This is a genomic window from Geoalkalibacter sp. (assembly GCF_030604225.1).
Lineage (GTDB): Bacteria > Desulfobacterota > Desulfuromonadia > Desulfuromonadales > Geoalkalibacteraceae > Geoalkalibacter.
Window position 1 is genome coordinate 1 of sequence record NZ_JAUVWH010000001.1, and the last position, 55,839, is coordinate 55,839.

The following is a 55,839-nucleotide window of genomic DNA, read 5'->3' on the forward strand; positions in this document are numbered from 1 at the left end:
ACCGGAGGAACTCATGAAGACGCTTCTTGCGAAGACCTGGTTGATGATGGTCGTTGTCGCACTCTTTGCCCTTGGCGGGCCGGCGGCCGCGTCGGATGACAACCAAGGCAGGGAGATCAAGGTTCTCGAAGAGCAATACAAGGCCGAAAAAAAAGCCATGCAGGAGCGCCACCAGGCCGAAATGAAAGCTCTTGAGGAACGCTATCAACTGCAGAAAAAAGACCTGAAAAAGACTTACAAGGAAGAGCGTGGAACCTATCGCGAGGACGACCGGAAGTATCCCAAGGACGACAATGGATCATCCGGCAAGGGTCGCGATGATGATGACGATAAAGGCAAGAAGGTACGGTAGTCACCCATGAATGAACTGCATCAGGTCGTTTCGATCATCGCCCTGACCATGGGGGTCGCCTGGGCCAGCGGGATCAACCTCTATGCCGCGATTCTGGTCTTGGGCCTGCTTGGCGCGGGTGATTACATGACTTTGCCGCCAGGACTGGAAATTCTCACCAACCCCCTGGTTCTTGTCGCGGCGGGATTCATGTATCTGGTCGAATTCTTCGCCGACAAAACGCCGGGGGTCGATTCGTCCTGGGACGCTCTGCATACCTTCATTCGCATCCCGGCGGCCGCGGCTCTGGCCGCGGCCGCCGTGGGGGACGTACATCCGGCCGTTTCCCTGGCCGCGGCCCTGGTCGGCGGCGGCCTCGCGACCGGGGTGCATCTCACCAAGGCCGGCAGCCGAATTCTGATCAACGCCTCGCCGGAGCCTTTTTCCAACTGGGCGGCCTCGCTGAGCGAGGATGTCGCCGTGGTCGCCGGTTTGTGGGCCGCCCTTTACCATCCCTGGCTTTTCCTGGTTCTGTTGATCATCTTCATTGCCCTGATGGCCTGGCTCCTGCCGAAAATCTGGAAGGGGGTTCGCATCGTCTTTCAGAGTCTGGTGGAGGTGTTTCGCGGCAAGCCAAGAAACTCGCCGCCGCAGTTGCCCCCCGGAGGTTCGACGGGCGAATTGCAGGGCAGGGGCCGCTAACAGGCTGTTCTTGACCCACGCCGAGGTTTGTGATACCGCTGCATCCGTTGCTCGACATTGAATTCAAGTCAGGAGGAGAATTGTTCCGTGGTTCTTGATCTGCTCAGGAAAAGACGCAGCATTCGCGAATTCAAGGCGCAGCCCCTCACGGCCGGCGAGATCGACATTCTGACCGAGACCCTGCTGCGTTCGCCATCATCCCGCGGCCGCAATCCCTGGGAATTCATTTTTGTCACCGACCCCGAACTGCGCGGCCGGCTTGGCCAGGCCAAGGCCCACGGCGCCGAATTTCTGCGCAAGGCGCCCCTGGCCGTGGCGGTGGTCGCCGACACCGACAAGTGCGACGTGTGGATCGAGGATTGCTCCATCGCCGCCATTCTGGTGCAAATGGCCGCCGAATCCCTGGGCCTCGGCAGTTGCTGGGCCCAGATGCGCCTGCGCAATCACAAGGACGGTCGCTCCTCACAGGAGCACCTGAAGGAAATCCTCCAACTCCCCGAAGGGTACCAGGTTCTCGCGGTGATCGGGATCGGGCATCCGGCGGAGTCCAAAACCGGTCATCGCCGCGAGGATCTGCTCTGGAACAAAATTCACCGGGAACGCTTTGTGCTGGTCGAGGAACCCGCTCCGTGATTCTTCGGCAAAAGGATCTCGAACAACTCAGCGCCAACCTGCAAAGCCAGAAGAGCCTGTGGAGGCTCATGCTGGCGGCACCCTTCATCTATCTGCTGCTGGGCTATCTGATCGGTCCGCTGTGGACGGACCGCTCCTGGGGGGGAGACTGGCTGATGCCCTTCATGCGCGCCGGCTTGTTGGTTTTGGCCCTCGCCAACGTGGCCGTCTCCTGGCGGGCCCGTCACCAGACCCTGGCCGGCAAGCCCTGGCCCCTGATCCTGCGCATCGAAGCGCGCCTGGCGGCAAAGGCGCCTGAATCCCTGCACCCGGCGGCGCGTCTCTATCAGGCCGTGCAGATCTTCACCCTGGGGCTGTCCGAAAGCATCGCCCTGCTGGGTCTGGTGCTGTTTATCCTCGGCGACGGCCTGATCATGCTTTTTCTGTTTGCCAATTTTTCCGCCATCGTCCTCATTTTTTTTCGCCCCCGCATGATCGAGCTCATCGCCATCGCGGGGCGTGTCCTGAGCGGGCAGATCAAGCTTGGCCGCCCCCTGGCCTGAGGCTTTTCAGCCGGCTTTCGCCTGTGTTAAGCTTTTGCGCATGAAATACGCCCGCTCTCTTTTCCTTCTGGTTCTGGCCGTGGTTCTCGGCGGCTGCGGCGACGTCGGCTATTACGCCCAATGCGTCAGCGGCCATGTGCAACTCATGTCGAGGACCCGCCCCATCCCCACCCTGGTCGCGGACCCCGACACCCCGCCCGACTTGCGCCGGCGCCTGGAACTGGTCACGGAAATCCGCGACTATGCCAGCCAAGTGCTGTTGTTGCCCGACAACGCCAGCTATCGCTCCTACGCTGATTTGGAGCGGCCCTATGTGGTCTGGAATGTCGTCGCGACGCCTGAATTCGCCCTGGAACCCATCACCTGGTGCTTCCCCGTCGCGGGGTGTGTTCCCTATCGCGGCTATTTCAAGGAAGAGTCCGCCAAAGCTTTTGCCGAGAGGCTCAGCGCCGCGGGCCATGACGTTTTTGTCCATGGGGTGCCGGCCTACTCGACCCTGAAGTGGTTCGACGACCCGGTACTGAACACCTTTTGCAACCGCGAGGAAACCTACCTCGCCGCGCTGATTTTCCATGAACTGGCCCACCAGCAGCTCTACATCAAAAACGATTCGTCCTTCAACGAGGCCTTCGCCAAGACCGTCGAACTGGTCGGCGTGGAGCGCTGGCTGCAAACTCAGGGGCAGGGGCCGAGAATGGAAGCCTATTTGGCCGGTCTGGCGCGGGAGGAACAATTCATCGGCTTGCTGCTCAAGGTTCGCGGTCGCCTAGGCGAAATTTATGCCCAGCCCCTGAGCGAAGAGCTCAAGCGGGAAAAAAAGCATGAAGTTCTCCGGGCATTTCAAACGGACTACGCCGCCCTCAAGGAAAGCTGGGGCGGCTTTTCCGGCTACGATCACTGGCTGAAGCGGTCGCTGAACAATGCTCATTTTGCCTCAATCAGCACCTACCACACCCTGGTTCCCGCCTTTCGGACGCTTCTGGCGCGTCAGAACGGCGATCTTTCTGGCTTTTATGCCGAAGCCCGCGCCTTGGCGCTTTTGCCGCGCGACCAGCGGCAGCAGGCTCTCGCGCAGTTGTTGCGGGACGCCGAGCAGCTGGCCCTGGTCGCCGAGGACACCGCGGGAAATTTTTGATTTTTTCCTAATCTATCTCAACGAAGAGGGTTTGAAATGAAAATTCAGGTTGATCCCAAGAAATGCAAAGGCTCCGGAGAGTGCATCCGCATCTGTCCCCAGGGGGCCATCAGCATGCGCGGCGATGTGGCGTTCATCGACATGGACAAATGCGACTTCGACGGCATCTGCATTCCTGCCTGTCCCCATGGGGCGATCTATTTTTCCGAAGAGGCGTGAATGAGCAAGGGAGGCGAGCGCGAAGGGGTCATCAAGTTTGATTGCCGCTACCGCCCCGGCGTGCCCCTTGATTCGGAGCACCTCAGGGAACTCAACGCCTGGCGCAAAATACTTTTTCAACTGGAGCTGATCGGGCAGCATCCGGCGCGTTACGCGGGATTGGGATTCGGCAACATCAGTCGCCGCGCGCCGCGTTCCCTGGGCGGGGAGGGGGGGGCGTTCATCATCAGCGGCACCCAGACGGGGGGGATTCCCGAACTTGACGCGTCCCATTATGCGTTGATCCGCGAGTGCGATCCGCACCACAACCGGGTCGAGGCCGAGGGGCCGGTTGCCCCCTCGTCGGAATCCCTGACCCATGGTGTGCTTTATGGCCTTGATCCCGAGTTGGGCTGCGTCATGCACGTGCATTCGCCGCCCCTCTGGCATCAGGCGACTCGTCTCGGCCTGCCCGTGACCAGGGAGGATGTGCCCTACGGAACCCCGGACATGGCCGCGGAAGTTGCCCGACTCTGGCGGGAAAGTTCCGTGCGTAGCCTGGGGATCTTTTCCATGGGCGGGCATGAGGACGGCATCCTGGCTTTCGCTCAAACCTGCGCCGAGGCTGGTACGATCCTGATCCGCAGCCTGGCGCGGGCCTATGCATTGTCCTCGCCGGTCTAGGCGCGAACATTCTTTACAAAATCCGTTCCTTCCTGTATATCCTAGTGGTTTGTCGTCCCAAGACCCCACATCCAATGTGTCCTGAAGGCTCATGAATCAAAAGCTGATCCGTAATTTCTCCATCATCGCCCATATCGATCACGGCAAGTCGACCCTGGCCGACCGTTTGCTCGAGGAAACCGGCACCCTCTCGGCTCGGGAGAAGACTGACCAGTTTCTCGATAAGATGGAACTGGAGCGCGAACGCGGCATCACCATCAAGGCCCAGGCCGTGCGTCTCAACTATCGGGCCGATGACGGACAGGACTATGTCCTCAACCTCATCGACACTCCCGGTCACGTGGATTTTTCCTACGAGGTGAGCCGCTCCCTCAAAGCCTGCGAAGGTGCGCTGCTGGTGGTGGATGCCTCCCAGGGCGTGGAAGCCCAGACCCTGGCCAACGTCTACATGGCCATCGACCAGAATCTCGAAGTCTTTCCAGTGATCAACAAGGTCGATCTGCCGGCGGCCGAGCCCAAGCGGGTCAAGGAGGAAATCGAGGAAATCATCGGCCTCGACGCCTCCGACGCGGTGGAAGCAAGCGCCAAGGAAGGCATCGGCATCCACGAGATTCTCGAGCATATCGTGCAGAAGGTACCGCCGCCCCAGGGGGATCCCACGGCACCCCTCAAGGCGCTGATCTTCGATAGTTGGTACGATTCCTACCAGGGCGTCATCACCCTGGTGCGCATCGTTGACGGCCAGTTGAAAAAGGGCGACAAGATTCGCCTGATGGCGACCAACAAGACCTACGACGTGACCCAGGTCGGCGTCTTCGCACCGCACCCCGTGTCGATTCCCTCCCTGTCGGCGGGCGAGGTCGGCTTCGTCATCGCCAGCATCAAGGTGGTGCACGACGCCAAGGTCGGCGACACCCTGACCCATGCCGATCGGCCCACCGCCGCGCCGCTGCCCGGCTTTCAGGTGGTCAAGCCCATGGTGTTCTCCGGGCTCTATCCCATCGACAGCGGCGAGTACGACATCCTGCGCGACGCCCTGGAGAAACTGCGCCTCAACGATTCGTCCTTTTCCTTCGAGCCGGAGAATTCCCTGGCCCTGGGTTTCGGTTTCCGCTGTGGGTTTCTCGGCCTGCTGCACATGGAAATCATCCAGGAGCGCCTGGAGCGCGAGTTCGGCGTCGACCTGATCACCACCGCGCCCACCGTCGTCTATCACATCACCACCGTGCGCGGCGAAAAATTGCATGTGGAAAGCGCCAACATGCTGCCGGAAATCCAGCTCATCGCCAATATGGAGGAACCCTTCATCCTGGCGCAGATCCACGTGCCCAACGAGTACGTCGGCGCGGTGCTGGCCCTGTGCGAGGAAAAACGCGGCGTGCAGCGCGAGATCAAATATCTCACCGCCAGCCGCGTGGTGGTGGTGTATGAGCTGCCCCTCAACGAGATCGTCCTCGATTTCTACGATCGCCTCAAGACCCTGACGCGTGGCTACGCGTCCCTGGATTACGAGCCCCTCGATTATCGCGAGAGCGACCTGGTGCGGCTCAACATCCTGGTCAACGGCGAGCCCGTCGATGCGCTCTCGCTGATCGTGCACCGCGACAAGGCCTATTTCCGCGGCAAGGAACTGGTCTCCAAGATGAAGGAGTTCATTCCCCGCCAGCAGTTCGAGGTGGCCTTGCAGGCCGCCATCGGCAACAAGGTCATCGCCCGCGAAACGGTCAAGGCGCTGCGCAAGGACGTCACCGCCAAGTGCTACGGCGGCGACATCACCCGCAAGCGCAAGCTGCTGGAAAAGCAGAAAGAGGGCAAGAAGCGCATGAAGCAGGTGGGCAACGTCGAGCTGCCCCAGGAGGCTTTCATGGCCATTCTCAAGGTGAAAGAGTAGCCGTCCCATGAACCAACCCATCGTGCCGGGCAGCACCGGCAAGCTCATGACCCCGGGCAAGCGCCCCTGGTACCGCGAATACGGCGAGGCCCTGATCGTCGCCCTGATCCTGGCGCTCATCATCCGCACCTTCGTCGTCCAGGCCTTCAAGATCCCTTCGGGTTCCATGGAGGACACCCTTCTGGTGGGGGATCATCTGCTGGTCAACAAGTTCATCTACGGCACGCGCATTCCCTTCACCGACATCTCATTCCTCGCCCTGCGCAGTCCGCAACGCGGCGACATCATCGTCTTTGAATTCCCCGGCGACAAGGACAAGTCCTATTTCCAGCGCAAGGATTTCATCAAGCGCATCGTCGGTCTGCCCGGCGATGTCATCGAGGTGCGCGCCAAGACGCTCTACGTGAACGGCGCACCCTACCGGCTGGCCGAGGAAATCCACAAGGATTCGACCCTCACGCCCCCCGAGCGCGGCAGCCGGGACTATTTCGGGCCGATCACCGTGCCGGCCGGCCACTATTTCACCATGGGCGACAACCGAGACTATTCCTACGACAGCCGCTTCTGGGGTTTTGTACCGGAAGAAAACATCAAGGGGCTGGCCTTCATCAAGTACTGGTCCTGGGACGCCGAGGAAAGTTTCCCGCGTTTCAGCCGTATCGGCCGCCTGATCCGCTGAGCCTTTGCAAGACCCCTAGATTTTGTGTTGACAGGGCACCCCGTCCCCTGATAGGGTGCCCGGAATTTACCGACTGTCTCCTTTTAAGTTAATCCGAGAGATTAACAAGGGTGACCCACAATGATCAAAAATCATCAGACATTGTCTGTCCGGGTACCCTGGCGCTTGCACGCCTCGCGGTGCCTTTTTTTGTGCCCGCAGCCTGCCGTTCAGCCTTACCACTTCTGACAGGGGGATCACATGGCCAAAGCCGCAACCATCATTCTGGATCAGGCCGGGGTCAACCGCGCCCTGACCCGCATCGCCCACGAAATCCTCGAGCGCAACAAGGGCATCGGCGACGTGGTGCTGATCGGCATCCGCACCGGCGGCGATCATCTGGCCGCCATGCTGCAGGAGCGCATCGCCCAGATCGAGGGAGAGAAGATTCCCCTGGGCATTCTCGACATCACCATGTATCGCGACGATATCGGCAGCCGCTTTGACCTGACCATCGGCAAGACCGACATTCCCTTTCCCCTGGACGGCAAGAATGTGGTGCTGGTGGATGACGTGCTCTACACCGGCCGCACCATTCGCGCCGCCATGGATTCGCTCATGGATCTGGGCCGGCCCAAGAGCATCCAGCTGGCGGTGCTCGTCGACCGCGGCCATCGTGAATTGCCGATCCGCCCCGATTTTGTCGGGCGCAACGTGCCGACCTCGCGGGATGAGCTGATCGAGACGGAATTCAACGACAAAAATCAGCCGGTCGAAGTACGACTGGTCAAGAAATAGTTCTTTTCCGCGGAGGAAACCATGAATTTCCGGCACAAGCACATCCTGGGCATCGAACAACTCTCGGCCGACGACATCCGCTTTATTCTCGACACGGCGGACAGCTTCAAGGAGATCAACAGCCGCGACATCAAGAAGGTGCCGACCCTGCGCGGCAAAACCATCGTCAACCTGTTCTTCGAGGCCAGCACCCGCACCCGCACCTCCTTTGAAATCGCCGGCAAGCGCCTCTCTGCCGACACCATCAACATCACCGCCTCGTCCTCCTCGGTGGTCAAGGGCGAAACCTTGGAGGATACGGCGAAAAACATCGAGGCGATGAAGCCCGACATCATCGTCATGCGTCACGCCGCCTCGGGCGCCTGCCACTATCTGGCCGAGCGCGTCGACTGCTCCATTATCAACGCGGGCGACGGCGCCCACGAGCATCCCAGCCAGGCGCTCCTCGACATGCTTACCATCCGCCAGCACAAGGGGCGCCTTGAAGGCCTTAAAGTGGCCATCGTTGGCGACATCACCCATAGCCGTGTGGCGCGCTCCAACCTTTACGGCCTCACGCGCATGGGCGCCGAAGTGCGCCTCGCCGGGCCCGGCACCATGGTCCCGCCGGGTATCGAGCGCATGGGCGCCAAGGTATTTAACGACATGCGCGAAGCCATCGCCGGAGCGGACGTGGTGATGATGCTGCGCATCCAGCTGGAGCGCCAGGGCAAGACGCTGCTGCCGACTCTGCGCGAATACGCCAAGTTTTACGGGCTCAACACGGAAAACCTCAAGCTTGCGGCGCCCGATGCCCTGGTCATGCACCCCGGTCCCGTCAATCGCGGCGTGGAACTCTCCAGCTACGTGGCCGACGGTGCGCAGAGCGTGATTCTCGATCAGGTGGAAAACGGCGTGGCGGTGCGCATGGCCCTGCTGTACCTGGTGCTGGGCGGCGAGCAGGCGCAGTAAACCTATTCAATCCCTAGGAGACCCTATCCATGAAAATTCTTATCTCTGGCGGCAGAGTGCTTGACCCGACCCACGGCATTGACGACCAACTGGATCTGCTCATCGACAACGGCCGCATCAGCCATCTGGGCAAAAACCTCCAGGCCGAGGGGGCCCAGGTTATCGACGCGCGCGGCAAGCTGGTGACGCCGGGATTGATCGATCTGCACGTTCATCTGCGTGATCCCGGCCAGGAGTACAAGGAAGACATCGTCAGCGGCACCCGCGCGGCGGTTGCCGGGGGCTTTACCGCCGTGGCCTGCATGCCCAACACCAAGCCGGTCAACGACAGCAAGAGCGTCACCCGCTATATCCTCGCCAAGGCCGCCGCCGAGGGCTTCTGCCACGTGCTGCCGGTGGGCTCCATCACCCAGGGCAGCAAGGGCGAGGCTCTCGCGGAGATGGGCGACATGAAGGAAGCGGGCTGCGTCGGCTTTTCCGACGACGGCCATCCCGTCGCCAGCGGCGAGCTCATGCGCCGCGCCCTGGAATATTCGCGGCCCTTCGGCGTGCCCATCATCGCTCATGCGGAAGATCTCGATCTGGTGGGGCAGGGGGTGATGAACGAGGGCTTCGTCGCCACCGAACTGGGGCTCAAGGGCATTCCTTGGGTGGCGGAAGCGGCCCCCATCGCCCGCGATGTGATGCTGGCCGAGTTTACCGGCGGGCATCTGCATGTGGCTCACGTCTCCTGCGGCGCGGCGGTGGAAATCATCCGTGCCGCGAAAAAACGCGGCGTGCGCGTGACCTGCGAGGCGGCGCCTCATCACTTCACCCTGACCGACGAGGCGGTGCGCGGCTACAACACCAACGCCAAGATGAATCCGCCCCTGCGCTCGGCCGAGGACGTGGCCGCCATCCGCGCCGGCCTGGCCGACGGTACCATCGACGCCATTGCCACGGATCATGCGCCGCACCACATCGACGAGAAAAACGTCGAGTTCAACATCGCCTTCAACGGCATCGTCGGTCTGGAAACGGCTCTGCCCCTGACCCTGCGCCTGGTGGCCGACGGCGTGCTGTCACTCTGCGACGCCATCGCCAAGCTCACCATCAATCCGGCCCGGATCCTTGGCCTGGAGAGCGGCACCCTGGAAGTTGGCCGCGTGGCCGACGTCACGGTCATCGACCCGGAGCTCAAATGGACGGTGGAGGCCCAGAAACTCGTATCCAAGAGCAAGAACACGCCTTTCGACGGCTGGAAGATGGTTGGCGCCGCCACCCACACCCTCGTCGCCGGGCGCATCAGCTATCAACGCTAACAAGGAGTCCGCAGAGCATGAAAGCCATTCTGGCCCTGGCCGACGGCAGGGTGTTTCACGGCCGGGCATTCGGTGCAAGTGGTGAGGTCACCGGCGAAGTGGTGTTCAACACCAGCATGACCGGGTATCAGGAAATTCTCACCGATCCGTCCTATCGCGGCGAGATTGTCGCCATGACTTATCCGCAGATCGGCAACTATGGCATCAACCTGGAAGACGTGGAATCCTCGCGCCCCTTCCTGGCCGGCTTCATTGTCAAGGAAGCCTGCGAATTCCCGAGCAACTGGCGCTCGCGCATGAGCCTCGATGCCTATCTCAAGGAAAACGGCGTGGTCGGCATCCAGGGCATCGACACCCGCGCCCTGGTGCGGCATATCCGCGATAAGGGCGCGCAGACCGGCATCATCAGCTCCGTCGATCTCGACCCGGCGCGCCTGGTGGAAAAGGCGCGCCAGGCGCCGTCCATCGTCGGGCGCGACCTGGTGCGCGAAGTGACCTGCGACCAGCCCTATCACTGGAGCGAAGGTCCCTGGCGCCTCGGCGAAGGCTACCTGAGCGCCGAACAGGCACCGCGCTACAAGGTGGTGGCCTATGACTTCGGCATCAAGCGCAACATCCTGCGCAAGCTGGTGGCCTCGGGCTGCGACGTGACGGTGGTGCCCGCCGACACTCCGGCGGAAAAGGTGCTGGCCATGAATCCCGACGGGGTGTTTCTCAGCAACGGCCCCGGCGATCCCGAACCCATCGTCTATGCCCAGGAGAACATCCGCAAGATCCTGGGGAAAAAGCCGGTGTTCGGCATCTGCCTCGGCCATCAGCTGCTGTCCCTGGCCCTGGGCGGTAAAACCTACAAGCTCAAGTTCGGCCATCGCGGCGGCAACCAGCCGGTGCAGCGCGGCGACGACGGGCGCGTGGAGATCACCGCGCAGAACCATGGCTTCGCCGTGGATGCCGCGTCTCTTCAAGATGATGCCATCCAGACCCACACCAACCTCAACGACAACACGGTGGAGGGCCTGGAGCACAAGCTGCTGCCGGCCTTCTCCGTGCAGTATCATCCCGAGGCCTCGCCCGGGCCCCACGATGCCGCCTATCTGTTCGAGAAGTTCACGCGCATGATGGACAGGGCAAAAGCCGAAGAAGGAAAAAACTAACATGCCAAAACGCACGGATATCAAGAAAATCCTCATTATCGGCGCCGGTCCCATCGTCATCGGCCAGGCCTGCGAGTTCGACTATTCCGGCACCCAGGCGTGCAAGGCGCTCAAGGAAGAGGGTTATGAGGTGGTTCTGCTCAATTCCAACCCGGCCACCATCATGACCGATCCCAATTTCGCCGATCGCACCTATGTCGAGCCGGTCAACCCGGAGACCCTGGCGCGCATCATCGAAAAGGAGCGTCCCGACGCCGTGTTGCCCACCCTGGGCGGGCAGACCGCGCTGAATACCGCCGTGGCGGTGGCGAAAAAAGGAGTGCTCGACCAATTCGGCGTGGAACTAATCGGCGCCAAGCTGCCGGCCATCGAAAAAGCCGAGGATCGCACCCTGTTCAAGCAGGCCATGGAGAAGATCGGCATCGAGGTGCCCCGCTCAGGCCTCGCGCACAATTACCAAGAGGCCATGGAGATCATCGAGCATGTCGGCTTTCCCGCCATCATCCGTCCCTCCTTCACCCTCGGCGGCACGGGCGGCGGCATCGCCTACAACCGCGAGGAATATGAAGAGATGGTCATGGCCGGGATCGACGCCTCGCCCACGGATGAGGTGCTGGTCGAGGAATCGGTCATCGGCTGGAAGGAATATGAACTCGAGGTCATGCGCGACCTCGCCGACAACGTGGTGATCATCTGTTCCATCGAAAACCTCGATCCCATGGGCGTGCATACCGGCGACTCCATCACCGTCGCCCCGGCGCAGACCCTGACGGACAAGGAATACCAGCTGCTGCGCGACGCCTCGATCCGCATCATCCGTGAAATCGGCGTGGAAACCGGCGGTTCCAACATCCAGTTCGGCATCAATCCGGCCAACGGGCGCATGGTCGTCATCGAGATGAATCCGCGCGTGTCGCGCTCCTCGGCGCTGGCGTCCAAGGCCACCGGCTTTCCCATCGCCAAGATCGCCGCCAAGCTGGCGGTCGGCTACACCCTGGACGAAATTCCCAACGACATCACCCGCGAGACCTTCGCCTCCTTCGAGCCGACCATCGACTACGTGGTCACCAAGGTGCCGCGTTTCACCTTCGAAAAATTCCCCGAGGCCAACGCCACCCTGACTACCCAGATGAAATCGGTCGGCGAGGTGATGGCCATCGGCCGCACCTTCAAGGAGAGCCTGCAGAAAGCCATGCGCTCCCTGGAAATCGGCTCGGCGGGATTTGAAAGCCGCCTGTTCGCCGGACCCGAGGATGAGCGTCGCGGCCTTTCCGATGACGAATGGACCCTGCTGCGCGGCAAGCTACAGGTGCCCAACTGGGAGCGGCTGTGGTATCTCGGCGATGCCCTGCGCGCCGGGATGAGCATCGAGGAAATCCATGCGCTGTGCTACATCGACCCCTGGTTTCTCAACAACATTCGTCAGATCATCGACATGGAACGCGACTTGCGCGACAAGGCGCCCCTCGTTTCCCGCGGCGGCGACGCCTTCCGTGAGCTGTTGCTGCAGGCCAAGCAATACGGTTTTTCCGACAAGCGCCTGGCCGTGCTCTGGGGCATCACCGAGGCCGATGTGCGCCAGTTTCGCATCAAACTCGCCATCCATCCGGTGTACAAGCGGGTCGACACTTGCGCCGCCGAATTCGAGGCCTACACGCCCTATCTCTACTCGACCTACGAGCAGGAATGCGAGGCGGCACCCAGCGAGCGGCGCAAGATCATGATTCTCGGCGGCGGCCCCAACCGCATCGGGCAGGGCATCGAATTCGATTACTGCTGCGTGCACGGCGTCTTCGCCCTGGGCCAGGACGGCTTTGAGACCATCATGGTCAACTGCAACCCGGAAACCGTTTCCACGGACTACGATACCTCGGATCGCCTCTATTTCGAGCCTCTGACCCTGGAGGATGTGCTGGAAATCGTCGCGGTGGAAAAGCCCGAGGGGGTGATCGTGCAGTTCGGCGGGCAGACGCCGCTGAAACTGGCCGTGGCCCTGGAGCAGGCCGGCGTGCCCATCATCGGCACCAGTCCCGACGCCATCGACCGCGCAGAGGACCGCGAGCGCTTTCAGGCGCTGCTGCACAAGCTTGATCTCAAGCAGCCGGAAAATGGCACCGCCCGTTCCACCGAGGAGGCGGAAAAAGTGGCGGAGCGCATCGGTTATCCGGTGGTGGTGCGGCCCTCCTATGTCCTGGGCGGCCGCGCCATGGAGATCGTCTACACCATCGAGCAGCTGCGTCGCTACATGACCCGCGCCGTGCAGGCCTCGCCCGAGCATCCCATCCTCATCGACAAATTTCTCGATGAAGCCATCGAGGTGGATGTCGACGCCCTGTGCGACGGCAACGAGGTGGTCATCGGCGGCATCATGGAGCATATCGAGGAAGCCGGCATTCACTCTGGCGACTCGGCCTGCGCCCTGCCGCCTTATTCCCTCGATGAGCCGCTGATCGAAGAGATCAAGCGCCAGACCGTGGCCCTGGCCCTGGAACTCAAAGTGGTGGGACTGATGAACATTCAGTTCGCCATCAAGGACGACGTGGTCTACCTGCTCGAAGTCAATCCCCGCGCCAGCCGTACCGTGCCCTTCGTGTCCAAGGCCACGGGACGCCCCCTGGCGCAGATCGCCGCGCGCCTCATGGCGGGTAAGACGTTGCAGGATCTGGGTGTGTTCGGCTACGAAGTGCCGGCCCACGTCTCGGTCAAGGAGGCGGTGTTCCCCTTCGTTAAATTCCCCGGCGTGGATACGCTGCTCGGTCCGGAGATGAAATCCACCGGCGAAGTCATGGGCATCGACATGGATTTCGCCCATGCCTTCGCCAAGGCCCAGCTCGGCGCCAACGTCAGGCTGCCCCTCAAGGGCACGGTGTTCATCAGCGTCAAGGATCGTGACAAAAAACACATCCTCGAACCGGCGCGCAAGATCGCCGCGGCCGGCTTCAAGATCGTCGCCACCAGCGGCACGGCGTCCTTCCTCAAGGAAAAAGGCGTGGCCGTCGATGTCATCAACAAAGTCAAGGACGGCCGTCCCCACATCGTCGACGCCATCAAGAGCCATCAGATCGACCTGGTATTCAACACCACCTTCGGTCCCGAGTCGGTCGCCGATTCCTTTTCCATTCGGCGCACCACGCTGATGTACAATGTCGCCTACTTCACCACCGTGGCGGGAATGCGCGCAGCCGTGGACGGAATTGTCGCCATGCAAAGAGAAAGTCTTGACGTTAAGCCGCTGCAAGAGTATTATCCCGCCTTGTAGAGATTTTGAGCACTCAACAGCAGTCTTGCTTGATACGGGCGGGGTCAACCCCCGCCCTTAGCTTTTGTCCAACGAGAAGGAAACGGTTTTCATGACGCAAAGCATCCCCATGACCCGTGAAGGTTATCAGCGCCTTCAAGAGGAACTGAAGAAACTCATTCGGGAGGACCGCCCCAAGGTCGTGCAGGACATTGCCGAGGCGCGCGGCCACGGCGATCTGTCGGAGAATGCCGAGTACGATGCCGCCAAGGAGCGCCAGGCCTTTATCGAAGGGCGCATTCAGGAAATCAACGACAAGCTCTCGCGCGCCCAAGTGATCAACCCGGCGGAGCTGGACACGGACAAGGTGGTGTTCGGCGCGCGGGTAACGCTCTTCGACGTGGATTCGGGCAACGAAGTGACCTATCAGATCGTCGGTGAGGACGAGGCCGATCTCAAATTCGGCAAGATTTCCGTGACCTCGCCGGTGGGCAAGGCCTTGATCGGTCACAAGCTCGACGAGGAAGTGACCGTGAAAATTCCCTCGGGCCTCAAGACCTACGAAATCATCGACATCAAGTACGAATAAGAGCCGGCTTTTTTGTCAAACGGATTCACCAGGCCCGATTCTTGGGCCTTTTTTCGTTTTGGGCTGTAAAGTTCCTTGGTTTCGCCCCCCGTCTTGGGGTACTATCCAAGGCTTGAATAAACTTATTTTACGGAGTCGACATGAGCCAGACCATCACCAAGGACATGACCTTTTTCCAAATCCTCAAGATGCATCCCGATGTCGCCAAGGTTCTCGGCCGCTACAACATGGGCTGCGTCGGCTGCATGGGTGCCATGAACGAAAGGTTGGAGCAGGGGGCCATGGCGCACGGCATCAGCATCGATGACCTGCTGCGCGACCTCAACGCCATCTTCGAAGGCGCCTCGCCTCAGTAAAGGGGAGGGCAGATGCCCCCAACCCCGACCTACCAACGCAGTCGGCAACTGCTTGCCACTCCCCTGACGCACATCAGGGGAGTGGGACCGCGCTTGTTGCAAATCCTCGAAAAAGCCGGCCTCAAGACCGTCGAAGACGCCCTTTACCATCTGCCCCATCGCTATGAGGATCGCCGCGAGATGCGCCGCATCGCCCAGTTGCGCGACGGCCGCCAGGAAGTCTTCGTCGGCGAGGTCCTGGCCAGCGGTGAGACCCTGACCTCTCGAACCCGCAAGCGACTCTATGAAGTCGTGGTCGGCGACGGCAGCGGTCAGGTGTCCCTCAAGTGGTTTCATTACCGCAAGGAATGGCTGAAAAAACGCTTTCCCATCGGCGCGCGCGCCGTGTTCACCGGTGAAGTCAAGCGCTTCGGCGCGGTGCGAGAAATTCACCACCCCGATGCGGAACTGCTCGGCGACAAGACCCTGGAACAGGTCGTGGCCGAGGACCCTCTGAGTTTTGGCCGCATCCTGCCGGTCTATCCTCTCACCGAAGGCCTGTCGCAAAAAGTCGCCCGCAAGATTTTCAAGCAAATCATCGACGAATTCGCGCCCAGCGCCGTATCGCCCGTCCCCGCCGATATTCTGCGCAAGCATCAGTTCCCGCCCCTGGCCGAAGCCCTGCGCGACTGTCATTGGCCGGAACATCCAGGGCCGGATTTCGATCTGGACGGTGGAGCGAGCCGTCCCCGTTCCGCGCTGGTCTATGATGAGTTCTTTTTCCTCGAATTGGGACTGGCCCTCAAGCGCCGGGGCGTGGTTCTCGAACCAGGCATCGCCTTTGCCGTCACCCATAAATACACCCGTCCCCTGGCGGGGATGCTGCCCTATCGCCTGACCGACGCCCAGCGCCGGGTTCTCGGAGAAATCAAGGCGGACATGATGGCGCCCCATCCCATGAACCGCCTGGTGCAGGGCGATGTCGGCAGCGGCAAGACCATCGTTGCCCTCATGGCGGCGCTCATCGCCATTGAAAATCAGACCCAGGTCGCGGTCATCGCCCCCACGGAAATTCTTGCCGAGCAACACTTTCTGCAATTTCACGGGTGGTTGGACAAACTTGGGTTGCGCGCCCTGCTGCTGTCGGGTTCACTCAGCGCCAAGGACAAGGCCGAGGCCCAAGCCCGGATCAAGGCAGGGGAGGCGGATCTGGTGGTCGGTACCCACGCGGTGCTCCAGGAGGGCGTGGAATTCAAGCGCCTGGGGCTCGGCATCATCGACGAGCAGCACCGCTTCGGCGTGCTCCAGCGCGGCTTGCTGCGCCATAAGGGCGAAAACCCCGATATTCTGGTCATGACGGCGACACCCATTCCCCGCACCCTGTCTCTCACGCTGTACGGAGACCTTGCCCTGTCGGTCATCGACGAGCTGCCGCCCGGACGCACGCCCATCCAGACCCGGGTGCTCCCGGAGAACCGCCGGCAAGAAGGTTATCGTCTCATTAGAAAAGAGCTGGAGCAGGGCAGGCAGGCCTATCTCGTCTATCCCTTGGTGGAAGAGTCGGAAAAAAGCGATCTGTTGGCGGCGACAGCCGCCATGGAAAGCTTGCGCAAGGATATCTTTCCCGATCGCCGCCTCGGCCTGCTGCATGGACGCCTCAAGCCCCAGGAAAAGGAGGCGGTCATGACCGCCTTCAAAAACCGCGAGATCGATCTTCTGGTCGCCACCACGGTCATCGAAGTGGGTATCGATGTTCCCAACGCCAGCGTCATGATGGTGGAGCATGCCGAGCGCTTCGGTCTGGCCCAACTGCATCAGTTGCGCGGCCGGGTGGGTCGCGGCGCCCAGCAGAGTTATTGTCTGCTGATGCAGTCGATTCGTTGCAGCGAGGATGGCCGACGGCGGCTGGAGGTCATGGCTGAAACCAACGATGGATTCCGCATCGCCGAGGCCGATCTCGAAATCCGCGGCCCGGGGGAATTCCTCGGCACTCGGCAGGCCGGCCTGCCGGATTTTCGCGTCGCCAATCTCCTGCGCGACGGCCGCATCCTGGAACTGGCTCGCACGGAAGCCTTCCGCCTGGCGCAGGATCCCGCATTTCTCACCGCAACCCAATACGCCGAAACCCGTCAGGCGCTCCTAGACCGCTGGGGCAGTCGCCTCGAACTCGCCAGCATCGGCTGACGCACCTGCTTGCCCTCATCAATTTTCGCAATCAAAAAGTTTACATAATATATCTTATGCGACGTTATGGGTTTTACCCTTTGGGGCAGGAGCAAGGCGGCCGGCTCCCCTGCTTGCGTTCCGAATAAACCGGGCTCAGCGATACTGACTGAGGTATTGCTTGACGCGGGTAACGTAGGTGCGGGTTTCTTCAAAGGGAGGAATGCCGCCATAGCGGCGCACATTGTTGGGGCCGGCGTTGTAGGCGGCCAAGGCCAACTCCAGGTCGCCGTTGAACTCGTCGAGCATCATGCGCAGATACTGGGTGCCGCCGCGGATGTTTTCCTCGGGATCGGTCAGATTCCCGACATCCAGGTACCGCGCCGTATCGGGCATGAGCTGCATCAAACCTACCGCGCCCTTGCGCGAGACGACCTTGGGGTTAAAATTGCTCTCGGCGCGGATCACTGCATGCACCAAGGCCTCTTCCAAGTCAAAAAGCGCGGCGTAACGGCGCACGATATCCTTGACGCCCACATGCTCCATGTTTTCCTTGCGGAAAAACCTATAGTTGGATTGGGTCGGAACATTGGTGAAATGCACGACGCCGTTGGCATCGATATAACGATAAATGTCAGCCCTGCCCTGCACCGGCACCAGCAGCAGGGTTAAGAATATCGGCAGGAAAAGATAGGAAGAGCTTGCCTTCTTCATGAGAGAAAAACCTCGAAGTTCGTCACTGTATCTGAAAGTAACTAAAATTTCAATGACTTTAGCTACGTCAAAAAACTTGACAAGGTCTCTTGCCGCTTTTCATAATGGCGCGTTGCCTCTTTCGACCTCCCGTCCGCCAGGACTTTCGCAACGGACAATCGCCGACCTGAGGTGTTTTTTCTTGCAGGATTCGCGCCCGACCATCCACTCCTTTCATTCGTCCTTGCGTGGGAGACTTTCCCAATGAAGATCACTTCGGATTTTTTGATCATCGGCAGCGGCATCGCCGGCCTGTCCTTTGCGCTCAAGGTCGCGGAGCATGGCCGAGTCGCCCTGGTTACCAAGCGTGAACTCGCCGATTCGGCCACCAACATGGCCCAGGGCGGAATCGCCTCGGTCTTTGCCCCGGAAGACTCCTTTGCCAAGCACATCGAGGACACCATGGTGGCCGGCGCCCAACTGTCCCATCCCGAAGTGGTGCGCATGGTCATCGAAGGGGGGCCCCAGGCCATTCAAAATCTCATCGACTGGGGCGTGGAATTCACCCGCAAGGCCGACCAGAGCTATGACCTGCACCGCGAGGGCGGCCACAGCGAACGGCGCATCTTCCACGTGCAGGATGTGACGGGCCGCGAAATCGAACGGGCCCTCATCGAAGCCGTTCGGCAACACCCCAACATCCAAATTTTCGAGAACCATATCGCCGTCGATCTCATCACCGAGGCCAAGGCCCTGCACCGCCGGATGAATCCCAACCGCTGCCTGGGCGCCTATATTCTGGACATCGCCAACAACGAAGTTCTGACCTTTGGTGCCCGTTTCACAATTCTCGCCACCGGCGGCTGCGGCAAGGTTTACCGCTACACTTGCAATCCCGACGTGGCCACCGGCGACGGACTGGCCATGGCCTACCGGGCGGGCGCGGCCATCGCCAACATGGAATTCATGCAGTTTCACCCCACCACGCTTTATCATCCCCATGCCAAGTCGTTCCTCATTTCCGAGGCGGTGCGCGGCGAGGGCGCGATCCTGCGGCGCAAGGACGGCACCGCCTTCATGGAGAACTATCATCCCCTGAAGGATCTGGCGCCGCGCGACATCGTGGCGCGCGCCATCGACAATGAAATGAAGGTCCATGGCGATGACTGCGTGTTTCTCGACATCACCCACAAGGGTGCTGAATTCATCCGCGGCCACTTCCCCAACATTTCCGAGACCTGCCTCTCCTACGGCATCGACATGACCACCGAGCCTATCCCGGTGGTGCCGGCCGCGCATTATCTGTGCGGTGGCGTGCAGACCGACACCTGGGGCGAAACCTGCATCGTCAACCTCTTCGCCATCGGCGAAGTGGCCTGCACGGGTCTCCACGGTGCCAATCGCCTAGCCAGCAACAGTCTTCTCGAAGGCGTGGTCTACGCCGAACGCTGCGCCAAGGTCTGCCTGGAACGGCTCACCGAGCCGGCCGTCCCCTTCCCTCCCATTGCCGCCTGGGATAGCGGCTCGGCGCGCAACAGCGACGAAGAGGTGGTGGTCGCCCACAACTGGGATGAAATTCGCCTGTCCATGTGGAATTATGTCGGCATCGTGCGCTCCACCAAGCGCCTGGTGCGCGCCCATCGCCGAATTCAGATGATTCAGGAAGAAATCGCCGACTATTACTGGGATTTCTTCATCACCTCCGATCTCATCGAATTGCGCAACATCGCCACCGTCGCCGAACTCATCATCCGCTGTGCCCTGGAGCGCAAGGAAAGTCGCGGTCTGCACTACACCATCGATTTTCCGCAGACCGACGACATTCACTGGAAAAAAGACACGGTGATCCGCAAAACCTATTGAGCCTAGCGGCATCGCACGGGAGCAAGCCATGGATATCAGCGACATTCGCAAGCAGATTGACGATCTCGATGACAGGTTGCTGAAAATTTTCAATCAGCGAGCGCAACTCGCCCTGGAAATCGGCCACCACAAAAAAAAGCACGGTTTGCCGGTCTACGATCCCGAGCGGGAAAAGAAGATTTTTGAGCGGATGAAGGCGGCCAATCCCGGCCCCCTCGACGACGGCGCCATCGTGCGGCTGTTCGAGCGCGTCATCGACGAGTCGCGCAGCCTGGAGCGCATCAGAACGAAAGGGATCTGAGAATGCTGATTGTCATGAAGAGATCCGCCGGCGAGACGGACATGCGTGGGGTGAAGCAGTATCTGGTCGAGCGCGATTTTGATTTCCACCAGTCCACCGGCGCCAACCGCACGATTATCGGCGTCATCGGCGAAACCCAGACGATCGATCGCCAGGAACTCCGCAGCCTGCCGGGGGTGCTGGAAGTGTTCAAGATTCCTGAGGAAGAATGAAAAGGCCGCCCTGTTGGGGCAGCCTTTTGTCATTGGTCCTTGGTCATTTGTCCTTGGTAAAAATCTACCCCACCACCTGCGTGCGGGTGAGGACGGCGCGCAGCTTTTGCCCGGCGCCCTCGATGTTTTCGCGGGCGCCCTCCTCGCGATCCACCAACGTCACGATCCCGACCACTTCAAGGCCCTCTTCCTGGGCGCGTTCCACGGCTTTCATGGACGAACCGCCGGTAGTGGTGACATCTTCCACGATCACCACGCGCGAACCGGGCGGCAGGTTTTTTCGCCCTTCGAGCCACTGGCCGGTGCCGTGGCCCTTGGGCTCCTTGCGGATGATGAAAGCATGCACGCTCTGCCCTTCCAGGCGGGCGGCGATGGAGGTCGCCGTGGCGATGGGGTCGGCGCCCAAGGTCAAGCCGCCCACACCGTGAATCGGCCCTTCAAACTGCTTGACCTCCTGCCAGAAGGCCTTGCCCACCAGCAGTCCGCCGCGCGCGTGCAGCGTGGTCTGCTTGCCGTCAAAATAAAAATTGCTCTTGCGCCCCGAGGCCAGGGTCACTTCACGCTGCTCGTAGGAGAGTTCGCGAATGATTTGAACAAGTTCGTTGCGTTCTTCCTGTGTCATGAAAAATCCTCCTGTTGAAAAAATCAAAATCATTGGGACGCGGATTTTCAGGATAACCGCGGATTGACCTTAAGTGAAAATCCGCCCTGATCCCGCCTTTTCCGCGTTCATCCGCGTCCAACGGTTTGGCTTAAAACAATCCCAACTGGCTGTCGGCCTTGAGGCGCGGAAATTTCACCGGGTAGAAACCGCTGAAGCAGGCATCGCAGAAATGCCCCCCCTTGCTGCCCGGTAGACCGGCGGCCTCGCGCATGCCTTCGCGGGAGAGGTAGCCCAGGGTGTCCGAGGTGATGTAGCGGTTGATTTCCTCGATGGTGTGGGAGGAGGAAATCAGCTCCTTGCGCGTCGGGGTGTCGATACCGTAGTAGCAGGGAAAGCTGGTCGGCGGGCTGGAAATGCGCACATGAATTTCCTTGGCGCCGGCGGCGCGGATCATCTTGATGATCTTGCGCGCGGTGGTGCCGCGCACGATGGAATCATCGATCACCACCACGCGCTTGCCTTCGATGACCTCGCGCACCGGGTTGAGCTTGATCTTGACGCCGAAATGGCGGATGGACTGCTGCGGCTCGATAAAGGTGCGTCCGACGTAATGGTTGCGGATCAGGCCAAGCTGAAAGGGAATGCCCGATTCCTCGGCGTAGCCGATGGCCGCGGGCACGCCGGAGTCGGGGATGGGAATCACCACATCGGCGTCCACGGCATGCTCGCGGGCCAGCATGCGACCGAATTCCTTACGCACGCCATAGACTTGGCGGCCAAACACCACGCTGTCGGGACGGGCGAAGTAAATGTGCTCGAAAATGCACGGGGTGGGATTGGCCTTGCCGAAGGGTTGGTAGCTCTTCATCCCCTCCTTGTCGATGAGCACCATCTCGCCGGGCTCGATTTCGCGAATAAATTCCGCCTCGATGAGATCGAAGGCGCAGGATTCGGACGCCACCACGTAGGCCCCGTCCAGGCGCCCCAGCACCAGGGGCCGGAAACCGTTGGGGTCGCGCACCGCCACCATGCGCGTTTCGGTCAGAAACACCAGGCTGTAGGCGCCGCGCACGTCCTGCAGCACCTGCCCGATACGATCCGGCAGGGAATCGGCCTGCGCGCGGGCGAGCAAATGAACGATAACCTCGGTGTCGGAGGTGGTGGAAAAGATCGAGCCGGCCAGTTCCAGCTCGTTGCGAATCTCCTGGGCGTTGACCAGGTTGCCGTTGTGAGCCACGGCGATGCTGCCGCGCAGGTAATCCACCATGATGGGCTGCACGTTCTTGATGTCGCTGCCGCCGGCGGTGGAATAGCGTACATGGCCGATGGCGCTGCGCCCCGAGAGGCGATTGAAGATTTCCTCGTCCTTGAAGACATCGGCAACCAGCCCCATGCCGCGATGGGCACGCAGGCGGGTGCCGTCCGAGGCGACGATGCCGCAGCTTTCCTGGCCACGATGCTGCAGGGCATAGAGTCCCAGGTAGCTGAGATTGGAGGCTTCCGGATGACCGAAGATGCCGAATACGCCGCACTCTTCATGCAACTTATCAAACATGCCGAGATATGTCCCTGTTTTTGTGAGGTTTTAAGGTTTCCAGAGCTCATCTCCGGATGGCGCACAGTCTAGCACAGGTGCATCCGGAAAAGATACCGAGGCGGTCATAAAAGGTTGTCCCGCACGAAGCGCACCGCATTCTGGAACAGCCACAGGCCCATGCCCTCCTCGGGCAATCCGGGCTCACGGGTCCAGCGAGGATGATGGGTGCGATGCACGTAGGCTTCGGGATGCGGCATGAGGCCGAAGAGCCGTCCGGTTTCATCGCAAATCCCGGCGATGCCCGCCAACGAACCGTTGGGATTCGCGGGATAATCGAGGGCGGTGCGATGGTAATTGGCGTCGGAATAGCGCATGACGGCCAAATGGCGGCTTTCAATCTCCTGCAGAACAGCGTCGGAAGCCGGCACGAACTTGCCCTCGCCGTGACGCACCGGCAGATACACGCCGTTGATGCCCTGGGTGAACACGCAAGGAGAATAGGGATCGATCTTGAGGTAGGCCCAGCGATCCTCGAAGCGCCCGCCGTCGTTGAAGGTCAGGGTGGCGCTCTGGGTTTGGTAGTCACCGTCGAGGGCGGGCAGCAGCCCCATCTTGATCATCAACTGAAAGCCGTTGCACACGCCCATGATCAGCTTGCCGTCGCTGATGAAGCGACGCAACTGATCGCTCAGATGCTCCTCGCTGCCCTGGATGCGGGCATGCCGCAGGCGGTTGGCGCCGGCTTTGGCGCTGCCCAGGTCATCGCCGTCGAGAAAACCGCCGGCCAGATTGAGAAAATGGTAATCGTCAAGGCTGGCGCGACCGGCCAGGAGTTCGGCGATATGCACGACATCGGCCACGTCGCTGCCGGCCAGGCGGCAGGCCGCCGCGACCTCGCGCTCACAATTGGTGCCGTTGCCGGCAATGACGACAGCGCGTACTTTCTTGGGCATCTCTACATCTCCTTCAAAGGCGCCTGCCAGGCCGCCTTGAGTTCATCCAGGCCAGCGCGCACCAGGGCTTGCCCCTCTAATCCGGTCAGTTCCAGCACCGGCTCGGCAATGACCTCACCGATCAGCGACACATCAAGATCCGCGAACAGACCTTCAAATCGGTCGCGATCATCGGGGTTGACGCTGACCAGGAAGCGGCTCGGGGTTTCGCTGAACAGAACCTGCGCATCGGCCATCGCGCCCGCCGTCCTCACCTGGCGCAGATCGGCGCGAATGCCGAAGCCGCCGGCGAAGGCGGTTTCCGCCAGTGCCACGCCCAAACCGCCGTCGGAAAGATCGTGACAGGAGGCCAGCACGCCCTCTTCCTGGGCACGGTTGAGAGCGCGGAACAGCCGCAGGGCGGCGGGAGCATCGACCGTCGGCACGTTGCGCCCGAGTTCACCGCGCAGGGCGTAATATTCGGAGCCGCCCAGTTCATCACGGGTAACGCCGAGCACATAGACCAGATCACCGGGTGCCTTGACATCCATGGTGACGGCTCGGCGTACGTCGTCCACGCGGCCCATGACGGAAAAGAGCACCGTCGGCGGGATGGAGATCTTGCGGTCGCCGATCATGTAGTCGTTCTTCATGGAGTCCTTGCCCGAGATCAGCGGCACGCCGAAAGCCACGCAATAATCGCGCAGGGCCTTATTGGCCCGCACCAGCTGGGCGGCCTTGTAGGCGCCGTCGGGCGTTTTTTCGCTCTCCACCGGGTCGCACCAGCAGAAATTGTCAAGCCCCGCCACATGGTCGATGTCGCCGCCGACGGCCACGTAGTTGCGCAGCGCCTCGTCGATGGCGCAGGCCATCATCTGGTAGGTGTCGATATCGCTGTAGCGCGGGCAGATGCCGTGGGCGACGACGATGCCCTCGAAACTCTCGGCCAGGGGACGCACCACGGCGGCGTCCGAAGGGCCGTCGTTGACCACGCCGGTAAGGGGTTTGACCACGGTGCCGGCCTGCACCTCATGGTCGTAGCGGCGCACCACGCTTTCCTTGGAGCAGATATTGAGGCGGCCCAGCAGTTGCTTGAGCACCGTGGTGGCATCGGCGGGGGGATCGAGGAGCGGTTCGCGCAGGCCGCGTTCCTCGGGCGTCCGCCAGCGGGCGGGAAGCTTGAGCTGCGGCACGCCCTTGTGCAGAAAATTCATGTCCAGATAAGTGACGGTGCGCCCCTCATGGAGACAATGAAAGTAGCCCGAGGTGGTGAACTCACCCAGGTCGGTGGCCTCCACATCCATCTCGGCGGCCAGTTGCAGGAACGCATCGATCTTGTGCGGCGGCACGGCCACCGTCATGCGCTCCTGGGCCTCGGAAATAAGGATTTCCCAGGGCTGGAGGCCGGGATATTTGAGAGGCGCGCGATCCAGGTGTAGCTCGAAGCCACCCGTGTCCTCGGACATTTCGCCGACGGACGAGGACAGGCCGCCCGCGCCGTTGTCGGTGATGGAGTTGTACAGACCGCGGTCGCGGGCCAGGATGAGAAAGTCGAACATGCGCCGCTGGGTGATGGGGTCGCCGATCTGCACCGCGGTGGCCGGCGAGCCCTCATGGAGTTCTTCCGAGGAAAAGGTGGCGCCGTGGATGCCGTCCTTGCCGATGCGCCCGCCGACCATGACGATGCGATCGGCGTCCTCGGCTTTTTTCTCATGGCAGGGCTTGCCGTTCAGGGTGGCGGGCATGATGGAGCCGGTGCCGCAATAGACCAGGGGCTTGCCGGCGAAGCGCTCGTCGAAGACGATGGAGCCGTTGACCGTGGGAATGCCGCTTTTGTTGCCGCCGTGCTCGACCCCCTCGACCACGCCCTCGAAAATGCGGCGCGGATGCAGCAGGCGCGGCGGCAGGGGTTGATCGTAAAAGGGCGAGGCGAAGCAGAACACATCGGTATTGAACAACAGACGCGCGCCCATGCCGGTACCGAAGGCGTCGCGGTTGACACCGACGATGCCGGTCAGCGCGCCGCCATAAGGGTCGAGGGCGCTGGGCGAGTTATGGGTTTCAACCTTGAAGGCGATGCTCCAGTCGTCGTTGAAGCGGATCACCCCGGCGTTGTCCTTGAATACCGACAGGCAGAAATCCCGGTCACCGAGATTTTGCCGCACCAGGCGGGTGGTTTCAGCGATGAAATTGCGAAACAGCGAGTCGATGGTTTCGCGGCCACCCTCCCCGTCCTCGTAATCGATGCGCGCGGCGAAGATCTTGTGCTTGCAGTGCTCGCTCCAGGTCTGGGCCAGCGCTTCAAGTTCGGCATCGGTGAGCTTGGCGCCCAGCCCGACCTTGCGCCGCTTGGCGATGACGGCGGGATCGGCGATGTAGGCCTGAATCGCCTTCATCTCCTCGAGGTTGAGGGCCAGCATGCCCTCCTTGCTGATTCTAAGCAGTTCCTCGTCGCTGACGTTCAGGTCGATTTCCCGGATCTCCGGGGTGGCGGTGCTGATGACCCGAGGAATGCTCAGGGGCACGCCGCGCTCAAAATCGAAGTCCTCGCGCGCGAGGATGGTCCAGCGCTGAATCAGGGCATTGCCGAGGAAATCGTGGGCGATGCGCTCGGCGGCCGCCTTGTCGATACGTCCCTTGAGCAGGTACTGTACCGAGGTGTAGACCCCCTCCCCGGCGGCGAACTTGCGACCGGTCAGATACTGGATCGCCTCGCGGGCGGTGCGCCCCACGTTGTCGGTCACGCCAGGTCGAAAGCCCACCTCGATAAGGATGTCGAAGTCGTGGGCCAGGGGCCGGTTGACGGCGACGTCCTGAATCACCGAATCGGAGAAGGGTCCACGCGCGGCGGCCGCGACTTCTTCATCGCTCAGGGCGGCATCCACCGTGTACACGTCGAGGGTGCGCACGCTTTCCAACTCGATTTGCAGATGCCGACTGAGTTCGCGCCGCACCCGCTCGCCGCGGGCATCACGCACGCCGTCTTTTAATCCGACAATGATTCTCCAGGGCATGCAAACTCCTGTGTTGTTCTGGTATTGGCGGGGGCGATTGATGAATCGCCCTTACAAGGGCCGATCGCTGTTTGGCAAGGGGCGACGCATGCCTTGCCCCTACCCGCCGAACACCCGCTTGAAAATGGTGTCGACGTGCTTGAGGTGATAGTTCAGATCGAAGGATTCGCGGATCTTGGCTTCGCCGAGGGCCTTGACCACTTCGGCATCGGCCAGCAGTTCTTCCTGGAAGTCCTTGCCCTGCTCCCAGACCTTCATGGCGTTGTGCTGCACCAGGCGATAAGCGTCCTCGCGCGACACCCCGGCCTGGGTCAGGTCGAGAAGGATTTTCTGGGAAAACACCAGGCCCTTCATCTGGTTGAGGTTTTTCAGCATGTTTTGCGGATAGACCACCAGATTCTTGATCAGGCCGTTGAGGCGGCGCAGGGCAAAATCGAGAGTAACCGTCGCGTCGGGGGCGATGTTGCGCTCCACGGAGGAGTGGGAGATGTCGCGCTCATGCCAGAGCGCCACGTTTTCCAGAGCCGGGATGCAGTAGCCGCGCACCAGGCGGGCGAGACCGGTGAGGTTTTCGCTGAGGATGGGGTTGCGCTTGTGGGGCATGGCCGAGGAACCCTTCTGCCCCTTACTGAAAAATTCTTCGGCTTCCAGCACTTCGGTACGCTGCAGGTGCCGGACCTCGACGGAGATGCGCTCCAGGGACGAGGCGATCACCGCCAGGGTGCAGAAATACTCGGCATGACGGTCGCGGGGGATGACCTGGGTGGATACCGGCTCGGGCTCAAGACCCATCTGCCGGCAAACATACTCCTCAACCCTTGGGTCGATGTTGGCGAAGGTGCCCACCGCGCCGGAAATGGCGCCCGTGGCGATATTTTCGCGGGCGGCTTCGAGGCGCTTGCGGTTGCGCTCCATCTCGGCATACCAGGTCGCGAGCTTGAGGCCGAAGGTCACAGGTTCGGCGTGAATGCCGTGGGAGCGTCCCATGCACACCGTATCCTTGTGCTCGAAGGCGCGCGCGCGAATGGAATCGAGCACCATGTCGAGATCGGCCAGCAACTCGTCGGCGGCCTGCACCAGTTGCACCGACAGGCAGGTGTCGAGCACGTCGGAGCTGGTCATGCCCTGATGGATGAAGCGCGCCTCGGGACCGACAAATTCAGCGACGGAGGTCAGAAAGGCGATGACGTCGTGCTTGACTTCCGCCTCAATCTCGTCGATGCGCGCGATGTCGAAATGGCCTTTCTCGCGAATGACCTTCACCGCCTCGCGGGGAATCACGCCCAGTTCCGCCTGGGCCTCGCAGGCCAGGGTTTCAATTTCCAGCCAGATGCGGAAGCGGTTTTCGGGTTCCCAGATGCGGGCCATTTCGGGGCGGGTGTAGCGTGGGATCATGGTGGAAGCACTCCTGATGTTAAAATTCAAAAGCTTGGGACACGGATCAGATCTGATCAAAGCGGATAAAACAGAAACCCTCTCATTGTTAATAAAGGCCTTCCGCTAGTCTTGATCCGCTTTTATCGGATATGATCCGTGTCCCCAAAGGGTCTTTGTCTTTGCCTTTAGGTCAGCGCCACGCACAGGCTCGGCACATCCTGCCGACCGACGATCAATTGCGGATGGCAGCGGTTCTGGCCGTCGAGCATCTGCCGCACCTCGGCCAAGGCCAACTCGGCGCGGTTGTTGGTTTCGCTCAGATGGGCGAGAAACACCACCTCCAGCCCGTCCCACAGCAGATCGGCCAGCAGTTCGGCGCAGGCGTTGTTGGACAGATGGCCGTGATTGCCGCGGATGCGCTGCTTGAGGGGCCAGGGATAGGGGCCGTCGCGCAGCAAAATTTCATCGTGATTGGCTTCCAGTACCAGCACCCGGCAACCTTTGAGCCGCTCTCGAACCAGGCGGGTACCGATGCCCAAATCCGTTGCGATGCCCAGCTTGCCTTCCCGAGTTTCGATCACATAGCCGACGGGTTGAGCGGCGTCGTGGGTCAGGGGAAAGGTCTCGACACGCAGATCGCGACAGCAGAACGTCGCTCCGGCATCAAATTCTTCGATTGCGGTAATGGCTCCCAGGGCAGGAAACGCCTGGCGGGTTTCAGGATTGATATGCACCGGCAGACGATAACGTCGGGACAGAGGACCGACGCCCCGCATGTGATCGCCGTGTTCATGGGAGACGAAAATCGCGCTCAGGGATTCGGGAGCGACGTCCACCTGCCGCAGGCGCTGCGACAACTCTGTCGCCGACAGTCCGGCGTCGACGAGAATGCGACTTTCCCGGCTTTCCAGGTAGATCGCGTTTCCCTTGCTGCCGCTCGCAATCAGACAGACCCGCAAATAGCTCTCCCACACGCCGGGTAAAAATACAATGTGCCGTGCAAGGAAGGCCCTCGCACAGCACTGGAAGCGGTGCCCTATATACCTGAAAATCGCTGAATCGGCAAGGATAAAATCTTTCTCACGCGGCCGCGTCGAAAGCATTGGCGGGCCACATTCCTTGCGCTTTCCATGATTCAACTGTTTGCCTTTTTTAAAAACTGTTGTAGATTTTGCAGGATAATTTTTTCGGGGCCGCAACCCGGCACCTCAGGCTTTTTTCTTTCATCGGCTCGCAAGGAGGTCATTTGCATGGCAGTCAAAGTGGCAATCAATGGATTCGGCCGTATCGGCCGCAATGTGTTTCGCGCTGCCCAGAACAGCCAGGATATCGAAATCGTTGCCGTCAACGATCTGACCGACCCCAAGACCCTGGCGCATCTGCTTAAATACGACTCGGTTCACGGCACCTTCGATGCCAAGGTCGAGGTCGAGGAAAACGCCCTGCGCGTCAACGGCAAGACCCTTAAGGTTTATGCCGAAAAAGACCCGGCGAAACTGCCCTGGAAGGAACTCGGCGTCAAGGTGGTGATCGAATCCACCGGTCACTTCACCGACCGCGACGGCGCGCAGAAGCACATCGACGGCGGCGCCGCCAAAGTCATCATCTCTGCTCCGGCCAAGAAGCCCGATGTCACCATCTGCATGGGCATCAACGAAAGCAGCTATGATGCGGCCAAGCACCACATCATCTCCAACGCCTCCTGCACCACCAACTGCCTAGCGCCCGTCGCCAAGGTCATGGACGAGGTGTTCGGCATCGAAAAAGGGATGATGACGACCATTCACGCCTATACCAACGACCAGCGCATCCTCGACTTGCCGCACAGCGACCTGCGCCGCGCGCGCGCGGCGGCCATGTCCATGATTCCCACCACCACCGGCGCCGCCAAGGCGGTGAGCGAAGTGCTGCCGCAGCTCAAGGGCAAGCTCGACGGGCTGGCCATCCGCGTGCCGGTGCCCAACGTGTCGCTGGTTGATCTGGTCTTCGTCGCCAAGAAAAGCACCAGCATCGCCGAGGTCAACGCCGCCCTCAAGGCCGCGGCAGAAGGCCCCCTCAAGGGCATCCTGGTGTACTGCGAGGAACCCCTGGTGTCCCGCGACTTCAACGGCAGCCCCGCATCTTCGAGCGTCGATGCCCTCTCCACCAATGTCATCGACGGCAATCTGGTCAAGGTCATGTCCTGGTACGACAACGAGTGGGGCTATTCCTGCCGGGTGCTCGATCTGACCCGGCTGATCGCATCGAAATAAGTCATCGGCCTTTTGTGTGCCGAAGGGGCGGGTCGAAACCAGGGACCTGCCCCTTCTTCATTTTCATTTCCTTTCTGGAGGTAAGCCCGCATGTCACGCAAGATGACCATCGAGGATGTCGATTTTCGCGGCAAACGCGTGTTCTGCCGCGTGGATTTCAATGTACCTCTCAATGATCGGCAGGAAATCGAGGACGATACCCGCATCACCGCCGCCCTGCCGACCCTGCGCTACATTCTCGAGCAAGGCGGCCGCCTGATTCTGGCCTCTCATCTCGGCCGCCCCAAGGCCAAACCCGAGGCCAAATACAGCCTGGCTCCCGTGGCGCCTCATCTCGCCGAACTTCTTGGTCGCCCGGTAGCCATGGCCAAGGATTGCGTGGGCGCCGAAGTCCTTGCCCTGACCCAGAAAATGGCCGATGGCGACGTGCTGCTGCTGGAAAACGTGCGCTTTCACCCCGGCGAGGAAAAAAACGACCCGGAATTTAGCCGGCAGTTGGCGGAACTTGCGGAAATCTACGTCAACGACGCCTTCGGCACCGCCCACCGCGCCCATGCCTCCACGGAAGGCGTCGCCCGCCTGCTCAAGCCGGCGGTGGCCGGATTCCTCATGGGCAAGGAGCTCGAATACCTGAGCGGCGCCCTGGCCGCGCCCAAGCGACCTTTTGTCGCCGTGCTCGGCGGCGCCAAGGTCAGCGACAAGATTTCCGTCATCGAAAACCTGCTGTCCAAGGTCGACACCCTGATCATCGGCGGCGGCATGGCCTACACTTTCCTCAAGGCGCAAGGCATCGAGGTCGGCAAATCCCTGGTGGAAGCCGACCGCATCGAACTGGCCGGGCGGCTCCTGACCCAGGCCAGGGAAAAGGGCGTCAGCCTGCTGCTGCCCGAGGATCATGTCATCGCCCGCGAATTCAAGGCCGATGCCGAGCATCGCACCTGTGACAATACCGGATTCCCGGTGGACTGGATGGCCTTGGACATCGGTCCGCGGACCATCGCCGCCTACCGGCAGGCGCTGGACCAGGCCGGCACCGTGGTGTGGAACGGTCCCATGGGCGTCTTCGAGTTCGACGCCTTTGCCGAGGGAACTTTCGCCGTGGCCCGCGCCCTGGCCGAATCCCAGGCCACCACCATCATCGGCGGCGGCGATTCGGTTTCGGCGGTGAAGAAATCCGGCCTCGAGGAGCGCATGACGCATATTTCCACCGGCGGCGGCGCGTCCCTGGAACTGCTTGAAGGCAAGGTGCTGCCCGGCGTGGCGGCGTTGACGGACAAATAAGGGAGAACGACGATATGCGCAAACCCCTGATCGCGGGCAATTGGAAGCTGCACAAAACCATTCCCGAGGCCCTGGAACTGGTCGAAGCCCTGAAACAGAACCTGGCCGACATAACCGATGTCGAGGTGGTGGTGGCGCCGGTTTTCACCGCTCTTGTGCCCGTCGCCAAGGTGCTGGAAGGCTCGTCCATCGTCCTGGCGGCACAGAACTGCTATTTTGAAAACAACGGCGCCTTCACCGGCGAAGTCTCCCCCGCCCTACTCAAGGACGCCGGTTGTTCCCATGTGATCCTCGGCCATTCCGAGCGCCGTCAGCTTTTCGGCGAGACGGATGAATTGATCAACCGCAAGGTCAAGGCGGTTCTGGCCGAAGGGCTGACGCCCATCTTCTGCATCGGCGAGACGCTTGAGGAGCGCGAGAACGATGAAATGATGGATGTCCTGAAACGCCAGGTGACCGTCGGCCTCAAGGGCTTGAGCGAAAGCCAGATGCTCAACGTCGTGGTCGCCTATGAGCCGGTGTGGGCCATCGGCACGGGCAAGACCGCGACCGGCGAACAGGCCCAGGTGGCCCATGCCTTCGTGCGCGGCCTGCTCGCCGGCCTGTTCGGCACGCCCCTCGCCGAGCAGGTGCGCATTCTCTACGGCGGCAGCGTCAAGCCCGACAACGTCGACGGCCTGATGGCGCAGATGGATATCGACGGCACCCTGGTCGGCGGCGCGAGCCTCAAGGCCGGGGATTTTATTCGGATCGCCCGGTTTGAAAAAAACTGATTTTCTCCTTTTCTCCCCGCGTCATCTGTGATAGTTTTGCCCGGTTCAACGCCAAACTTTGATGGGAGAACGTTTTTTCAATGACCACGCTTCTTGTTTTTCTGCACATCCTGGTCTGCTTCGCCTTGATCATCATCGTCCTGCTGCAAGCCGGCAAGGGTGCCAGCATCGGCGCTTCCTTCGGCGCCGGCGCCAGCGGCACGGTGTTCGGCGCCGCGGGCGCCGGCAGCTTTCTCGGCAAGCTGACGGGCGCCGCCGCCATAATCTTCATGCTCACCAGCCTGACGCTGTCCTATTTCGCCGGCCGCCCCGGCGCCGGCAGCATCATGCCCGACATGGTCGCGCCCCCGCAGCAGAGCTTGCCGGCCCTTGATCCGGCCCTGCCCCCCGGTCCGGCTCCCGTGGCGGAACCCGTGGCACCAGCTGCAGAACCGGCACCCGCGCCGGCGGAAAATGCTCCGGCGCAACCGGCCAATCAGAACTAAGAAAATTGATTGACAACCCTCAGCTAAATCTGTATAAAGACAATCCGTTCGCCGAAGTGGTGGAACTGGTAGACACGCCATCTTGAGGGGGTGGTGACCGACAGGTCGTAGGAGTTCGAGTCTCCTCTTCGGCACCAGCGAACAGAAAAGCCCGGCCGTCCAACTGGACGCGCCGGGCTTTTAGTTTTGTGCCTCCCAAAGAACCCTGTACCGGTGGATTCGACAACCTTTGTTATAATGGACCCTGAGCCGGGCGCGACCGCGCCTTTGATCCGCGAACGGGAAAAGGGGAGAGTTGCCATGTACGTCGCCAGGGATAAAAACAACGATCTCTATCTGTTCAACGAATTCCCCCGCCGGGGAAGCGAGTGCTGGTGGGCCGAGAGCGGCCTCGACGGTACCTACCTCAAACTCAACAATGCCCTCTATCCCAATGTGATCTGGGATTCGGAACCCTTGCGGGTCCAACTGGTCTTGGCAACGGACGGGGAGCCTTAAAGAAAAGAGGTCGCGTCTTAACATGGGAAAAACCCTGAGCGATTTTGGTGACAGCGAACTTCTGCTTCAGCTATGCAGCGGCCAGAACCTTGCCGTTTTATCCACCGAAGCGGACGCGCGTCCCTATGCCAGCCTGGTTGCGGTTGCCATGACCTCCGATTTGCGCCACCTGTTTTTCGCCACGCCCCGTGCCACGCGCAAATACGCCAACCTCTCGACGAACCCAAGGGTGGCGCTGCTCTTGGACAACCGCACCAACCAGGTTGCCGATTTCAGCCGGGCGGCCGCGGCCACGGTCCTCGGTGTGGCGCAAGAGCTAAGCGCGCAGGAGCGCGACAAAAATCAGGCGTTTTATCTAGAGCGCCATCCCCACTTGGCCGAGTTCGCCGCCTCTCCCAGCACCGCGTTGTTCAGGGTGCGGGTGGAGAGCATCTACCTGGTGACGCGCTTTCAGAGCGTCATGGAATATCACTTTACTCCATGATCAAACCCCGCGACCTGGTTATCGACCTCACCGCGTTGACTCTCGACGATCTGCCTCGCGCCGGCGGCAAGGCCGTGAACCTGGCGCGCCTGGCGCGCGCGGGCCTGACCGTGCCGCAGGGGTTCTGCATCACGACAGCGGCCTATGATCATTACCTGAATGAGACCGGAATCCGTGAGCGCCTGCCGCTGCTGCTCGAACGCAAAGCATTTGCGCAGATGCGCTGGGAGGAATTATGGGATCTTGCCCTCAAGGTGCGGCACCTCTTTTTGCAGACTCCCCTCCCGCAAGATCTGAGTGACGTCCTGGCGCAATCCCTCTTCGCCCGTTTCGACGACGATTACCCCCTGAGCGTGCGCTCCACGGCACCGGCGGAAGATACGACCAACGCCTCCTTTGCCGGACTGCACGACTCTTTTGTCCATGTGCGCGGCTTGGCCGCGATTCTCGACAAGGTGCGGCTGGTGTGGGCATCGCTGTGGTCCGACCGGGCCCTGCTCTACCGCCAGGAGTTGAGCCTTGATCCCGCAACCAGCTCCATGGCGGTTCTGGTGCAGGAATTGATCGAGGGCACCTGCTCGGGGGTCGCGTTCAGCCGCTGCCCGGGGAGGCCGCATCTGGCGGCGATTGAGGCGGTCTGGGGACTCAATCAGGGGTTGGTCGATGGCGATGTGGAGCCGGATCGCATCCTTTTCGATGCCTCCGGGCAGATCGTCGAGCGTCATGCGCCTCAGCGGGAACAAGCCTGCCGCGCGGTGCCGCAAGGCGTTGTATTGCAGCCCCTGCCGACGGATCAACGTGCGGCATCGCCTTTGTCCGACACGGACGCTGGACGGATTTTGGCCCTGCTGCGCCAGGCAGAGAATCATTTCGGCGCGGCCCAGGATGTGGAGTGGACCCTACGTGACGGCACGCTGTTCGCCTTGCAGGCGCGGCCCATTACCGCGAGCGGCACCGCGGACAACGACGAAAGAGCCTGGTATCTGAGCCTGCACAAAAGTTTGGCCACTCTGGCCAAGTTGCGCCGCCGCATCGAGGATGGGCTGCTGCCGGCCATGGAGCAGGAGGCACGGCGCCTGGGATCCATGGATCTGACGAAGCTCGACGATGAAGCGCTGGCGGCGGCGATTCGTGAGCGGCAGGGGCTTCTCGACGCCTGGGAGGCACGCTACCGCGATGAGTGCATCCCCATGGCGCATGGGATTCGCCTTTTCGGACAACTCTACAACGACCGCCTGCGGCCGGAGGATCCCTTCGCTTTTCTCGATCTGTTGGCGGGTGATGAGGGATTGCTGGCGGTGCAGCGCAATCGCGCCCTGCAAGAACTGGCCGCACGGGTGCGCGCCAATCCGCAGCTTGCTCAACAACTTCGCGACGGTCGGACGCTGCCGACGGACAGCCCTTTTGTCTTGGATCTGCACGGGTTCACGGCGCGTTTCGGCACACTCTCCTGGGTCATGGGCAGCCCGGAGGATGAGGCGCGGTCCTTGGCGGGGCTTATTCTGGAACTGGCAAAAAAACCGCCGGAAGCGCACTTCCCTCACCGGCAGACCAGAGAAGATGCCTATCGGGCGGCATTTTCAGCGAAGGAGCAGGCCCTGGCCCGGGAAGTTCTGGACATTGGCCGGGCCAGCTACCGTTTGCGTGATAACGACAACTTGTTTATCGGCGGTCTCTCGGCGCGACTCCATGAGGCATGCCGTGAAGCCGAACGGCGCCTGGCCGAGGGCGCACATCCCCTGCTCTCAAGCCTCATCGATCCCGGCAAGACGCGCGTTGCGCGCCGCACCACCGCCGCCCCTTTCCCGCCGCCGCCCGCCGCTGCGATTCCCGGTACGCGCCGGCAGGCACGTCAACTCGTCGGTCAGCCGGCCGGGCCCGGATTGGCCCAGGGCCACGCGCGCGTCATCCGCCGTCCCGAAGATCTCCGCGCGTTCCAATCAGGCGAAATTCTGGTTTGCGATGCCGTGGATCCCAACATGACTTTTGTGGTGCCCCTCGCCGGAGGTATTGTGGAGCGCCGCGGCGGCATGCTCATTCACGGCGCGATCATTGCCCGGGAATACGGCTTGGCTTGCGTTACCGGTGTTCCCGGTGCGATTGACCTCATCAACACCGGCGACCGGATTACCGTCGATGGCTACCTGGGGCTGGTCACCGTTGAGCCCGCGGTTCATTAAAGCTAGGCGCGTTTTGCCTGTCTCTAGCTTTATCCTTACAAACTACCTTCGGGCTTTGCCGCTGATGTGGCTTATGCCGATTTTGAAAACCCTTGTCACTTTGTCCTTTGCCTCGATGTACTGTTTTCCCTCTTCGATAAAGTCCGAACAATATTTCTCCAGCAGCAGAACAAGGGCCTTGTAGCGCTCTGCGCCAAAGACCTCCGAGGCAACGCCGAAAGCCAAAGCGCTTTCATACTCGGTCCCAAATTTGTCCGGCAGGATCTTGGTCTTACCGACCACGCAAAAGGAAACTTTGGGGTTGTCGGCAATGTTGTCGAGCTTCCGCCCGTCCAGCGCACAGTGAAAATAGATGCAGCCATTTTTGTGCGCGAAGCTCAGCGGAACGCCGTAAGGCTGCCCGTCCTTGCCGACCGTCGACAAGGTACCGTACTCGGCTGAGTCAAGCAATTCAGCGGCTTCCAGAGTGCTGATCGCGCGATCTTTTCTGCGGACGGATTGCATTTGATTTCCTAGTATCTAAATCGGTCGCGGCCCGACAGGTGCCGTGTCCCTACCCCATCCCCCAGCCTTCGCCGTTAGGCCCGCAGGTCAGCACCAGGGGGCCGTCTTCCGTCAAGGCCACGGTATGTTCGAAATGGGCGCTGGGCTTGCCGTCGCGGGCGGCGATGGTCCAGTGGTCGGGGCGCACCACCACCTCCTTGGCGCCGGCGTTGATCATGGGCTCGATGGCCAGCACCAGGCCGGGGCGCAGCTTGAAGTCGGGCATGTTGCGGGTGAAGAAATTGGGCACCTGGGGCGGCTCCCACATGTCGCGGCCGATGGCATGGCCCACCAGATCCTCGACCACGGAAAACCCGGCCTGCTCGGCGAGCTTCTGAATCTTAAGGGCGATCTTGCTCCAGCGCACGCCGGGCCGCAGCAGGGAGATGGCGCGCGCCAGGCATTCCTCGGTGACCTGAAGCAGGCGCTGCTTTTGCGCATCCACCTGACCCACGGCGTAGGTCACGGCGGCATCGGCGCACCAGCCGTTGAGCTTGACGCCGATGTCCAGGCTGACCAGATCCCCCTCGCGCAAAACGCGCGCGGAGGGAATGCCGTGCACCACCTCCTCGTTGAGGGAGATGCAGGTCGCCGCGGGAAAGGGCACCTTGCCCGGCACTCCCTTGAACAGGGGCAGACCACCTCCGGCGACAATCGTTTCCTCCACCAGCTTGTCGATGTCGCTGGTGACCGTACCAGGAGCAATCAGGGTCGCGGCGACCTGATGGGTGTGCCACAGAAGCAGACCGGCCTGGCGCATCTGCTGAATATCTTCGGGGGACTTCAATTTCACAAACAACTCCCTGAGCTTGATCCGATTTTCACTGTGAAAAAAAAGCAGCGGTCTTCTCCGCTGCTTTTTGGCGATCTAAGGACCCGGAATGTTATTACTGAGTGAGGCGGATTTCGCGATACTGGCCGTTGAGGGCGAAGCGAACGCGGTCCGGCAGGATGCGATCGACCTTGACCCCCTCGATGATGGTCCCTTCCATGACCGGCAGATCATTGACCACCGCCAGGCGGTTCTTGACATCGTACTGATAATGGATTTCGCTGACCCGCAGTTCGGGAAAGGTGGCGGCCAAAACGGGCGCGGTGCGCGAGGTGCTGCGCGCTGTGGTTCCCGTGGTTGCCGGAGCGCTCTGGCGGGGCGCCGTGGCGGTTGTGACGGCCGTGCCGGAAGGACGATAGACATTGGCTTGAGCGGGCGCCTGTCGGGGCGCGGTGATGGATGCGGGGGCATCGGGGGCCCGATAGAGAACCCTGACGTTACCTTCGGCGACCGGAGTTGCGGGAGCGGTCTTGGGCTTGGGCGCGGTTGCCGCGGTTTTCGCGGCGGGCTTGGGAGCGGCGCTGGTCGATGTGGTTGTCGCGGGCGACTTGGTTTCGGCCTTGGCCGCCGGCTTGGGAGTCGCAGCAACGGGCTTGGCCGGTGCGGGTGCGGGTTCACGAACGGCCACCAGGGTGTCGGCGCGACCGGTTTCGGTTTTGTCCGGTGACACCACCACCACTTCCTTGGGGAAAACCACCTTGTCCTTGAGAGCTTCGGCGGTGTCCTTCAGGGCCTGGGCCGTGTCCTTGAGGGCTGCGGCGGTTTCCTGCTGGGCCGTGGTGACTTCCGATGCCCCAGGCTCGGCGACAACCGCGACGGATTCATCGGCGGTGGCGGTGGCGCTGCCCTCTTCCGCCGGTGCCGGCTGGTTTTCTCCGGCGGAAAAAAGCATTTCGGGACGGTCAACCACCGGCGTGGCGGGCGTTGCGGCAACCTCTGCGGGCGGCGCCGGTATGGCGACTTCTTCGGGCTTGGGCGAAGAAAACCCGCCGAAGAGCACGTAGCCGCCCATGCCCGCTGTCAGCAGCAGGGCAGCGATGGCGGTCGGCAGAATCCAGTTCTCGATTTTCTTGGCTTTGCGACTGGTGCGCAGAATATCGCGCGCGATATTGACGGCCCCCTCTTCCTTGTTGGCTTTTTGTTCCTCGAGTTTTTTCAGGGCCTTGAGAATGGAACTCATAAACGATGTCTCCCTGTTTCACCGGCCCGTTTGTGGGCGCGCCTTGAGAAAAGGCCGGGTGTTCTGAACGATGTGTTTGAAAAGCGGGTCGCGGGTGCTTCAATGGCTCAGGAAAAAGCCCAGAACCGCAACGACAACCACCGCCGCCACCCCCCCGAACCACATGACGGGTCGCCCGGGAAGTGCTTTGCGCGGATAGCCCAGTTCGCCGATGGCCGTCTGGATCATGCGCGCGTCGATTTCCCGGCAGCCTTCGGCAAAGCCGACAAGCAGGGCGCGGTCGCAGAGGATATTGATCAAGCGGGGATAGCCCTTGGAGAACGCGAAGATTTTTCTCAGCGCGCCTTCGCCGAAAACCCGCTGATGCGTGCCGCCCGCCACGCGCAGACGGTGCGTGATGTAATCGCAGGTGTCGGTGTAATCCATGGGCTTGAGGTGGTAGCGGACCGTAATGCGCTGGTTGAGCTGGCGCAGGTCGGAACGCAAAAGAATGTCCTTGAGTTCCGGCTGGCCGACGAGAACGATCTGAATGAGCTTGTCCGTCTCGGTTTCCAGGTTGGACAGCAGGCGGATCTGTTCCAGAACCGCGGGTTCGAGATTTTGCGCCTCGTCGATGACGAGTACCACGGTCCGCCCCGCGGCACGCTGTTCCACGAGAAAGGCGTTGAGGCTGTCGAGCAGCGCTGAATTGCTCTCGCCCTGCGTGTCGATGCCGAATTCGCGATTGATGTTGCGCAGCAGATCCAGGGCGGAGAGGCAGGGATTGAAGATAAAAGCCAGGCGGTAGTGATCTTCCAGCAGCTCGCCCAGAAGCGTGCGCAGAACCGTGGTCTTTCCCGTGCCCACCTCGCCCGTGACCACCACGAATCCCGCCTGATTTTGCACCCCGTAAAGCAGATGGGCAAAAACCTCCTTATGGTTCTTGCTCAGGTAGATGAATTTCGGGTTGGGCGTAATGGTGAACGGCTTTTCCTTCAGCCCGTAAAAATCGAGATACATAGCGACTCAGCGAAAGTTTCGGGGCCAACCCGAGGATGGAGGGAGAAATGGAAAACTCCGCCAATTTCCCATAGATCCGGCCGTATTTCAAGAACAAATCAGCAGATGCCCAGACTTCGATAGGCGTGTGAACCCTGCGCTGGGCAATGGCGTAAAAATGCGGATTCTTCCACGAGCCCCTGGCGAATCCTGCTATTCTATAAGGGTTTTCCCCTTGAGTGGAGGACTTGAGCGGTCATGGACAGACACAACGCCTGGAAAAAATTCACCTGGGAACCACGTATCGCCTACTTTTCCATGGAAATCGGCCTTTCGGCCGAAATCCCCACGTACAGCGGCGGACTGGGCATCCTCGCCGGCGATACCATCAAGAGCGCCGCCGACCTGGAGCTGCCCATGGTGGCGGTGACCCTGATTCATCGCAAGGGCTATTTTCGCCAACAGATCGACCGGGATGGCTGGCAGCGTGAATTTCCGGTGGAATGGAGCCCCGAGCGCCATCTGGACCTGCTGTCGGTGAAAACCCTGGTGCCCATCGAGGGCCGGGACGTGAAAATCCAGCCCTGGCTCTACCGCGTGAAAAGCCCCGCCGGGGGGGTGGTTCCAGTCTTGTTTCTCGATACCGACATTCCGGGCAACGCCGAGGAAGACCGCCATCTCACCGACTATCTCTACGGCGGCGATCTCGAATACCGGCTCAAGCAGGAGATCATCCTGGGCATCGGCGGCGCGCGCATGCTCAGCGCCCTCAATTTCAACATCCGCAAATACCACATGAACGAAGGCCACGCGGCCATGCTCACCCTGGAATTGCTGAGCAACACCCGCGGGCGCGTCGATGATCCCAACGAGGAACGTGCCGCCTGGGATCTTCACCGGGTTCAGGATCTGTGCGTGTTCACCACTCACACCCCGGTCGATGCCGGCCACGACAAGTTCCCTTGGGACATGGTCGAGCGTATCCTGCCCGATATCGTGCCCTTTTCCCTGCTCAAGCAGTTGACCGGCAACGACGCCTTCAATCTGACGCTGCTGGCGCTCAATCTGAGCAAATTCGTCAACGGCGTGGCCAAGAAGCATGGCGAAATTTCCAAATCCCTGTTTCCCGGATTCAAAATCCACGCTATCACCAACGGCATCCACTCCTTCACCTGGACCTCGCCGTTTTTCGTGCAGGTTTACAACAAATATCTGCCCGGCTGGGCCAACGAACCGGAATTGCTGGTGCGGGTCGACAACATTCCCGATGAGGAGATCTGGGAGGCGCACATGGGAGCCAAGGCGTTTCTCTTTATGTACATCGAGGAAACCACCGGCCGGCGCTTCGATCCCGATCTTCTGACCATCGGCTTTGCCCGGCGCTCAGCCACCTACAAGCGCGCCGATCTGATTTTCAGCGATCTGGAGCGTCTGCTGGCTATCGGCGACGGCAAGCTGCAGTTGGTCTTCGCCGGCAAGTCCCACCCCAAGGATCTGCCCGGCAAGGAAATGATTCATCGCATTCACGAAAAAATCGCCGCCCTCAAGGACCGCATTCGCGTGGTCTATCTGGAAAACTACAACATGGATGTAGCCTATCGGCTGGTCCCCGGCGTCGATCTCTGGCTTAACACGCCGGTGCGCCCCCTGGAAGCTTCGGGCACCAGCGGCATGAAAGCGGCGATCAACGGCGTTCCCAACTTCAGCGTGCTCGACGGTTGGTGGATCGAAGGGCATATCGAGGGGGTGACGGGCTGGTCCATCGGGCCACTGCCGACCGAGAACAGCACCACCGGCAACGGCGACAATCACGAAGATGTTGAGGATCTTTACCAAAAGCTGGAGAACACCATCCTGCCCCTTTACACCGGCAATCGACCGGGGTGGGTTCGGGTCATGAAAAATGCCATCGGCAAAAACGCCTACTACTTCAACACCCACGTCATGATGCGCCGCTATGTGACGGAAGCCTATATTCGCTGAGACCTATCCTTGACTTTTTGCGTCATGATTCTCAAAATAACGGAACCAAGGACCGAAAAAAATCAAGAAAAAGGATGAGATGTGATCGGCAAAATACTTCGTTTTAAAAAGAAAATTCCCCTCAATGCGTCGGCGGGCGAAAAAGCCGGTGCGCTCTATGCCTCGGGATACAACTGCGCTCAGGCGGTGTTTGAAGCCACGACGGGCAATGACGATCCAGGGCTCATGAAAATGGCGAAAGCCTTTGGCGGGGGCATCGGCGGGAGCAAGTGTCTGTGCGGAGCGGTGACGGGGGGCGTGATGGCCCTCTCCCACCTCGACCGTGGCGACCTGGCCGCGCGCCTGGTGGAGGAATTCAAGAAACAGCGTCGGATGACCTGCTGTTCAGGCCTCACCAAGGGGTTTGTCTGGAAAAGTCGCGATCACCTCGACCACTGTCGGCGCATCACCGAGGAGACCGCCCAAATGGTGGCGCGCCTGCTTCATGAAGAATGAACCCTTATAAAAAACCCGCCAGATAGTCGCGAACCCGTGCGAGCTCCGCATCGAACTCGTCAACCAGGTTCCGGACCTCGTTCCAGCAATTGCTTCGCCCGCAGTCCTCAAGTCTTTCAGCCATTCCATAGGCGTTCATGGCCTGAAAAATGCCGAGCAGGCTTTTCAGGCGGTGGGCGACCTGCTCCAGACCGCGGGCGTCGTCCTTTTCCACGGCCTCGCGCAATTGCGCGAGATAGCGCGGCGCATCCTGGTTGAACTGATTGATGAGGTCCTTGATGGCCCCTTCCTGCCCTGCCAGATCCTCGAGCAGATCCGAGAGATCGGCCGGTATGTTGACGTCATCTGGCATAAGTCGCTCCCCCCGATGGGAAAAAACAAACCATTTAAAGCGAAAGAACCCGTCCTCGCTGTCTTGCCCGAGCGGCAACCGATCACAACTTATACCATAAAAGTTTGCGTGCAGGGTGCGGCCCCTCATTTTTCAGGCCGCGCTGCTACGCCTCAGCAGTGTCGCGAAATCCTCGGCCCGCAAGGGCGGGCTATAGAGAAACCCCTGTATTTTTTCACAACCGGCGTTCACGAGAAATTCCTTCTGTTCTTCCTTTTCCACGCCCTCGGCGACCACCGTCATGCGCAGGTGATGGGCCATGGCTATGACGGCCGTGGTGATGGTGCAAGCTCCTGGATCCTGGGGCACTCCGGCGATGAACGACTGGTCGACCTTGAGCGTGCCCATGGGGAAATTTCGCAGATACGTCAGGGAGGAATAGCCGGTGCCGAAATCATCGATGATCAGATGAACGCCCAGGTCGCGCAGTTTCTCCAGGGTCACCGTGGTTTCGGCGATATCCTGAAAAAGAATGCTTTCGGTGATTTCCAGGGCCAGCCAGCGCGGGTCGAGTCCGGTCTCCCGCAGCACCCGCGCCACCAGGGCGACGATGTCGCGCTGGTAGAACTGCCGCGCCGAGACATTGACCGCGACTCTCTGCGGCGGCAAGCCGGCTTTTTGCCAGGCCACATTCTGGCTGCAGGCGGTGAACAAAATCCACTCTCCCAGGGGATCGATGAGCCCGGTTTCCTCGGCCAGGGGGATGAATTGCGACGGAGAAAAGGTGGCCCGCCCTTCCTGCTTCCAGCAGATCAGGGCCTCCATGCCGCTTAGGGCGCCGGTGGCGAGATCAAGTTGCGGCTGATAGAGCAGGATGAATTCCTCGCGTTCCAGGGCGCGATGCAGGCGATTTTCCAGGACCAGATGTTGAAAGGAATGGCGGCTCATCTCCGGGTTGTAGAACTGCACGTTGTTGCGCCCCATGGCCTTGGCCCGGCTCATGGCGACGTCGGCATGGCGCAGCAGGGTTTCGACATCCCCCCCGTCGTGGGGAAAAAGCGCCACCCCCACGCTGGCGGTCACGTAGAGTTCATGGCCGACGATGTTCATGGGAGCACCGAGGGGCTTCAGCAGCCGTTCAATGGCGATTTCGACATCCGCGGCGGCGCTGACATCGGGTAGAACAGCCCCGAATTCATCACCGCCCAAGTGCGCGAGAATTTCGCGGGGTCCGAGGTTCTCCTTGAGTTTGCTCGCGGTCTGTCGCAGTACCCATTGCCCGTAAAGGTGGCCCAGGGACCGCACGATGGTTTTGAACCGGTCGAAATCGAAATAGATCAGGGCCAGGGAGGATTGCTGCCGGCGAGCCCGCAGCAGAGCGGCTTCGAGTTCATCGCGAAACAATTGCTGGTTGGGCAAATCGGTCAAGGGATCGAAAAACGCCATGTGGGCGATTTTTTGCTCCGCGGCCTTACGCTCCAGTTCGGCCGCCGCACGCGTGGCGAAGATCCGCAGCAGGGATTCGGCGGTGCGCCTTTGCCCCATGGGACGTCGCGACAAGACCATGACGACACCGATCAGGCGCTGCTGGACGTCGCGCAGACCCATGGCCAAACAGCTTTCCACACCCATGCCGCAGAAGGGATGCCCCGGTTTCTGCTTGGTCTTGACACCCTTCGGACACCAACACACCTCCTTGTCCAGAAGAGCGGAGCAGGGGCTGCCCTCCAGGGAATAGGCGAGATTGTCCTCGAGCCGTCCATCGCGCCACAGGGCAATGGTCTGAACCTGATGCGCCTCGGCCTCGTCGATGGTCGCCACCAGGGCGCAATCGGTTTCCAGCACCTGGGCCAGATAGGCCACCAGGGAGGTGAAAAAGGCATCGCCGACGCAGGATGAAACCCCCTGCGCGGCCAGGGCGATCTGCTCCTCGGCCCGGCGCAGGCGGGTAAAATGGCGCCAGAGCAGCAAAAACAGCAGCAGAGCCGTGACGAGGATAAAAATCAGGCCCTTGAAGGTTTGCAGCAGGCTGAGGGTGCGCAGGTCGGAAACAAACAGGTTCAGGAGTCGATCGGAGAGCAGAACCCACAGCAATCCGGCCAGAAGATAGCCGCAGGAAATCTTGAGGGCCATCGCCCAGGATGCGGGGATCAAGCCATGAAAGATGTTTCGCGACAGAAAAAATGGCTTGCGCATAGGAATCCGGGATAAGGAATTGGGCGCACCGCGATTAACACTATCTCACCAAGTTCATTTGTCAATCCGAGGAATCTTCCCTTGTGCGGCTGCTCCCCGCCGTGCTAGAAAATCTCGGTGTTTGAAATCCCTTAACAACCCGAGGACTCTCATGCAAAAGCTGACCGGCAAGCAAGCGCGCCATTTGCGCGCCCTGGGGCATCATCTCAATGCGATTATCATGGTGGGCAAGGAGGAACTCGACGAAAACCTGCTGCGCAGCGTCGAGGAAAATCTGGAGGCCCATGAACTGATCAAAATAAAAATCCAGAAGGGTTGCCTGCTCGATCGGCACGAAGTCGCCGAGGAACTGGCGCGCCGCGCCGGTGCCTGCGTGGCGCAGGTGTTGGGCAACACCATTTTGCTCTATCGCGCGAGCGAAAAGAAACGCATCGAATTGCCCGCCCCTTCAAAGGGCGCTGCAAAGAAGGGATGATTCCCCTTCGTCCCTCGCGGTAGACAACTTCTCCAGAAGCAGGGTCACCGCCTCGCCGGGCAGCGGCGGATGAAAGAAGAAGCCCTGCACGCGGTTGCATTTCTTGCCATGCAACAGGTGGAGCTGGTCGACGGTTTCGACGCCTTCGGCCACCACATCCATGCCCAGGGAATGGGCCAGGGCGATGACGGCATCGACAATGGCCGCATCGTCGCGGTTGCGACTCAGATCCTTGACGAAGGAACGATCGATTTTCAGGGTTTGGATCGGAAATTTCTTAAGATAGCTGAGGGAGGAATAACCCGTTCCAAAATCATCGATGGCGATCTGGACGCCGAGTTCCCGCAACTGGGAGAGTTTCTGCACCGCCCCTTGGGAATCCTGCATGATCAGGCTCTCGGTGATTTCCAGTTCCAGCCATTGCGGGTCAAGCCCGGTTTCCGCCAAAACGTTGCGCACCAGTCGCACCAGGTCGTACTGGTGGAACTGGCGCGCCGAAATGTTGACCGCCACCCGCAGGGGTGCGAACCCCGCCAATTGCCAAGCCCGGTTCTGGGCACAGGCCTGCCGCAGCACCCACTCACCCATGGGCACGATGAGCCCGGTTTCCTCGGCCAGGGGAATGAATTCCGCCGGCGACACCATGCCTCGTTCGGGATGTTCCCAGCGCAACAAGGCTTCCAGGCCGACCAGCATGGTGCCTGCCACCTCGTATTGCGGCTGAAAGTGCAGACGCAACTCCCCGCGCTCCAAGGCCTTGCGCAACTGGCTTTCGAGACCCAGGCGGCTCAGGGAGCTTTCGTTCATTTCCGCCAGATAGAATTGGAAGTTGTTACGCCCCAATTCCTTGGCGCGATTCAGGGCCGTGTCGGCATTTTTCAGCAGACCGTCGGTCGTTTCCCCATCAAAGGGGAAAATGGCGATGCCGATGCTGGCGGCCAGATGCAGTTCAAAACCATGGATGTCAAAGGGAAGACGCAGGGCCGCGATGATTTTTTCGGCGACCTGCGCGGCGTCCTCGGCCTGGCGGATATTGGGGAGCAGAATGAGGAATTCATCCCCGCCCAGGCGCGCCACCGTATCGTCCTTGCGCAGGGTGAGCTGCAAGCGCCGGCCCACTTCCTTGAGTAGTTGGTCACCGGCCGCATGGCCGAGGGTGTCGTTGACATTGCGAAATCGGTCGAGGTCAAGAAACAAGACGGCCGGAAACCGCTGGGCGCGGCGGGCCTGGGGCAAGGCATGTTCCAGACGATCCAGAAAAAGCCGCTTGTTGGCCAGACCCGTCAAGGGATCGTAAAAGGCCATGTACTCGATGGTTTTCTCCGAACGTGCCCGTTGCAGCTCGGCCGCCGCGCGCAGGGAAAACACCTTGAGCATCTTGACCGCCAGGTTCTGGTCTTCAAGGGGCCGCCGGCTCAAAACGACCATGGGACCGATAACCCGGCCCTCGGCATCAAACAGGGGAATGCCGACATAGCTTGTCACTCCCAATTTCGTCGCCAGGGAGTCCGCCGGGAAATGAGCGCCGACATCGGCAGGTAGGCTGACCAGGCCGCGACTCACCACCTGTTCGCAGGGCGTACCCGCCAGGACGAACTCGAAATTCTCCACCTCTGCTTCCGGTGAATAAACCGCGACCGTCCGCACCCGGCTGTTGTTTTCTCCCGTCAGTTCCCCGATGAAGGCGTAATCGGCCTTGAGCGCCTGGCACAGGCTCTGCGTCAAAAGACTGAAGAAGGCTTCGCCGGTAGCCGCGGACACTCCCTGGACCAGTTCATCGAGGGACTCTTCCGTGCGGAACAGGGCGCGTCGATAGTGCTCGATGACGCCGAACAGCAAACCCGCCGACACCAGCACGAAAATCCAGCCTTTCAGGGTCTGGCCGCGATAGTGCCAGTGGGGATCGGTGAACACGAATTCGAGCAGGGAATCGGACAGAAAAATCCACAGCACCCCGAACAGGGCGTAAATGAGGCTGATCTTGAGGGGAAGTCGTTTTTTGTCGGCGCAGAAACGCCGGAGCATGGGGCGGATCAATCGCATATCCCTTTCGCGTTCCATCCCTGAACGCGCATCCGCTCGGCAAGGCACGGACGGCTCTTGGTCGGCTCGTTTCCCATCCTTGAGAAACGCAAAACCGTTTAGAGATTTCTCATGACCCGAAACTTATCATCTAAGAGCTCGCAATGCAAGGGTTTAGGGAGACTTTTCCGTCGCGCTTTTCCAGATCAAACAGGGGCATAGGGCTCGGTCAGGCGTCGAAATTCATCCAGGGCATAGCGGTCGGTCATCCCGGCCAGGTAATCACAAACAGCGCGTTCCCGACCAAAAAGATCGCATTTTTCTTGCTGTTCCCAGGGCAACAAGCGCGGTTGATCCAGATAGGTCTGGAACAAAAACGTCAAGCATTTTTCCGTTTTCAAGCGCATGCGCTCCACCTTGTAGTGGCGGTAGAGCCGCTCGCGCAAGAAGCGCTTGAGCCGACGATTTTTTTCTCCGATGTCCCGACTGAAGCCGATGAGGTTGCGCCCGTGGTTGCGCACGCCCTCCAAGGAGTCGATGCCCGAAGCGGCGATGGCCTGGGTGGAGGTCTCCACCAGATCATTCATGAGGTTGCCGATGAGATGGCTTATGGTTTGATGGACGAGCCGATTCTGATCGGCACCCGGAAATTTGTCGCGCACCAGGGCCCAGGTCTCTTGCCAAAGTTCGACATTCTCCAGATCGACCAGGCGGATGTATCCCGATTTGAGCCCGTCATCGATATCGTGATTGTTGTAGGCGATTTCATCGGCAAGGTCGATGATCTGGGCTTCAAGGGTCGGACAGAGGCCTGGGGAATAGTCCTGCGCCGGGTCATCGGGGTTGGTGCTCCCCAGAGATGAATGCTTGATGATGCCTTCGCGCGTTTCCCAGGTCAGATTCAGACCGCTAAATCCCGGATAGCGCTCCTCGAGAACCTCGACGATGCGCAGCGACTGGCGATTGTGTTCAAAGCCGCCATGTTGAGCCATGAGCCGGTTCAATACATCCTCGCCGGTATGGCCGAATGGAGTGTGGCCCAGATCGTGCGCCAAGGCCAAGGCTTCCACCAGATCCTCATTGAGGTGCATGCGCCGGGCGATGCCGCGGGCAATCTGGGCGACTTCCAGGGAATGAGTCAGGCGCGTGCGATAATAGTCGCCTTCATGGTTCACAAAGACCTGGGTTTTGTATTCCAGGCGCCGGAACGCGGCGCAATGGATGATGCGATCGCGGTCACGCTCGAAAGCAGGGCGGTTGTCCTTGAAGGGCTCGGCATGCCGACGGCCAAGGCTGGCGGAGCTGCGTGCGGCATAGGGCGCGAGATCGGGGCGTTCCATAAAGCAAGACTCCCTCGGGTTGAAAAGTTCGGCCTAGCATAAAGCGGCTGGGTGAAAAGGGCAAAAACAAAGACGGGCGGTTGACCCATTGCGCCCCTTATGCTAAATTTCACAATTATTTTCAATTATTTAGACATTGACTCGACAAGCTGGGGGAGCGTTTTGCGGATTATCAGCGGTTCAGCGCGAGGCATCAGGCTCGCCACCTTCAGCGGCCGGGATATCCGGCCCACGCCGGATCGCGTGCGCGAGGCGATTTTCAGCATCCTCTACAGCCGCCTGGGCGAGTTGCACGGCAAATCCGTTCTCGATTTGTTTGCCGGAACCGGTGCCATGGCCCTTGAAGCCCTGAGTCGCGGCGCCGCCAAGGCGGTGACCGTCGACGCCGGCCCGCAGGCCGCGCAAACCGTGGCGGCCAATGCCCGCGCCTGCCGTTTTGAAGGGCAACTTACCCATGTACGAGGCGAGGTCGCGGCGGCGCTGCCGCGTCTGGCCGGCCAATCGGTCTTCGATCTGATTTTTCTCGACCCACCCTACGGTCGCGGTCTTCTTGACCAGACCCTGGGGCAGATCGCAAATCTGGGGCTGTTGAGCGCCAGGGGCCTGATCTGTGGGGAAGCCGGCGCTCGCGAGGCGGTCGCGGATGCAGCGGGCGCCCTGTTGCGGATCGACACACGCACTTACGGCGCGACGGCCATCCATTTTTACACCTATGCTGAGCAAGGGAGTTCGCCGGAATGAAAAAACGCCTCGCGGTCTATCCGGGATCCTTCGATCCGACCACCTATGGTCATCTCGACATCATTCGCCGTAGTCTCGAGGTTTTCGACCACCTCATTATCGCCGTCGCCGGCAACGCCGAAAAAAGCGGCTTGTTCACCTTCGAGGAGCGCATCGACCTGATCAAGGCACTGGTGGGCGATGATCCCCGCGTCACCATCGAAACCTTCAAGGGTCTGCTGGTGGACTATGTGGTGTCGCGCGGCGCGCGGGTCATCATCCGCGGCCTGCGCGCCGTTTCGGATTTTGAATACGAATTCCAGCTCGCCCAGACCAACCGCGCCATTCATCCCGAGGTCGAAACCGTGTTCATGATGACCTCGGTGCCCTATGTGTATCTGAGTTCTTCCGTGGTCAAAACCGTGGCCGGCCTCGGCGGCCCCGTCGATTCCTTCGTGCCGCCTCCGGTGCAGGCGGCGCTGGAAAAAAAATTCGCCGATCGTCTTCCCCGTTGAGCATTCCTGGAGGCGCCCATGATCACCAAGGACATGAAAATCTCGGAAGTTATCCGCAACCACCCCGAAACGGTGGCCGTTTTTCAGCAATTTGGCCTGTCCTGCATGGAATGCCAGATTGCCGATTACGAGGAAGTGGAATACGGTGCCGACGTGCACCAGGTTGACCTCGATGCGTTGCTCTCGGAACTCAACCGGGTTGCCGGCAAGGGTTAGTGCCCCAGGGTTCAGTCCCGGGCGGCCTCCAGTTGCATCACCAGCCGCTCCAGCGCGTCAACCACCAGGGTTTCGATCCGAAAGCCCTTTTCGGCGCTGGCGCGGGTCGGGTCGCCGTGGACTCCGCCCGGCCAATGACGGCGTTTGTCGCGCACCAGGATGCCCTTGGGAAATGAGGGTGTTTCGGCGCGGCCGCAACCTTTGACCAGCTGGGGTCGGGTGTGCAGAATGCGCGAGGTTTCAATTTCCCCGGCATGAGCGTCGCCGGGCGTTTCTATCAGGTCCCGCCCCTCTCCCGCCGCCAGATCATATTCCGTGATCACCGCGATCTGCGCTTCCGGCAAGCGCTTGAGTAGAACCTCCCCCGCATCGAGCAGGGCGGCGTTGTGCGTGCCGCCGGCGTGACCGCTGATCAGCACGAAAAAACGCAAGCCGTTGCGATAGAGGTCGCTGACCAGATCAATGGCCAGGGCCTTGAGGGTTTCGGTGGTGATGGACACCGTGCCCGGATGGCACCCGGTGGAGCGGCACACCCCGTAATGCACGGGTGGCGCGACAAACACCGGGCGGCGCTCGGCCAGGCGGCGGCAGACATCCTCGGCCTGCATGGTATCGGTGCCCAGGGGTAGATGCTCGCCGTGCTCCTCCAGGGCGCCAAAGGGGATCAGCACCGTGCGGGTGCGCTGCAGAGCGGCCTCGAACTCCGGCATGGTGATTTCGGTCAGGATCATGGCGGCCTCGGAAAAAATTTCAGATGAGCCCGACAAAGCGGTGCGTCTGGGGAATGATGCGCAGATTGGCATGCACCGCCGATGCCTGGCGTTGCAGATCCAGCAGGGTGCGCGCCGCGATGCCCACCTGTCCTTCCAGGGTCAACGGTTGGAGCACCAGGGTGACCTCGGGTGCGACATCCTGGACCAAGCGGGCGGCACGCACGACCTCGGCTACCGGGGTGTCCTCGCCCACCACCGCCTTGACGTAGCAGGATTTGCGCTTTGCGAGGGCGAGAAATTCGCGGTGCGCTGCCCAGGGGGTCTTGCGCCCGCTCACCGAGGCCAGCTTGATATCCATGGAAATCCAGTCGAGATGCGGCAGCAACTCCTCAAGCGGCTCGACCAGGGTGCCGTTGGTTTCCAGGTAAATGGGCAGGATCTCGCGCAGCGCCGGCAGCCATTCCCCCAGGATCTCGGCTTGCAACAGGGGCTCGCCGCCGGTCAGGCTCAGGGAATGATGCATGCGCGGCGCTTCCCGGTGCCAATGGTCGAGAATGGCGGCCAAGGTTTCCAGCGAGACGGGGTTGGCCAGGCTGCGAAACACGCCGGAGCCGGGCGCATCCTCGATACGGCACTCCGAGGTCGGCGCGAAAGGCGTATCGCAGTAGCGGCAACTCAGATTGCACTGGGCAAAGCGCAGAAAAATCTGCCGACAGCCTACCAGCAAGCCTTCGCCCTGAATGGAGGAAAAAACCTCGAGAAGCGGGGCTTCAGTCGGCGGTGTAGCTGGCACAGGCATTGTCCGATTCCCAAACGGTGATGCGTTCCACCCGCACATTGTCGTTGTTGAGCACCTCGGAGAGCTTTTCGTAGATGAAGCGCGAAATGTTTTCCGAGGACGGGCTCATCTGGTCGAATGGCTTGATTTCATTAAGGTATTTGTGGTCGAGAAGTTCCAGGATGCGCTTGGTTTCGCGCTTGAGGATCTTGAAGTCGATGGCCAGCCCGGAGCGATCGAGCTCGCGGGCGCAGACCGTGGCCTCCACTTTCCAGTTATGGCCGTGGAGGTTCTCGCAGTCGCCCTGGTAATGGATCAGATTGTGGGCCGCGGCAAATTGGGTGTGAATGGTCAAATGATACATGGACAGATCCTTGGTCAGTTGTTGTTGTCCGATTCTTCTTCGGAAACCTTTTCGCCGGCGATGACATATTCTTCCTGAGCCCATCTGCCCAGGTCGACCAGCCGGCATTTTTCACTGCAGAACGGGCGCCAGGGGTTGCCTTCCCAAGCGACCGGCTTGCGGCAGCGCGGACAATGAAATTGCCGCGTTGTTCCTTGATTCATGTCAGGGCCTCGTTGCAGATAAACATCTTGCATGTTTCTCACCCTCGGGCGATTGCTTGGGCCGCGATGGCCCGCGCCGCCCACAGGGCGCTTTCCACGGCGCCTTCCACATTGCGGGCGCCCATGTAATCGCCTGCCAGATAAACTTTTCGCGGCCCCTCGTGGTTGCGATAGCGATGAATGTCGCGGCAGCGTCCCACGGGCGTGCAGGCAGCGGCTTCCGGCCAACGATAAATTTTGACCGTATCGATCCGCGGGCTGATTCCGGGGAAATACGAGTCGATCTCGGGCACGACCTCTCCAAGGATGTCTTCCTGAGGCGCATCGAGAAGACGGCGGGCCGCTTCACCACCGATCACCACCTGCAGCAACTCCCCCCGGTCGACATAAATAGCGCATTTGCGCGTCACCACCGTGATGCCGCCGATGACGCGCCGCTCGCGGCGGGGTACCATGATCCCGTGGACGTCGCTCGGCATGGCGGTTTTGGGCAAGCCGTCCGGGACAAACAGCGCAAGCACCAGGGCCGGACTGTAAGGCGTCTCCAGCAGGCGATTTTCCACCTCATCGTCCGATGCGCGCAGGGTGCGCGCCTGGGGGGCGGGAACCGCCAAAACCGCGAAATCCGCGATCAATTCATGCTCGGCGGTGATTACTCGCACTTGCGAAGAATTCTCCGCGATCCCCAAAACAGGGCTGCGCAGGCTGATCCGGAGGTTTTCGGCAAGGGCGTGGGGAAGATCTTCCATGCCGCCGCGCAATGCCCGGGGCTGCTTGTCCCTGCCGCCGAAATTCCAGACCAGCATGGCCAGGGCCCGCGACATGTCTTCCGGTTCCTGGAAAAAGAAACTTTGCAGCATCGGCTCGAAGACGTATTCGAGAATCTGCCGATTGAATTGACGTTCAATCCAGGCGGCGGCTGTTTGATCGTCGAATTCGCGCCAGCGGGAGAAATCATCCAGGGGCAAGGCGCCTGTCTCCTTCATCAACTGGCGCGAGCCGGTGGCCAGCGCCATGCTGTCGGCCAGGTTCAGCAAGCCGCTGGTGTTGACACTCCAGGGGCGACTTGAACTCACCGCCCGCCCCTTGCCGTCCTTGATCACCGCCGTCCAGGGACTGCAGGGGCGAAAACTGTCGCGAAGCTTGATTTCATCAAGCAATCGACACACATTCTCGTAGCCGTCCGAGAGAAACTGAGCGCCGCGATCGATCAGGGAATCCTCGACGAAATCCGTACTGGCGCGCCCGCCGATCCGGCTCGTGGCTTCCAGAACATGAACCTCGCATCCACTCTCGCGCAGCCGGTGTGCCGCACTGAGACCCGCCATGCCCGCCCCGATCACCACTACGGACTTTTTGCTCAAGGTCGTTTCCTCCCCCGCCCTTTAGCCTTCAGGAAAAAGATCTTTGAACCGTCCCCATCCCGCGCGCGTCGGGCAAAGCCAAAAAAGTCAGGTAAAATTGTGCCCTATCCAGGTTCATAACACAACCAACCCCATTGCGCTTTCAGACCAGGGAGGCTGACATGAAGCTCACCGCGTGGATTTCGGCGATCTGTTTGCTGGGGATTTCTCCCCTCGCCGCCGCATCGCTGACCAAAACCAGCGACAGCAATTGGCTCACCGGGGCGGACGAAAAAACCCGCGCCGAGCGGCTGGAACATTATCTCGGCGGCTTTTCCAGCGCCATGCAGGATACCGGCTTGCGCTACGCCCACGTTAAACAGGCCATCGCCGACGGCAACTGGGATCTCGCCCAATATCATTGGGGAAAGATCGCCACCGCCATCGAAAACGGCCTGATGAAACGGCCCGCGCGCCGGGCCAATGCCGAGGCTATTTTTCTCAATCGCGCCTGGGAGCCTCTCGCCGCCGCACTGAAGGAGAAAAACGGCGAAAGCATCGCGAAGGCCTTTCAGCAAGCGCGCCAGGCCTGCATGGCCTGCCATGTGGCGGAAAAGGTGCCCTTCATGAATGACCAGCCGCTTTTTCGCACCCCCTAACCTTCAGCGTTTGGCCGAGCGCAGACGCTCGGCGATTCTCTCGGCGAAAACCGCATAGCCCGCCGCGTTGGGGTGGATCGTATCGCTTTTCAGCGAATTCTCCCGCAAAATGTCGGGCAGCAGGTGCTCTTCGAGAGGAACCTTCATGTCCCAGGAGGTACGGACATACAGGGGGATGGTCCTGAGCACCATGCTCGGTTGAGGCACCCCGATAAGCAGCACCTGGGCACCGGATTGCAGGGAGAGCTCGACCATTTTTCGGATATTGGCCTCCAACTCTTCCGCGCCGCGGCGCTGCAGGATGTCGTTGCCGCCATGGCAGAGAATCACCAGGTCGGGTCGCACTTCGGCCAGCACGCCGGGTAGCCGTTGCACCCCATCACTGGTCAGTTCGCCCGGAACCCCGGCATTGATGACCCTGTTGCCGATCAGCCGCTCAAGCACCTCTGGGTAGCTTTCACCCTCTTCCGCCCCGGTGCCGTAGGTCAGACTGTCGCCGAAGGCTAGGACCACCGCTGCTTCGGGCAAGGGCTTGAGGCGCGGCGTGCTATCGCAGCCGACCAGGACGAACAGGACGAAAAAAAGCAGCGGGAAAATTTTATTCATGGTGGACATCCTTTGAAGATCCTTGAGTCTTTGGCCTTGAAAAAGAACCTATCATAATCGAAATGCTGGCTTTTTTGGAAAAAAAACACGAGGGACGGATTGACATAATCCGCCTATGCGGATATTTTTCGGCCATGAAACAAACCGCCCGCCTTTTCAAAGCCCTTTCCGACGAAACGCGCCTGCGCATTCTTGCCTTGCTCACCCGTGGCGAGCTTTGCGTCTGCGATCTCATGTCCATTCTCGGCCTGCCCCAGTCGACGGTATCGCGTCACCTGGCCTATCTGCGCAATGCCGGCCTGGTGACCGACCGCCGTCAGGGGGTCTGGATGTACTATGAGTTGGCGCCTGCTACCGAGGTGCTTCATGAAGGACTTTACCAAGTCCTGACCCAACGCCTAGTGAAGCAGCCTCAAGCACGCCAGGATCTTCAGGCACTGGAAACTTTTCTCGCGCACAAGGACGCTTCTTCCTGCGACTGATTTTTTTATTTTAAAAAATCCGCGAATGCGGATTAATTGTTTTCCCGCGACGGAGAGCCTGCCATGTCTTCAGCCGTTTCCCGCAACCTCTCGTTTCTCGACCGCTATCTCACCCTGTGGATCTTTGCCGCCATGGCCCTCGGCGTCGGCCTGGGCTGGCTGATTCCCGGGGTCAAGAATTTCGTCAATTTTTTCACCATCGGCACAACCAACATCCCCATCGCCCTCGGCTTGATCCTCATGATGTATCCGCCCTTCGCCAAGGTGCGTTATGAGGACATGGGCGATGTGTTTCGCAACAAGAAGGTGCTCGGTCTGTCCCTGGTGCAGAACTGGGTGATCGGACCGGTACTGATGTTTGCACTGGCCATCATCTTTTTGCGCGACTACCCCGAATACATGGTGGGCCTGATCATGATCGGCCTGGCACGCTGCATCGCCATGGTCATCGTGTGGAACGAACTGGCCAAGGGCGATACGGAATACGCCGCCGGCCTGGTGGCCTTCAACAGCGTCTTTCAGGTCATTTTCTTTAGTGTCTACGCCTGGTTCTTCATCAGTGTGCTGCCACCCCTATTCGGCCTGCAGGGCGCGGTGGTCGACATCACCATCGGTGAAATCGCCCAAAGCGTGTTCATCTATCTCGGCATTCCCTTCCTCGCCGGAGCAATGACCCGTCTCATCGGCGTCAAACTGCTGGGACGCCGGCGCTATCACGCCGAGGTGGTGCCCAAGATCAGCCCGCTGACCCTCATCGCCCTGCTTTTCACCATCGTCGTCATGTTCAGCCTCAAAGGCGATCTCATCGTCCAGATTCCCTTGGATGTGGTGCGCATCGCCATTCCCCTGCTCATCTACTTCGTGTTCATGTTTCTGGTATCCTTTTGGATGGGAAGACTGGTCGGCGCCGACTACAGAAAAACCACTACCCTGGCCTTCACCGCCGCCAGCAACAACTTCGAACTGGCCATTGCCGTCGCGGTGGCGGTGTTCGGCCTGCACTCCGGCGCGGCTTTTGCCGCGGTCATCGGGCCGCTGGTGGAAGTTCCGGTGATGATCGCCCTGGTCAATGTGGC

Annotated in this window: 56 protein-coding genes, 1 tRNA gene and 1 pseudogene (1 of these 58 only partly in view); 37 read left to right on the forward strand and 21 right to left on the reverse strand. The window is 60.7% G+C overall.

Annotation, left to right across the window (positions count from 1 at the left end; genetic code table 11):
* The 17 genes and pseudogenes from QAT43_RS00005 to recG form a co-directional block, all read left to right on the forward strand.
* Window positions 1-352 (forward strand): annotated as a pseudogene (locus QAT43_RS00005) (hypothetical protein); the annotation flags it as partial.
* 6 nt (window positions 353-358) lie between these two features.
* Window positions 359-1,033: a DUF4126 domain-containing protein gene (locus QAT43_RS00010; RefSeq protein ID WP_305040963.1), complete on the forward strand. Its 675-nt coding sequence runs from the start codon at window positions 359-361 to the stop codon at window positions 1,031-1,033.
* An 87-nt stretch (window positions 1,034-1,120) separates the two neighbouring features.
* Window positions 1,121-1,666 (forward strand): nitroreductase family protein, encoded by a 546-nt coding sequence (locus QAT43_RS00015; RefSeq protein WP_305040964.1) that lies wholly within the window; start codon window positions 1,121-1,123, stop codon window positions 1,664-1,666.
* Entirely contained in the window at window positions 1,663-2,208 is a 546-nt protein-coding gene (locus QAT43_RS00020; protein ID WP_305040965.1) for a hypothetical protein, read from the forward strand. Before QAT43_RS00015 ends, QAT43_RS00020 begins: the two co-directional genes overlap by 4 nt.
* 40 nt (window positions 2,209-2,248) lie before the next feature.
* Entirely contained in the window at window positions 2,249-3,343 is a 1,095-nt protein-coding gene (locus QAT43_RS00025; protein WP_305040966.1) for an aminopeptidase, read from the forward strand.
* A 36-nt stretch (window positions 3,344-3,379) separates the two neighbouring features.
* Window positions 3,380-3,562 (forward strand): DUF362 domain-containing protein, encoded by a 183-nt coding sequence (locus QAT43_RS00030; RefSeq protein WP_305040967.1) that lies wholly within the window; start codon window positions 3,380-3,382, stop codon window positions 3,560-3,562.
* Entirely contained in the window at window positions 3,563-4,225 is a 663-nt protein-coding gene (locus QAT43_RS00035) for a class II aldolase/adducin family protein (protein ID WP_305040968.1), read from the forward strand. It begins immediately after the preceding gene.
* Window positions 4,226-4,316: 91 nt separating this feature from the next.
* Window positions 4,317-6,116: a translation elongation factor 4 gene (gene lepA / locus QAT43_RS00040; protein WP_305040969.1), complete on the forward strand. Its 1,800-nt coding sequence runs from the start codon at window positions 4,317-4,319 to the stop codon at window positions 6,114-6,116.
* A 7-nt stretch (window positions 6,117-6,123) separates the two neighbouring features.
* Complete coding sequence (lepB, locus tag QAT43_RS00045) at window positions 6,124-6,795, forward strand: signal peptidase I (protein WP_305040970.1); 672 nt, start codon at window positions 6,124-6,126, stop codon at window positions 6,793-6,795.
* A gap of 240 nt (window positions 6,796-7,035) precedes the next feature.
* On the forward strand, window positions 7,036-7,572 hold the full coding sequence (gene pyrR / locus QAT43_RS00050; RefSeq protein ID WP_305040971.1) for a bifunctional pyr operon transcriptional regulator/uracil phosphoribosyltransferase PyrR: 537 nt from the start codon (window positions 7,036-7,038) through the stop codon (window positions 7,570-7,572).
* Window positions 7,573-7,593: 21 nt separating this feature from the next.
* Window positions 7,594-8,523 (forward strand): aspartate carbamoyltransferase catalytic subunit, encoded by a 930-nt coding sequence (locus tag QAT43_RS00055; protein ID WP_305040972.1) that lies wholly within the window; start codon window positions 7,594-7,596, stop codon window positions 8,521-8,523.
* 29 nt (window positions 8,524-8,552) lie between these two features.
* Window positions 8,553-9,824 (forward strand): dihydroorotase, encoded by a 1,272-nt coding sequence (locus QAT43_RS00060; protein ID WP_305040973.1) that lies wholly within the window; start codon window positions 8,553-8,555, stop codon window positions 9,822-9,824.
* A gap of 17 nt (window positions 9,825-9,841) precedes the next feature.
* Complete coding sequence (carA, locus tag QAT43_RS00065; protein ID WP_305040974.1) at window positions 9,842-10,978, forward strand: glutamine-hydrolyzing carbamoyl-phosphate synthase small subunit; 1,137 nt, start codon at window positions 9,842-9,844, stop codon at window positions 10,976-10,978.
* 1 nt (window position 10,979) lies between these two features.
* Complete coding sequence (gene carB, locus QAT43_RS00070) at window positions 10,980-14,237, forward strand: carbamoyl-phosphate synthase large subunit (RefSeq protein WP_305040975.1); 3,258 nt, start codon at window positions 10,980-10,982, stop codon at window positions 14,235-14,237.
* Between the two features lie 91 nt (window positions 14,238-14,328).
* Entirely contained in the window at window positions 14,329-14,805 is a 477-nt protein-coding gene (gene greA / locus QAT43_RS00075; protein WP_305040976.1) for a transcription elongation factor GreA, read from the forward strand.
* A gap of 140 nt (window positions 14,806-14,945) precedes the next feature.
* Window positions 14,946-15,161 carry a DUF1858 domain-containing protein gene (locus tag QAT43_RS00080; RefSeq protein WP_305040977.1) on the forward strand — a complete coding sequence of 72 codons (216 nt, stop codon included), beginning with the start codon at window positions 14,946-14,948 and terminating at the stop codon, window positions 15,159-15,161.
* A 12-nt stretch (window positions 15,162-15,173) separates the two neighbouring features.
* Window positions 15,174-17,324, forward strand: a complete 2,151-nt coding sequence (gene recG, locus QAT43_RS00085) for an ATP-dependent DNA helicase RecG (RefSeq protein ID WP_305040978.1) — start codon at window positions 15,174-15,176, stop codon at window positions 17,322-17,324.
* Window positions 17,325-17,459: 135 nt separating this feature from the next.
* Here the strand turns inward: recG and QAT43_RS00090 are convergent, their stop codons facing one another.
* Window positions 17,460-18,017 carry a lytic transglycosylase domain-containing protein gene (locus QAT43_RS00090; RefSeq protein ID WP_305040979.1) on the reverse strand — a complete coding sequence of 186 codons (558 nt, stop codon included), beginning with the start codon at window positions 18,015-18,017 and terminating at the stop codon, window positions 17,460-17,462.
* Window positions 18,018-18,260: 243 nt separating this feature from the next.
* Here QAT43_RS00090 and nadB point away from each other — a divergent pair, with 243 nt between their 5' ends.
* Genes nadB through QAT43_RS00105 form a run of 3 tightly spaced genes read left to right on the forward strand, consistent with a single transcriptional unit; the run spans window position 18,261 to window position 20,372 of the window.
* A complete protein-coding gene (nadB, locus tag QAT43_RS00095; protein ID WP_305040980.1) occupies window positions 18,261-19,859 on the forward strand; it encodes an L-aspartate oxidase in 1,599 nt (532 codons plus the stop codon).
* A 28-nt stretch (window positions 19,860-19,887) separates the two neighbouring features.
* On the forward strand, window positions 19,888-20,160 hold the full coding sequence (gene pheA, locus QAT43_RS00100) for a chorismate mutase (RefSeq protein ID WP_305040981.1): 273 nt from the start codon (window positions 19,888-19,890) through the stop codon (window positions 20,158-20,160).
* A 2-nt stretch (window positions 20,161-20,162) separates the two neighbouring features.
* Complete coding sequence (locus QAT43_RS00105; protein WP_305040982.1) at window positions 20,163-20,372, forward strand: hypothetical protein; 210 nt, start codon at window positions 20,163-20,165, stop codon at window positions 20,370-20,372.
* A 64-nt stretch (window positions 20,373-20,436) separates the two neighbouring features.
* On the opposite strand, the gene pyrE is transcribed toward QAT43_RS00105, so the two are convergent.
* The 6 genes from pyrE to QAT43_RS00135 form a co-directional block, all read right to left on the reverse strand.
* Window positions 20,437-20,994, reverse strand: coding sequence for an orotate phosphoribosyltransferase (gene pyrE, locus QAT43_RS00110; RefSeq protein WP_305040983.1), 558 nt, complete (start codon window positions 20,992-20,994; stop codon window positions 20,437-20,439).
* Window positions 20,995-21,124: 130 nt separating this feature from the next.
* Window positions 21,125-22,531 carry an amidophosphoribosyltransferase gene (purF, locus tag QAT43_RS00115; RefSeq protein WP_305040984.1) on the reverse strand — a complete coding sequence of 469 codons (1,407 nt, stop codon included), beginning with the start codon at window positions 22,529-22,531 and terminating at the stop codon, window positions 21,125-21,127.
* Window positions 22,532-22,635: 104 nt separating this feature from the next.
* On the reverse strand, window positions 22,636-23,466 hold the full coding sequence (locus tag QAT43_RS00120; protein ID WP_305040985.1) for a phosphoribosylformylglycinamidine synthase subunit PurQ: 831 nt from the start codon (window positions 23,464-23,466) through the stop codon (window positions 22,636-22,638).
* A gap of 2 nt (window positions 23,467-23,468) precedes the next feature.
* Entirely contained in the window at window positions 23,469-26,459 is a 2,991-nt protein-coding gene (locus QAT43_RS00125; protein WP_305040986.1) for a phosphoribosylformylglycinamidine synthase subunit PurS, read from the reverse strand.
* A 99-nt stretch (window positions 26,460-26,558) separates the two neighbouring features.
* Window positions 26,559-27,854 (reverse strand): adenylosuccinate lyase, encoded by a 1,296-nt coding sequence (purB, locus tag QAT43_RS00130; protein ID WP_305040987.1) that lies wholly within the window; start codon window positions 27,852-27,854, stop codon window positions 26,559-26,561.
* Between the two features lie 167 nt (window positions 27,855-28,021).
* Window positions 28,022-28,795, reverse strand: a complete 774-nt coding sequence (locus tag QAT43_RS00135) for an MBL fold metallo-hydrolase (RefSeq protein ID WP_305040988.1) — start codon at window positions 28,793-28,795, stop codon at window positions 28,022-28,024.
* Between the two features lie 291 nt (window positions 28,796-29,086).
* Between QAT43_RS00135 and gap the strand changes: the two genes are divergently transcribed.
* The 8 genes from gap to QAT43_RS00175 all read left to right on the forward strand — a co-directional run bounded on the left by gap (window position 29,087) and on the right by QAT43_RS00175 (window position 35,789).
* Window positions 29,087-30,088: a type I glyceraldehyde-3-phosphate dehydrogenase gene (gene gap, locus QAT43_RS00140; protein WP_305040989.1), complete on the forward strand. Its 1,002-nt coding sequence runs from the start codon at window positions 29,087-29,089 to the stop codon at window positions 30,086-30,088.
* 90 nt (window positions 30,089-30,178) lie between these two features.
* Window positions 30,179-31,369, forward strand: coding sequence for a phosphoglycerate kinase (locus QAT43_RS00145; RefSeq protein WP_305040990.1), 1,191 nt, complete (start codon window positions 30,179-30,181; stop codon window positions 31,367-31,369).
* Between the two features lie 14 nt (window positions 31,370-31,383).
* Window positions 31,384-32,142, forward strand: a complete 759-nt coding sequence (gene tpiA / locus QAT43_RS00150) for a triose-phosphate isomerase (RefSeq protein ID WP_305040991.1) — start codon at window positions 31,384-31,386, stop codon at window positions 32,140-32,142.
* An 80-nt stretch (window positions 32,143-32,222) separates the two neighbouring features.
* A complete protein-coding gene (secG, locus tag QAT43_RS00155) occupies window positions 32,223-32,627 on the forward strand; it encodes a preprotein translocase subunit SecG (protein WP_305040992.1) in 405 nt (134 codons plus the stop codon).
* Window positions 32,628-32,677: 50 nt separating this feature from the next.
* A tRNA-Leu gene (locus QAT43_RS00160) sits at window positions 32,678-32,764 on the forward strand.
* 163 nt (window positions 32,765-32,927) lie between these two features.
* A complete protein-coding gene (locus QAT43_RS00165; protein WP_305040993.1) occupies window positions 32,928-33,125 on the forward strand; it encodes a hypothetical protein in 198 nt (65 codons plus the stop codon).
* A 22-nt stretch (window positions 33,126-33,147) separates the two neighbouring features.
* Complete coding sequence (locus QAT43_RS00170; RefSeq protein WP_305040994.1) at window positions 33,148-33,609, forward strand: pyridoxamine 5'-phosphate oxidase family protein; 462 nt, start codon at window positions 33,148-33,150, stop codon at window positions 33,607-33,609.
* Complete coding sequence (locus QAT43_RS00175; RefSeq protein WP_305040995.1) at window positions 33,606-35,789, forward strand: PEP/pyruvate-binding domain-containing protein; 2,184 nt, start codon at window positions 33,606-33,608, stop codon at window positions 35,787-35,789. Before QAT43_RS00170 ends, QAT43_RS00175 begins: the two co-directional genes overlap by 4 nt.
* A 42-nt stretch (window positions 35,790-35,831) precedes the next feature.
* Here QAT43_RS00175 and QAT43_RS00180 read toward each other — a convergent pair whose 3' ends face one another.
* From QAT43_RS00180 to QAT43_RS00195, 4 genes are all read right to left on the reverse strand, one after another.
* Window positions 35,832-36,293, reverse strand: coding sequence for a pyridoxamine 5'-phosphate oxidase family protein (locus QAT43_RS00180; RefSeq protein WP_305040996.1), 462 nt, complete (start codon window positions 36,291-36,293; stop codon window positions 35,832-35,834).
* 49 nt (window positions 36,294-36,342) lie between these two features.
* Complete coding sequence (gene map / locus QAT43_RS00185; RefSeq protein ID WP_305040997.1) at window positions 36,343-37,125, reverse strand: type I methionyl aminopeptidase; 783 nt, start codon at window positions 37,123-37,125, stop codon at window positions 36,343-36,345.
* A gap of 94 nt (window positions 37,126-37,219) precedes the next feature.
* Window positions 37,220-38,344, reverse strand: a complete 1,125-nt coding sequence (locus tag QAT43_RS00190; protein ID WP_305040998.1) for a hypothetical protein — start codon at window positions 38,342-38,344, stop codon at window positions 37,220-37,222.
* Between the two features lie 99 nt (window positions 38,345-38,443).
* Window positions 38,444-39,343: an ExeA family protein gene (locus QAT43_RS00195; protein ID WP_305040999.1), complete on the reverse strand. Its 900-nt coding sequence runs from the start codon at window positions 39,341-39,343 to the stop codon at window positions 38,444-38,446.
* 237 nt (window positions 39,344-39,580) lie between these two features.
* Here QAT43_RS00195 and glgP point away from each other — a divergent pair, with 237 nt between their 5' ends.
* Together glgP and QAT43_RS00205 are read left to right on the forward strand one after the other, a co-directional pair.
* Window positions 39,581-41,305 carry an alpha-glucan family phosphorylase gene (glgP, locus tag QAT43_RS00200; RefSeq protein WP_305041000.1) on the forward strand — a complete coding sequence of 575 codons (1,725 nt, stop codon included), beginning with the start codon at window positions 39,581-39,583 and terminating at the stop codon, window positions 41,303-41,305.
* An 81-nt stretch (window positions 41,306-41,386) separates the two neighbouring features.
* On the forward strand, window positions 41,387-41,800 hold the full coding sequence (locus QAT43_RS00205) for a C-GCAxxG-C-C family protein (RefSeq protein WP_305041001.1): 414 nt from the start codon (window positions 41,387-41,389) through the stop codon (window positions 41,798-41,800).
* 4 nt (window positions 41,801-41,804) lie between these two features.
* Here QAT43_RS00205 and QAT43_RS00210 read toward each other — a convergent pair whose 3' ends face one another.
* Together QAT43_RS00210 and QAT43_RS00215 are read right to left on the reverse strand one after the other, a co-directional pair.
* The gene (locus QAT43_RS00210; protein ID WP_305041002.1) at window positions 41,805-42,152 is read right to left on the reverse strand and encodes an Hpt domain-containing protein; all 348 of its coding nucleotides are present in this window, start codon (window positions 42,150-42,152) and stop codon (window positions 41,805-41,807) included.
* A 132-nt stretch (window positions 42,153-42,284) separates the two neighbouring features.
* Complete coding sequence (locus QAT43_RS00215) at window positions 42,285-44,327, reverse strand: sensor domain-containing phosphodiesterase (RefSeq protein ID WP_305041003.1); 2,043 nt, start codon at window positions 44,325-44,327, stop codon at window positions 42,285-42,287.
* A 151-nt stretch (window positions 44,328-44,478) separates the two neighbouring features.
* Here QAT43_RS00215 and yhbY point away from each other — a divergent pair, with 151 nt between their 5' ends.
* Complete coding sequence (gene yhbY, locus QAT43_RS00220) at window positions 44,479-44,802, forward strand: ribosome assembly RNA-binding protein YhbY (RefSeq protein WP_305041004.1); 324 nt, start codon at window positions 44,479-44,481, stop codon at window positions 44,800-44,802.
* On the opposite strand, the gene QAT43_RS00225 is transcribed toward yhbY, so the two are convergent.
* Both QAT43_RS00225 and QAT43_RS00230 read right to left on the reverse strand, forming a co-directional pair.
* Window positions 44,776-46,845, reverse strand: a complete 2,070-nt coding sequence (locus QAT43_RS00225) for a putative bifunctional diguanylate cyclase/phosphodiesterase (RefSeq protein WP_305041005.1) — start codon at window positions 46,843-46,845, stop codon at window positions 44,776-44,778. The two genes, yhbY and QAT43_RS00225, sit on opposite strands and share 27 nt — an antisense overlap.
* A 185-nt stretch (window positions 46,846-47,030) precedes the next feature.
* A complete protein-coding gene (locus QAT43_RS00230) occupies window positions 47,031-48,164 on the reverse strand; it encodes a deoxyguanosinetriphosphate triphosphohydrolase (protein WP_305041006.1) in 1,134 nt (377 codons plus the stop codon).
* 162 nt (window positions 48,165-48,326) lie between these two features.
* On the opposite strand from QAT43_RS00230, the gene rsmD reads away from it, so the two are divergent.
* From rsmD to QAT43_RS00245, 3 genes are read left to right on the forward strand one after another with little or no spacing between them, the layout of a single operon-like run.
* The gene (gene rsmD / locus QAT43_RS00235; protein ID WP_305041007.1) at window positions 48,327-48,905 is read left to right on the forward strand and encodes a 16S rRNA (guanine(966)-N(2))-methyltransferase RsmD; all 579 of its coding nucleotides are present in this window, start codon (window positions 48,327-48,329) and stop codon (window positions 48,903-48,905) included.
* Window positions 48,902-49,399: a pantetheine-phosphate adenylyltransferase gene (gene coaD / locus QAT43_RS00240; protein WP_305041008.1), complete on the forward strand. Its 498-nt coding sequence runs from the start codon at window positions 48,902-48,904 to the stop codon at window positions 49,397-49,399. Before rsmD ends, coaD begins: the two co-directional genes overlap by 4 nt.
* A gap of 18 nt (window positions 49,400-49,417) precedes the next feature.
* Window positions 49,418-49,615, forward strand: a complete 198-nt coding sequence (locus QAT43_RS00245; RefSeq protein WP_305041009.1) for a DUF1858 domain-containing protein — start codon at window positions 49,418-49,420, stop codon at window positions 49,613-49,615.
* An 11-nt stretch (window positions 49,616-49,626) separates the two neighbouring features.
* Here the strand turns inward: QAT43_RS00245 and QAT43_RS00250 are convergent, their stop codons facing one another.
* Genes QAT43_RS00250 through QAT43_RS00270 form a run of 5 tightly spaced genes read right to left on the reverse strand, consistent with a single transcriptional unit; the run spans window position 49,627 to window position 53,037 of the window.
* Window positions 49,627-50,346, reverse strand: coding sequence for a creatininase family protein (locus tag QAT43_RS00250; protein WP_305041010.1), 720 nt, complete (start codon window positions 50,344-50,346; stop codon window positions 49,627-49,629).
* Window positions 50,347-50,365: 19 nt separating this feature from the next.
* Window positions 50,366-51,127, reverse strand: a complete 762-nt coding sequence (locus tag QAT43_RS00255) for a 7-carboxy-7-deazaguanine synthase QueE (protein ID WP_305041011.1) — start codon at window positions 51,125-51,127, stop codon at window positions 50,366-50,368.
* The gene (gene queD / locus QAT43_RS00260) at window positions 51,099-51,470 is read right to left on the reverse strand and encodes a 6-carboxytetrahydropterin synthase QueD (protein ID WP_305041012.1); all 372 of its coding nucleotides are present in this window, start codon (window positions 51,468-51,470) and stop codon (window positions 51,099-51,101) included. Before queD ends, QAT43_RS00255 begins: the two co-directional genes overlap by 29 nt.
* 14 nt (window positions 51,471-51,484) lie before the next feature.
* A complete protein-coding gene (locus QAT43_RS00265; RefSeq protein ID WP_331517073.1) occupies window positions 51,485-51,706 on the reverse strand; it encodes a DNA gyrase inhibitor YacG in 222 nt (73 codons plus the stop codon).
* A gap of 5 nt (window positions 51,707-51,711) precedes the next feature.
* Window positions 51,712-53,037: a protoporphyrinogen/coproporphyrinogen oxidase gene (locus QAT43_RS00270; protein WP_305041013.1), complete on the reverse strand. Its 1,326-nt coding sequence runs from the start codon at window positions 53,035-53,037 to the stop codon at window positions 51,712-51,714.
* Between the two features lie 161 nt (window positions 53,038-53,198).
* On the opposite strand from QAT43_RS00270, the gene QAT43_RS00275 reads away from it, so the two are divergent.
* Window positions 53,199-53,675: a hypothetical protein gene (locus tag QAT43_RS00275; protein WP_305041014.1), complete on the forward strand. Its 477-nt coding sequence runs from the start codon at window positions 53,199-53,201 to the stop codon at window positions 53,673-53,675.
* Between the two features lie 3 nt (window positions 53,676-53,678).
* On the opposite strand, the gene QAT43_RS00280 is transcribed toward QAT43_RS00275, so the two are convergent.
* Window positions 53,679-54,281: an arylesterase gene (locus QAT43_RS00280; protein ID WP_305041015.1), complete on the reverse strand. Its 603-nt coding sequence runs from the start codon at window positions 54,279-54,281 to the stop codon at window positions 53,679-53,681.
* 134 nt (window positions 54,282-54,415) lie between these two features.
* On the opposite strand from QAT43_RS00280, the gene QAT43_RS00285 reads away from it, so the two are divergent.
* Both QAT43_RS00285 and arsB read left to right on the forward strand, forming a co-directional pair.
* Entirely contained in the window at window positions 54,416-54,763 is a 348-nt protein-coding gene (locus tag QAT43_RS00285; RefSeq protein WP_305041016.1) for an ArsR/SmtB family transcription factor, read from the forward strand.
* A gap of 63 nt (window positions 54,764-54,826) precedes the next feature.
* Window positions 54,827-55,839, forward strand: the 5' portion of a protein-coding gene (gene arsB, locus QAT43_RS00290; RefSeq protein WP_305041017.1) for an ACR3 family arsenite efflux transporter. The gene runs 55 nt beyond the window's last position; only the first 1,013 of its 1,068 coding nucleotides appear in the window; its start codon is at window positions 54,827-54,829; its stop codon lies beyond the right edge, outside the window.

Coding starts and splice junctions, on each gene's coding strand:
- QAT43_RS00010 (WP_305040963.1), top strand. CDS start 359: ATGAATGAACTGCATCAGGTCGTTTCGATCATCGCCCTGACCATGGGG.
- QAT43_RS00025 (WP_305040966.1), top strand. CDS start 2,249: ATGAAATACGCCCGCTCTCTTTTCCTTCTGGTTCTGGCCGTGGTTCTC.
- QAT43_RS00030 (WP_305040967.1), top strand. CDS start 3,380: ATGAAAATTCAGGTTGATCCCAAGAAATGCAAAGGCTCCGGAGAGTGC.
- QAT43_RS00035 (WP_305040968.1), top strand. CDS start 3,563: ATGAGCAAGGGAGGCGAGCGCGAAGGGGTCATCAAGTTTGATTGCCGC.
- lepA (WP_305040969.1), top strand. CDS start 4,317: ATGAATCAAAAGCTGATCCGTAATTTCTCCATCATCGCCCATATCGAT.
- lepB (WP_305040970.1), top strand. CDS start 6,124: ATGAACCAACCCATCGTGCCGGGCAGCACCGGCAAGCTCATGACCCCG.
- pyrR (WP_305040971.1), top strand. CDS start 7,036: ATGGCCAAAGCCGCAACCATCATTCTGGATCAGGCCGGGGTCAACCGC.
- QAT43_RS00055 (WP_305040972.1), top strand. CDS start 7,594: ATGAATTTCCGGCACAAGCACATCCTGGGCATCGAACAACTCTCGGCC.
- QAT43_RS00060 (WP_305040973.1), top strand. CDS start 8,553: ATGAAAATTCTTATCTCTGGCGGCAGAGTGCTTGACCCGACCCACGGC.
- carA (WP_305040974.1), top strand. CDS start 9,842: ATGAAAGCCATTCTGGCCCTGGCCGACGGCAGGGTGTTTCACGGCCGG.
- carB (WP_305040975.1), top strand. CDS start 10,980: ATGCCAAAACGCACGGATATCAAGAAAATCCTCATTATCGGCGCCGGT.
- greA (WP_305040976.1), top strand. CDS start 14,329: ATGACGCAAAGCATCCCCATGACCCGTGAAGGTTATCAGCGCCTTCAA.
- QAT43_RS00080 (WP_305040977.1), top strand. CDS start 14,946: ATGAGCCAGACCATCACCAAGGACATGACCTTTTTCCAAATCCTCAAG.
- recG (WP_305040978.1), top strand. CDS start 15,174: ATGCCCCCAACCCCGACCTACCAACGCAGTCGGCAACTGCTTGCCACT.
- QAT43_RS00090 (WP_305040979.1), bottom strand. CDS start 18,017: ATGAAGAAGGCAAGCTCTTCCTATCTTTTCCTGCCGATATTCTTAACC.
- nadB (WP_305040980.1), top strand. CDS start 18,261: ATGAAGATCACTTCGGATTTTTTGATCATCGGCAGCGGCATCGCCGGC.
- pheA (WP_305040981.1), top strand. CDS start 19,888: ATGGATATCAGCGACATTCGCAAGCAGATTGACGATCTCGATGACAGG.
- QAT43_RS00105 (WP_305040982.1), top strand. CDS start 20,163: ATGCTGATTGTCATGAAGAGATCCGCCGGCGAGACGGACATGCGTGGG.
- pyrE (WP_305040983.1), bottom strand. CDS start 20,994: ATGACACAGGAAGAACGCAACGAACTTGTTCAAATCATTCGCGAACTC.
- purF (WP_305040984.1), bottom strand. CDS start 22,531: ATGTTTGATAAGTTGCATGAAGAGTGCGGCGTATTCGGCATCTTCGGT.
- QAT43_RS00120 (WP_305040985.1), bottom strand. CDS start 23,466: ATGCCCAAGAAAGTACGCGCTGTCGTCATTGCCGGCAACGGCACCAAT.
- QAT43_RS00125 (WP_305040986.1), bottom strand. CDS start 26,459: ATGCCCTGGAGAATCATTGTCGGATTAAAAGACGGCGTGCGTGATGCC.
- purB (WP_305040987.1), bottom strand. CDS start 27,854: ATGATCCCACGCTACACCCGCCCCGAAATGGCCCGCATCTGGGAACCC.
- gap (WP_305040989.1), top strand. CDS start 29,087: ATGGCAGTCAAAGTGGCAATCAATGGATTCGGCCGTATCGGCCGCAAT.
- QAT43_RS00145 (WP_305040990.1), top strand. CDS start 30,179: ATGTCACGCAAGATGACCATCGAGGATGTCGATTTTCGCGGCAAACGC.
- tpiA (WP_305040991.1), top strand. CDS start 31,384: ATGCGCAAACCCCTGATCGCGGGCAATTGGAAGCTGCACAAAACCATT.
- secG (WP_305040992.1), top strand. CDS start 32,223: ATGACCACGCTTCTTGTTTTTCTGCACATCCTGGTCTGCTTCGCCTTG.
- QAT43_RS00165 (WP_305040993.1), top strand. CDS start 32,928: ATGTACGTCGCCAGGGATAAAAACAACGATCTCTATCTGTTCAACGAA.
- QAT43_RS00170 (WP_305040994.1), top strand. CDS start 33,148: ATGGGAAAAACCCTGAGCGATTTTGGTGACAGCGAACTTCTGCTTCAG.
- QAT43_RS00175 (WP_305040995.1), top strand. CDS start 33,606: ATGATCAAACCCCGCGACCTGGTTATCGACCTCACCGCGTTGACTCTC.
- QAT43_RS00180 (WP_305040996.1), bottom strand. CDS start 36,293: ATGCAATCCGTCCGCAGAAAAGATCGCGCGATCAGCACTCTGGAAGCC.
- QAT43_RS00190 (WP_305040998.1), bottom strand. CDS start 38,344: ATGAGTTCCATTCTCAAGGCCCTGAAAAAACTCGAGGAACAAAAAGCC.
- QAT43_RS00195 (WP_305040999.1), bottom strand. CDS start 39,343: ATGTATCTCGATTTTTACGGGCTGAAGGAAAAGCCGTTCACCATTACG.
- glgP (WP_305041000.1), top strand. CDS start 39,581: ATGGACAGACACAACGCCTGGAAAAAATTCACCTGGGAACCACGTATC.
- QAT43_RS00210 (WP_305041002.1), bottom strand. CDS start 42,152: ATGCCAGATGACGTCAACATACCGGCCGATCTCTCGGATCTGCTCGAG.
- QAT43_RS00215 (WP_305041003.1), bottom strand. CDS start 44,327: ATGCGCAAGCCATTTTTTCTGTCGCGAAACATCTTTCATGGCTTGATC.
- yhbY (WP_305041004.1), top strand. CDS start 44,479: ATGCAAAAGCTGACCGGCAAGCAAGCGCGCCATTTGCGCGCCCTGGGG.
- QAT43_RS00225 (WP_305041005.1), bottom strand. CDS start 46,845: ATGCGATTGATCCGCCCCATGCTCCGGCGTTTCTGCGCCGACAAAAAA.
- QAT43_RS00230 (WP_305041006.1), bottom strand. CDS start 48,164: ATGGAACGCCCCGATCTCGCGCCCTATGCCGCACGCAGCTCCGCCAGC.
- coaD (WP_305041008.1), top strand. CDS start 48,902: ATGAAAAAACGCCTCGCGGTCTATCCGGGATCCTTCGATCCGACCACC.
- QAT43_RS00245 (WP_305041009.1), top strand. CDS start 49,418: ATGATCACCAAGGACATGAAAATCTCGGAAGTTATCCGCAACCACCCC.
- QAT43_RS00250 (WP_305041010.1), bottom strand. CDS start 50,346: ATGATCCTGACCGAAATCACCATGCCGGAGTTCGAGGCCGCTCTGCAG.
- QAT43_RS00255 (WP_305041011.1), bottom strand. CDS start 51,127: ATGCCTGTGCCAGCTACACCGCCGACTGAAGCCCCGCTTCTCGAGGTT.
- queD (WP_305041012.1), bottom strand. CDS start 51,470: ATGTATCATTTGACCATTCACACCCAATTTGCCGCGGCCCACAATCTG.
- QAT43_RS00265 (WP_331517073.1), bottom strand. CDS start 51,706: ATGCAAGATGTTTATCTGCAACGAGGCCCTGACATGAATCAAGGAACA.
- QAT43_RS00275 (WP_305041014.1), top strand. CDS start 53,199: ATGAAGCTCACCGCGTGGATTTCGGCGATCTGTTTGCTGGGGATTTCT.
- QAT43_RS00280 (WP_305041015.1), bottom strand. CDS start 54,281: ATGAATAAAATTTTCCCGCTGCTTTTTTTCGTCCTGTTCGTCCTGGTC.
- QAT43_RS00285 (WP_305041016.1), top strand. CDS start 54,416: ATGAAACAAACCGCCCGCCTTTTCAAAGCCCTTTCCGACGAAACGCGC.